The organism is Burkholderia sp. Ac-20345, from assembly GCF_017104825.1.
In the GTDB taxonomy this organism is placed as follows: Bacteria; Pseudomonadota; Gammaproteobacteria; order Burkholderiales; family Burkholderiaceae; genus Burkholderia; species Burkholderia lata_B.
The window spans coordinates 1-53,202 of record NZ_JAAGPO010000011.1 but is presented as its reverse complement, the minus strand read 5'-3'; the positions used below and the strand labels follow the sequence as shown (position 1 = coordinate 53,202).

Annotated in this window: 60 protein-coding genes, 5 tRNA genes and 1 pseudogene (1 of these 66 only partly in view); 40 read left to right on the top strand and 26 right to left on the bottom strand. The window is 65.2% G+C overall.

The window, feature by feature from the left end; genetic code table 11:
• The 4 genes in view from G3O06_RS48935 to G3O06_RS07625 are tightly spaced (at most 13 nt apart) and all read right to left on the bottom strand, a layout consistent with a single transcriptional unit that may run on beyond the window.
• Positions 1–566, bottom strand: partial view of a hypothetical protein gene (locus G3O06_RS48935; RefSeq protein WP_241019575.1) — the 5' portion only. 562 nt of this gene lie to the left of the window's left edge; the window shows 566 of its 1,128 coding nt (coding positions 1–566); the start codon lies at positions 564–566; the stop codon falls past the left edge of the window.
• A gap of 13 nt (positions 567–579) precedes the next feature.
• A complete protein-coding gene (locus tag G3O06_RS07635; RefSeq protein WP_346779494.1) occupies positions 580–2,124 on the bottom strand; it encodes a DNA methyltransferase in 1,545 nt (514 codons plus the stop codon).
• Complete coding sequence (locus tag G3O06_RS07630) at positions 2,117–2,398, bottom strand: ribbon-helix-helix protein, CopG family (protein WP_205815615.1); 282 nt, start codon at positions 2,396–2,398, stop codon at positions 2,117–2,119. The genes G3O06_RS07635 and G3O06_RS07630 overlap by 8 nt, the downstream gene beginning before the upstream one ends.
• Positions 2,398–2,658 carry a helix-turn-helix transcriptional regulator gene (locus tag G3O06_RS07625; RefSeq protein ID WP_205815614.1) on the bottom strand — a complete coding sequence of 87 codons (261 nt, stop codon included), beginning with the start codon at positions 2,656–2,658 and terminating at the stop codon, positions 2,398–2,400. Before G3O06_RS07625 ends, G3O06_RS07630 begins: the two co-directional genes overlap by 1 nt.
• 2,036 nt (positions 2,659–4,694) lie before the next feature.
• Here G3O06_RS07625 and G3O06_RS07620 point away from each other — a divergent pair.
• From G3O06_RS07620 to G3O06_RS07535, 18 genes are all read left to right on the top strand, one after another.
• Positions 4,695–4,916 carry a hypothetical protein gene (locus G3O06_RS07620; RefSeq protein ID WP_205815613.1) on the top strand — a complete coding sequence of 74 codons (222 nt, stop codon included), beginning with the start codon at positions 4,695–4,697 and terminating at the stop codon, positions 4,914–4,916.
• Positions 4,917–4,928: 12 nt separating this feature from the next.
• On the top strand, positions 4,929–5,090 hold the full coding sequence (locus G3O06_RS07615) for a hypothetical protein (protein WP_205815612.1): 162 nt from the start codon (positions 4,929–4,931) through the stop codon (positions 5,088–5,090).
• 8 nt (positions 5,091–5,098) lie between these two features.
• A complete protein-coding gene (locus G3O06_RS07610; RefSeq protein WP_205815611.1) occupies positions 5,099–5,431 on the top strand; it encodes a hypothetical protein in 333 nt (110 codons plus the stop codon).
• Positions 5,428–5,652, top strand: a complete 225-nt coding sequence (locus G3O06_RS07605; RefSeq protein WP_205815610.1) for a hypothetical protein — start codon at positions 5,428–5,430, stop codon at positions 5,650–5,652. The genes G3O06_RS07610 and G3O06_RS07605 overlap by 4 nt, the downstream gene beginning before the upstream one ends.
• Positions 5,649–5,831 carry a hypothetical protein gene (locus tag G3O06_RS07600; RefSeq protein ID WP_205815609.1) on the top strand — a complete coding sequence of 61 codons (183 nt, stop codon included), beginning with the start codon at positions 5,649–5,651 and terminating at the stop codon, positions 5,829–5,831. Before G3O06_RS07605 ends, G3O06_RS07600 begins: the two co-directional genes overlap by 4 nt.
• Positions 5,831–6,328: a hypothetical protein gene (locus G3O06_RS07595; protein ID WP_205815608.1), complete on the top strand. Its 498-nt coding sequence runs from the start codon at positions 5,831–5,833 to the stop codon at positions 6,326–6,328. The genes G3O06_RS07600 and G3O06_RS07595 overlap by 1 nt, the downstream gene beginning before the upstream one ends.
• Entirely contained in the window at positions 6,325–7,215 is an 891-nt protein-coding gene (locus tag G3O06_RS07590; RefSeq protein WP_205815607.1) for a lambda-exonuclease family protein, read from the top strand. Before G3O06_RS07595 ends, G3O06_RS07590 begins: the two co-directional genes overlap by 4 nt.
• Before the next feature lie 6 nt (positions 7,216–7,221).
• Entirely contained in the window at positions 7,222–8,376 is a 1,155-nt protein-coding gene (locus tag G3O06_RS49635; RefSeq protein WP_346779493.1) for a RecT family recombinase, read from the top strand.
• Position 8,377: 1 nt separating this feature from the next.
• Positions 8,378–8,566, top strand: coding sequence for a hypothetical protein (locus G3O06_RS07580; RefSeq protein WP_205815606.1), 189 nt, complete (start codon positions 8,378–8,380; stop codon positions 8,564–8,566).
• A gap of 74 nt (positions 8,567–8,640) precedes the next feature.
• Positions 8,641–8,982, top strand: a complete 342-nt coding sequence (locus tag G3O06_RS07575; protein ID WP_205815605.1) for a hypothetical protein — start codon at positions 8,641–8,643, stop codon at positions 8,980–8,982.
• A gap of 26 nt (positions 8,983–9,008) precedes the next feature.
• Positions 9,009–9,866 (top strand): DUF2303 family protein, encoded by an 858-nt coding sequence (locus G3O06_RS07570; RefSeq protein ID WP_205815604.1) that lies wholly within the window; start codon positions 9,009–9,011, stop codon positions 9,864–9,866.
• Between the two features lie 116 nt (positions 9,867–9,982).
• The gene (locus G3O06_RS07565) at positions 9,983–10,501 is read left to right on the top strand and encodes a hypothetical protein (RefSeq protein ID WP_205815603.1); all 519 of its coding nucleotides are present in this window, start codon (positions 9,983–9,985) and stop codon (positions 10,499–10,501) included.
• The gene (locus tag G3O06_RS07560; protein WP_205815602.1) at positions 10,498–11,400 is read left to right on the top strand and encodes a phage Gp37/Gp68 family protein; all 903 of its coding nucleotides are present in this window, start codon (positions 10,498–10,500) and stop codon (positions 11,398–11,400) included. The genes G3O06_RS07565 and G3O06_RS07560 overlap by 4 nt, the downstream gene beginning before the upstream one ends.
• A complete protein-coding gene (locus G3O06_RS07555) occupies positions 11,397–11,594 on the top strand; it encodes a hypothetical protein (RefSeq protein WP_205815601.1) in 198 nt (65 codons plus the stop codon). Before G3O06_RS07560 ends, G3O06_RS07555 begins: the two co-directional genes overlap by 4 nt.
• The gene (locus tag G3O06_RS07550; protein WP_241019573.1) at positions 11,591–11,965 is read left to right on the top strand and encodes a hypothetical protein; all 375 of its coding nucleotides are present in this window, start codon (positions 11,591–11,593) and stop codon (positions 11,963–11,965) included. Before G3O06_RS07555 ends, G3O06_RS07550 begins: the two co-directional genes overlap by 4 nt.
• Positions 11,966–11,968: 3 nt before the next feature.
• Positions 11,969–12,658, top strand: a complete 690-nt coding sequence (locus tag G3O06_RS07545) for a hypothetical protein (protein WP_205815600.1) — start codon at positions 11,969–11,971, stop codon at positions 12,656–12,658.
• Positions 12,655–12,882, top strand: coding sequence for a DUF4224 domain-containing protein (locus tag G3O06_RS07540; protein ID WP_205815599.1), 228 nt, complete (start codon positions 12,655–12,657; stop codon positions 12,880–12,882). The genes G3O06_RS07545 and G3O06_RS07540 overlap by 4 nt, the downstream gene beginning before the upstream one ends.
• Entirely contained in the window at positions 12,851–14,053 is a 1,203-nt protein-coding gene (locus tag G3O06_RS07535; RefSeq protein WP_205815598.1) for a hypothetical protein, read from the top strand. The genes G3O06_RS07540 and G3O06_RS07535 overlap by 32 nt, the downstream gene beginning before the upstream one ends.
• A gap of 84 nt (positions 14,054–14,137) precedes the next feature.
• On the opposite strand, the gene G3O06_RS07530 is transcribed toward G3O06_RS07535, so the two are convergent.
• The 8 genes from G3O06_RS07530 to ssuD all read right to left on the bottom strand — a co-directional run bounded on the left by G3O06_RS07530 (position 14,138) and on the right by ssuD (position 19,245).
• Positions 14,138–14,213, bottom strand: a tRNA-His gene (locus tag G3O06_RS07530).
• A gap of 57 nt (positions 14,214–14,270) precedes the next feature.
• The gene (dusA, locus tag G3O06_RS07525; protein ID WP_241019586.1) at positions 14,271–15,257 is read right to left on the bottom strand and encodes a tRNA dihydrouridine(20/20a) synthase DusA; all 987 of its coding nucleotides are present in this window, start codon (positions 15,255–15,257) and stop codon (positions 14,271–14,273) included.
• Between the two features lie 130 nt (positions 15,258–15,387).
• Positions 15,388–15,633 (bottom strand): hypothetical protein, encoded by a 246-nt coding sequence (locus G3O06_RS07520; RefSeq protein ID WP_174912474.1) that lies wholly within the window; start codon positions 15,631–15,633, stop codon positions 15,388–15,390.
• A gap of 55 nt (positions 15,634–15,688) precedes the next feature.
• Positions 15,689–15,886, bottom strand: coding sequence for a hypothetical protein (locus G3O06_RS07515; RefSeq protein ID WP_027787628.1), 198 nt, complete (start codon positions 15,884–15,886; stop codon positions 15,689–15,691).
• Positions 15,887–16,028: 142 nt separating this feature from the next.
• The gene (locus G3O06_RS07510; protein WP_006476104.1) at positions 16,029–16,244 is read right to left on the bottom strand and encodes a TOBE domain-containing protein; all 216 of its coding nucleotides are present in this window, start codon (positions 16,242–16,244) and stop codon (positions 16,029–16,031) included.
• Positions 16,245–16,301: 57 nt separating this feature from the next.
• Positions 16,302–17,261: an ATP-binding cassette domain-containing protein gene (locus tag G3O06_RS07505; protein ID WP_205815596.1), complete on the bottom strand. Its 960-nt coding sequence runs from the start codon at positions 17,259–17,261 to the stop codon at positions 16,302–16,304.
• Entirely contained in the window at positions 17,258–18,070 is an 813-nt protein-coding gene (gene ssuC, locus G3O06_RS07500) for an aliphatic sulfonate ABC transporter permease SsuC (RefSeq protein ID WP_069247868.1), read from the bottom strand. Before ssuC ends, G3O06_RS07505 begins: the two co-directional genes overlap by 4 nt.
• A gap of 17 nt (positions 18,071–18,087) precedes the next feature.
• Entirely contained in the window at positions 18,088–19,245 is a 1,158-nt protein-coding gene (gene ssuD, locus G3O06_RS07495) for an FMNH2-dependent alkanesulfonate monooxygenase (RefSeq protein WP_205815595.1), read from the bottom strand.
• Positions 19,246–19,585: 340 nt separating this feature from the next.
• Here ssuD and G3O06_RS07490 point away from each other — a divergent pair, with 340 nt between their 5' ends.
• Positions 19,586–20,014, top strand: a complete 429-nt coding sequence (locus G3O06_RS07490) for a hypothetical protein (protein WP_006484223.1) — start codon at positions 19,586–19,588, stop codon at positions 20,012–20,014.
• A 119-nt stretch (positions 20,015–20,133) separates the two neighbouring features.
• On the opposite strand, the gene G3O06_RS07485 is transcribed toward G3O06_RS07490, so the two are convergent.
• The 3 genes from G3O06_RS07485 to G3O06_RS07475 are packed head-to-tail and all read right to left on the bottom strand — an operon-like array spanning position 20,134 to position 22,158.
• Positions 20,134–21,288 (bottom strand): enoyl-CoA hydratase/isomerase family protein, encoded by a 1,155-nt coding sequence (locus tag G3O06_RS07485; RefSeq protein ID WP_205815594.1) that lies wholly within the window; start codon positions 21,286–21,288, stop codon positions 20,134–20,136.
• A 30-nt stretch (positions 21,289–21,318) separates the two neighbouring features.
• Entirely contained in the window at positions 21,319–21,657 is a 339-nt protein-coding gene (locus tag G3O06_RS07480) for a multidrug efflux SMR transporter (RefSeq protein WP_174997077.1), read from the bottom strand.
• A gap of 3 nt (positions 21,658–21,660) precedes the next feature.
• Positions 21,661–22,158, bottom strand: a complete 498-nt coding sequence (locus G3O06_RS07475; protein WP_174912485.1) for a heme-degrading domain-containing protein — start codon at positions 22,156–22,158, stop codon at positions 21,661–21,663.
• Positions 22,159–22,355: 197 nt separating this feature from the next.
• On the opposite strand from G3O06_RS07475, the gene G3O06_RS07470 reads away from it, so the two are divergent.
• The 7 genes from G3O06_RS07470 to G3O06_RS07440 all read left to right on the top strand — a co-directional run bounded on the left by G3O06_RS07470 (position 22,356) and on the right by G3O06_RS07440 (position 27,646).
• Positions 22,356–22,432, top strand: a tRNA-Met gene (locus tag G3O06_RS07470).
• 182 nt (positions 22,433–22,614) lie between these two features.
• On the top strand, positions 22,615–23,160 hold the full coding sequence (locus G3O06_RS07465; protein WP_011351855.1) for an NUDIX hydrolase: 546 nt from the start codon (positions 22,615–22,617) through the stop codon (positions 23,158–23,160).
• 11 nt (positions 23,161–23,171) lie between these two features.
• Positions 23,172–23,936, top strand: a complete 765-nt coding sequence (gene aat / locus G3O06_RS07460; protein WP_205815593.1) for a leucyl/phenylalanyl-tRNA--protein transferase — start codon at positions 23,172–23,174, stop codon at positions 23,934–23,936.
• A gap of 33 nt (positions 23,937–23,969) precedes the next feature.
• Positions 23,970–24,800: an arginyltransferase gene (locus G3O06_RS07455; RefSeq protein ID WP_011351853.1), complete on the top strand. Its 831-nt coding sequence runs from the start codon at positions 23,970–23,972 to the stop codon at positions 24,798–24,800.
• 98 nt (positions 24,801–24,898) lie between these two features.
• Positions 24,899–25,936, top strand: a complete 1,038-nt coding sequence (locus G3O06_RS07450) for a quinone-dependent dihydroorotate dehydrogenase (RefSeq protein ID WP_205815592.1) — start codon at positions 24,899–24,901, stop codon at positions 25,934–25,936.
• 100 nt (positions 25,937–26,036) lie between these two features.
• A complete protein-coding gene (locus G3O06_RS07445; protein ID WP_205815591.1) occupies positions 26,037–26,831 on the top strand; it encodes a cystine ABC transporter substrate-binding protein in 795 nt (264 codons plus the stop codon).
• A 122-nt stretch (positions 26,832–26,953) separates the two neighbouring features.
• Positions 26,954–27,646, top strand: a complete 693-nt coding sequence (locus G3O06_RS07440; RefSeq protein ID WP_174912497.1) for an amino acid ABC transporter permease — start codon at positions 26,954–26,956, stop codon at positions 27,644–27,646.
• A gap of 52 nt (positions 27,647–27,698) precedes the next feature.
• Here G3O06_RS07440 and G3O06_RS07435 read toward each other — a convergent pair whose 3' ends face one another.
• The 6 genes from G3O06_RS07435 to rnr all read right to left on the bottom strand — a co-directional run bounded on the left by G3O06_RS07435 (position 27,699) and on the right by rnr (position 34,924).
• Positions 27,699–28,685 carry a Gfo/Idh/MocA family oxidoreductase gene (locus G3O06_RS07435; protein ID WP_205815590.1) on the bottom strand — a complete coding sequence of 329 codons (987 nt, stop codon included), beginning with the start codon at positions 28,683–28,685 and terminating at the stop codon, positions 27,699–27,701.
• Positions 28,686–28,786: 101 nt separating this feature from the next.
• Positions 28,787–29,503, bottom strand: a complete 717-nt coding sequence (locus tag G3O06_RS07430) for an FCD domain-containing protein (protein WP_011351849.1) — start codon at positions 29,501–29,503, stop codon at positions 28,787–28,789.
• Positions 29,504–29,782: 279 nt separating this feature from the next.
• On the bottom strand, positions 29,783–30,478 hold the full coding sequence (gene rpiA, locus G3O06_RS07425; protein WP_174912502.1) for a ribose-5-phosphate isomerase RpiA: 696 nt from the start codon (positions 30,476–30,478) through the stop codon (positions 29,783–29,785).
• Between the two features lie 91 nt (positions 30,479–30,569).
• Entirely contained in the window at positions 30,570–31,442 is an 873-nt protein-coding gene (locus tag G3O06_RS07420; RefSeq protein WP_205815589.1) for an N-acetylmuramoyl-L-alanine amidase, read from the bottom strand.
• Positions 31,443–31,539: 97 nt separating this feature from the next.
• A complete protein-coding gene (gene rlmB, locus G3O06_RS07415; RefSeq protein WP_174912508.1) occupies positions 31,540–32,283 on the bottom strand; it encodes a 23S rRNA (guanosine(2251)-2'-O)-methyltransferase RlmB in 744 nt (247 codons plus the stop codon).
• Between the two features lie 148 nt (positions 32,284–32,431).
• Complete coding sequence (gene rnr / locus G3O06_RS07410; RefSeq protein ID WP_205815588.1) at positions 32,432–34,924, bottom strand: ribonuclease R; 2,493 nt, start codon at positions 34,922–34,924, stop codon at positions 32,432–32,434.
• A 249-nt stretch (positions 34,925–35,173) separates the two neighbouring features.
• On the opposite strand from rnr, the gene G3O06_RS07405 reads away from it, so the two are divergent.
• Positions 35,174–35,260: transfer RNA gene (locus tag G3O06_RS07405), tRNA-Leu, on the top strand.
• Between the two features lie 69 nt (positions 35,261–35,329).
• On the opposite strand, the pseudogene G3O06_RS48930 reads toward G3O06_RS07405, so the two are convergent.
• Positions 35,330–35,532: pseudogene (locus G3O06_RS48930) on the bottom strand (MarR family transcriptional regulator); the annotation flags it as partial.
• Between the two features lie 162 nt (positions 35,533–35,694).
• Between G3O06_RS48930 and G3O06_RS07400 the strand changes: the two are divergent.
• The 8 genes from G3O06_RS07400 to G3O06_RS07365 all read left to right on the top strand — a co-directional run bounded on the left by G3O06_RS07400 (position 35,695) and on the right by G3O06_RS07365 (position 43,854).
• Positions 35,695–36,684 (top strand): aliphatic sulfonate ABC transporter substrate-binding protein, encoded by a 990-nt coding sequence (locus tag G3O06_RS07400; RefSeq protein ID WP_205815587.1) that lies wholly within the window; start codon positions 35,695–35,697, stop codon positions 36,682–36,684.
• A 109-nt stretch (positions 36,685–36,793) separates the two neighbouring features.
• Positions 36,794–36,880, top strand: a tRNA-Leu gene (locus tag G3O06_RS07395).
• 402 nt (positions 36,881–37,282) lie between these two features.
• Positions 37,283–37,369, top strand: a tRNA-Leu gene (locus tag G3O06_RS07390).
• A 523-nt stretch (positions 37,370–37,892) separates the two neighbouring features.
• Entirely contained in the window at positions 37,893–39,140 is a 1,248-nt protein-coding gene (locus G3O06_RS07385) for an ROK family protein (protein ID WP_174969194.1), read from the top strand.
• Positions 39,127–40,680 carry a sugar ABC transporter ATP-binding protein gene (locus tag G3O06_RS07380; protein ID WP_174912526.1) on the top strand — a complete coding sequence of 518 codons (1,554 nt, stop codon included), beginning with the start codon at positions 39,127–39,129 and terminating at the stop codon, positions 40,678–40,680. The genes G3O06_RS07385 and G3O06_RS07380 overlap by 14 nt, the downstream gene beginning before the upstream one ends.
• A gap of 93 nt (positions 40,681–40,773) precedes the next feature.
• Positions 40,774–41,760, top strand: a complete 987-nt coding sequence (locus tag G3O06_RS07375; RefSeq protein ID WP_346779495.1) for a ribose ABC transporter permease — start codon at positions 40,774–40,776, stop codon at positions 41,758–41,760.
• Positions 41,761–41,842: 82 nt separating this feature from the next.
• Positions 41,843–42,787, top strand: coding sequence for an ABC transporter substrate-binding protein (locus G3O06_RS07370; RefSeq protein ID WP_174912531.1), 945 nt, complete (start codon positions 41,843–41,845; stop codon positions 42,785–42,787).
• A 131-nt stretch (positions 42,788–42,918) separates the two neighbouring features.
• Entirely contained in the window at positions 42,919–43,854 is a 936-nt protein-coding gene (locus G3O06_RS07365; RefSeq protein WP_205815585.1) for a carbohydrate kinase, read from the top strand.
• 33 nt (positions 43,855–43,887) lie between these two features.
• Here G3O06_RS07365 and G3O06_RS07360 read toward each other — a convergent pair whose 3' ends face one another.
• The 3 genes from G3O06_RS07360 to G3O06_RS07350 all read right to left on the bottom strand — a co-directional run bounded on the left by G3O06_RS07360 (position 43,888) and on the right by G3O06_RS07350 (position 46,931).
• Positions 43,888–45,618 carry a SulP family inorganic anion transporter gene (locus G3O06_RS07360; protein ID WP_174912537.1) on the bottom strand — a complete coding sequence of 577 codons (1,731 nt, stop codon included), beginning with the start codon at positions 45,616–45,618 and terminating at the stop codon, positions 43,888–43,890.
• Between the two features lie 7 nt (positions 45,619–45,625).
• The gene (locus tag G3O06_RS07355; RefSeq protein ID WP_174997087.1) at positions 45,626–46,252 is read right to left on the bottom strand and encodes a ParB-like protein; all 627 of its coding nucleotides are present in this window, start codon (positions 46,250–46,252) and stop codon (positions 45,626–45,628) included.
• Between the two features lie 136 nt (positions 46,253–46,388).
• Entirely contained in the window at positions 46,389–46,931 is a 543-nt protein-coding gene (locus G3O06_RS07350) for a GNAT family N-acetyltransferase (RefSeq protein ID WP_205815584.1), read from the bottom strand.
• Positions 46,932–47,212: 281 nt separating this feature from the next.
• On the opposite strand from G3O06_RS07350, the gene G3O06_RS07345 reads away from it, so the two are divergent.
• The 4 genes from G3O06_RS07345 (at position 47,213) to G3O06_RS07330 (ending at position 52,328) form a co-directional block, all read left to right on the top strand.
• Positions 47,213–48,433 carry an MFS transporter gene (locus G3O06_RS07345; RefSeq protein ID WP_174912545.1) on the top strand — a complete coding sequence of 407 codons (1,221 nt, stop codon included), beginning with the start codon at positions 47,213–47,215 and terminating at the stop codon, positions 48,431–48,433.
• 215 nt (positions 48,434–48,648) lie between these two features.
• Entirely contained in the window at positions 48,649–49,470 is an 822-nt protein-coding gene (locus tag G3O06_RS07340; RefSeq protein WP_043182625.1) for a TetR/AcrR family transcriptional regulator, read from the top strand.
• A gap of 156 nt (positions 49,471–49,626) precedes the next feature.
• Positions 49,627–51,381, top strand: a complete 1,755-nt coding sequence (locus G3O06_RS07335) for an AMP-binding protein (RefSeq protein WP_205815583.1) — start codon at positions 49,627–49,629, stop codon at positions 51,379–51,381.
• 29 nt (positions 51,382–51,410) lie between these two features.
• On the top strand, positions 51,411–52,328 hold the full coding sequence (locus G3O06_RS07330; RefSeq protein ID WP_205815582.1) for a DUF1571 domain-containing protein: 918 nt from the start codon (positions 51,411–51,413) through the stop codon (positions 52,326–52,328).
• A gap of 27 nt (positions 52,329–52,355) precedes the next feature.
• On the opposite strand, the gene G3O06_RS07325 is transcribed toward G3O06_RS07330, so the two are convergent.
• Positions 52,356–52,640: a hypothetical protein gene (locus G3O06_RS07325; RefSeq protein ID WP_069745480.1), complete on the bottom strand. Its 285-nt coding sequence runs from the start codon at positions 52,638–52,640 to the stop codon at positions 52,356–52,358.
• A 295-nt stretch (positions 52,641–52,935) separates the two neighbouring features.
• On the opposite strand from G3O06_RS07325, the gene hfq reads away from it, so the two are divergent.
• Positions 52,936–53,202, top strand: a 267-nt coding sequence (gene hfq, locus G3O06_RS07320; protein ID WP_205815581.1) for an RNA chaperone Hfq, incomplete at its 3' end; no start/stop codon positions are given.

The window sequence follows — 53,202 nt, the reverse complement described above, 5'->3', positions numbered from 1 at the left end:
TCGTCGTTAGAACCTATGGGTTTACCGGTACTGGTTCCGGTTCCGGTGTCGGATTCCCGGGGTAGTCCCGCGCCTGTCCCATGGGACAAATCATGGGAGTCCTGAGTGTGTCCCGGCTCTGTCCCGTGGGACAAATGGACGTCTACGGACGGCGCTTGAGCACCGGTCGCAGCCTTGGTTTTCTTAGCCGTCCGCTGCGCGGCTTTCCGCGTGCGCTCGCCGTCCCGGTGCGCCAGCATTTCGCGGACACGCTCTGTCATGGTGTCGTGATACAGCCGGCCGTCGTCAGCTCGCCACCAGCCACGCAGCAAGCGGTTCTTGTTCGCAACGAACTGGTCCATCGGCATCCCGAGACGCACGGCAATCAGCTCATCGTCGGCCGGAAGACTTCCGCAGGGCGTCTGTTCCCACGCGGTCATCCAAAGCATCAGCAGCCACGGCCGGATCTCAGGCGCAGCAAGAGCCCACGTGTCGGACTGGCGAATGCGTTCATGGTCCAGCTCAAATCGCCAGCCCTTCGCTCGCGTATCCGCCGGATACGGCGTCGGACGTAGTGAATCAGTCATACGCGTTCGGTCCTTAATACGGAAGCTCGTCGTCCGACAGCACGATCGGCGTGCGCGGCGGTGGCCGCGTGCCGACGGTCGGTAGCTCGGAAGGTGCGCGCGCCGTAGCCGACCCGGCGTCCACGAGAAGATCAAGTTGCACCGGCCGCGCGCGCAGCGCTTCCTGTCGTTGCCATTCGTGCTGGATGCGCGCACGCGCGATCGCGGCGTATTCCGGCATGACGTCAACACCGATGAAACGGAATCCCTCGCGCATAGCCGCCTTGCCGGTCGAACCGGAACCCATGAACGGATCGAGCACGGTTCCACCAGGCGGCGTTACGAGACGCACGAGATAAGCCATCAGCTCGGTCGGCTTGACGGTCGGGTGGTGGTTCCCGTTGCGTGCCGGCCAGTCCGCGTTCTCGCGCTCGCGCATGGTCGCGTTCGTTTCGACGGCCGGCGCGTCGCTGCCGCCGACGCCCTCGTTGCGGTCGGCGCGCGATGCCTTCGCGCAGTAAAAGAAGCGCGCCGCGCTCCCTGCATCGCCGTGGAACGTCGAGCCGTGCTCGTCGACATTGCCGGCGAAAGCGCCATAGGTCGATCGAAACTTGTCGCTCCCGCGGCGATGCACGGGCGCAGCGGCGCCCCGCTCGCCGAATGTAGCGTACTCATCGAGCACTTCACGAGAGCCGTCGTGGATCACGTTCGCGGGCCAGCGGCCCGACTCGCTTCCATTCGTTCCGGGCGTCGGCGTCCATCCGTCGTCGTTGACGAGCCCAAAGTCGTTCTCCGTTCTTGATCGAACCGTGCTTTCGCCAGATGGCACGCGGCATGCATCGATGTTCAGTCCACCGACGCCGTGCTGTAGCACGTTCGCCGCGACAGTCCCCTCAAGCGGCTTGCGTGCGACGACGATCGGCTCGTGCGCCGGCTTAAGCGCAGTGCCCCAACCGTCCCACTGGCGCGCGGCATCCGTCGCCGGCGCCGTCACGGTTGGCACGTATTCGCGGCCGTTGTCTTTGATCCATGAACCAGTCGCATTCTGGTCGGCGCCGGGAATCATCCGCTTTACGGCCTTACCTTCGGCCAACACCTCCCGCTCTGCGCCCGCAGCCTTATCGATCGCCTTCGACACGTCGAGCGACTTCGGAAAGCCGGAGCCGTATTCCCATGCGAGTTCGGAGCCCAAACCAATCTGTTCGTTCAGCAGTTCCAACAGGGCGCCGCGCTGCTCGGCGTTCAAGCTTTCCCAGAGCGGACCATACTTCGTGTCGGGACTGCACTCGAAGCGAACCCGGTCGCGGATCTCGAATCCTGCATCCTCGATTGCGCACGCCATGCGGTGATACGTGCGCGAGCCGGAAAACGCCAGCAAGTGACCGCCGGGCTTCAACACACGAAGGCACTCGGCCCACACCACGACGTCGTTCGCGACGCCGGTGCGGTCCCAAGCCTTTCCCATGAATCCGAGCTCGTAGGGCGGATCGGTCACGATCGCGTCCACTGAAGCGTCGCCAAGCGTGCGCAAAACCTCGCGACAATCGCCCACAAGGCAATGCGCAACTCCTTCACGCATCGCCGTCCCCGTCAGTACCATTTCCGGGCCTATTCATGGCCGCGACGCGGCGCCGCTCGGCGAGTAACCTTTCCATGTCGTCGGGACACGCCCACCAGCACAGCACGTCGCGGATCAGCTCGGAACGGCTCATGCCCGCGGCGCGCGCACGCTGCGTGATGACGTCGCTGACGATCTCAGGGACGGGGGCTTTTTCGATTTCGCAGAGTTTGCCGAGCGGGTGCGACGTGCCCGAGCGTGCGAACAGCACTTCATCATTGATGTCGTCGGGCATCACACGGCCTCCGCACTCGGAGTCGGTGCCGGTGACTGGGCAGCCGCTACGGCGTGGTCGGGAGACGCGTACACGTCTTCTAGCGTCCAAACAAAGCCTCGCGCTCCTGCAAAGCTAATCAGTCGGCGCGCCGTCTCAACAAGTGGATCGCAGTTGCCGTTCTCGTAGTGGGAGAGCGCGGATTGCGTAACTTCAATCCCAGCAGCTAACTCAGCTTGGGAGAGCTGGAGGGTCTTCCGAAGGTGGCGGACGTTGTTCATGCACGAATATTAGAATTTCTATCACCTTGGGTCAAGAGAACTTCTAATCATCGAGTCACGCAAATATTAGTCACGCTATTTAGCATTCGCCTATGGCTACAGTAGAAAAGCGCCCTTTGACGGTGGAAGAGTTGGCGGACCGTGACCGCTTGGTTGCGGCGTGGAACCGCTACAAGAGCGAGCATCCCGGCGCATCGCAAACATGGCTCGCCGAAGAGACTGGCTTGGGAACGCAGGGACTCATAAGCCAGTACTTCCGCGGCGTCATCCCTCTCAATGTACGGGCGCTCCTGGCAATCTGCGCACGGATAGGGGCAGACCCAAGTCACATCAGCCCTACGCTCGCACGAGATGTTCCGCCGAGCCACGGAAGCATCGATTTGGCGGAAGTCAGCCCGGCGGCCCGCGAGGTTATTGAGGCCATCCTAAGAGCCGACAGATCCGGGGAGCCCGCCCAAACCTTCAAATTTATGCTTCGGATGCTTCCGGACGAAAACGAACCTCTGGGACGGCTGAATCCGTAGCAACCTCATCAATGTGGCGTGACGCCGACTCGCCGCCTAGTGGTTCGAGTGCCCAGTCGTCAGCTATCAGCGTGCGCGTTATAACGTAACCGCACCGATCCTCACTTATGCTCAACACCGGGCGGTCGAGCCCAATAATCCATTCAGTCGCAGTGTGCGGCCTACGGACCAGCACGAGCTCTCCTTTCACAAGTACGTTCCAAGCCGTCGTGACGCGCACCGTGTCCCCCGGCTTGAACCGAGGCTTAGTCGTTTTCGCTACTCCCTTCACCCTTCACCCCGCACGTCGATTACAAGCCAAACCACTGTATGCATATACAGCAGTTTAGTCCCGAAAATGGGGAGCCTTCAACTGCTATCGTCCGACGACTATCGGATCGATGTCCGCGCCGCGTCGGCACAGGCACCTTCCGGTAAAGCCGGCTGAAAGCTCGCATTCATCGTATCGAAAAATGAAACTTTTCGACGCATCATTTCGGACAGTCAAATTTCGTCAAAGGGGACCTTGCAAAACATCGTCTGCGCGGAGATCGGCAAACGTTTGCTCTCAAGCTATTGGCGAATAAGGGATATTACCTGGTCAGGACAACCCACCACGACAATAATGCGAGTGCACGAATAACGCGTTTTGTTGTGCCGTCACAACAAATTGTCGACTAATTTAGTTTGAGGTTTTCCTTACATTTTAAGGATTAACCTACTGTCAACTCTGACAGGAATTCCGATATACGACCCTTTTGCAACACGTCACCCCCCTTTTGCAACGCCGTACCGCCCTTTTACAACGCGTCACCACCCTTTTGCAACACGCCTTAGCTTGACATTAATTAACACGCAATAAATTCGCGCCCTATTGTGCATATCTGTTTTGCGATCCTATATTCGTATTCCGGAATGCCAGCGAAGTCGGCGCAAGCGATCTTCGGCGTCTGATGAATGCCTTGAATGACATGGTGGACTCAATCGACGCTCGAGATGCGCTAGAGCGCAAAATCCGACACCGCTTGGTCGCCTGAGACCGACCGCGACACTACTTGCGGAGCTTTTCAACTCCGCCGCTCGAACCCCTCCCGCCAGAGCGTCGCGCCGACCGAAGTCAGTAGCGCAATCTGATCATCCTCGAACCGCCCCGGCGCCTCCGCCAGCCGGTACACGTCTCGTCCAGATTCCGGATCACCCTTCCCTCCACATGCAGCCGCTCGACGAGCGTGATAGGTCGCATGGCCTCAGGGGCGACTCGTGGCAACCCTCCAGGCCAAACGATCGTCGGCTGTTACAAATTTCCGCCAAGACGTATTAGAAGTTCTCTTGACTCATTAAAAGAGAACTTCTAATATCCATCCCAACGTAGCCCACCCCGCTGCGTCACGCAACGCGCCGCAGCCTGTAGCCAAGGCGCTCGTTCTTTGACAACTAGGGGTTTGGGGAGGGTGCGCGCACCGACGCGTCGTCGGTCTATCGCGCTCCGCCCCAATCCTCTGTTGTCATCGAACATCTTTCGATGGATGAACCATGCAGAAGAAAATCAACGACATGATTCGTAGTGCGAATGACTGGAAGGTCAGTTTCGCAGCCGGCTCGTACATCGAGTCGGTCACGATCGACGGCGCGCTGGCAGCAACCGAGGCGCATGCGCAGGAATGCGCGATCGCATTCTGGGAAGAGCAAGGCATTCCGCACGGCAATCTGACGGTCGTACCGCTGCCGCGCGTGTTGCCCCTTCTGCCGTTCTGAGCGAGGCACGCAATGCGCAAATCTCAATCGATCCGTGCCGCGCGGAAGGCGGCCGAGAAGCGGAAGTACGACGCGTTCCTGCTCGACACCTTCGACAAGCTCGAGCACACCGACCGACGCAATCAGCGCGACCAGGCGGCCGAAGTGCGCCGCAAGGCTCGCGGCCGTCTGTGAGGCACGCCATGCGCCCTCAATCCCTTTTGCTCTCGCGCGCCGGCCAGATCCTCGGCGGTCTGGTCGATCGCGAACATGCGGCGCTCACCGACGCGGCCGACCACGAGGCGTCGCTCGAGCAGGATGCGACCGATGCTGTCGGCGTGGCCGAGATTGCCGCCGCGCTGTACGCACTCCCGGAATCCGCGCACGTCCGCTGCGTCCGGGCATGCCTCGACGGAGATCCGCGCGAAGCCGGGCTCGTCCTGATCTATGCGTTCAACCGGGCCGTCGACGCCGAAGTCGCGCGCATTCGCGCCGCCGACGCGCAAGCCATCGCTGATTCGCGGAGTGACGTATGACGATCAATCTGTCCATCGTCGGCATCGCTTGGCTGCTCGCCGGAATCAGCCTGTGCCGCCTCAACCTGCGCACGGCGGCCGGACAGCGCGCCAGCTTCGCCGCGCCGATCGCCCTGTTCATCGCCTCCCTGCTCGCTCTGTACGTTTACGTCGCGGCAGGCGACGGCGCCGACGACATGCAGACCGAACGCACCACGCAAACGATACGAGGCGGCGCATGAAAACCGCCCGCCTCCTGCTGCTGCGTCCCGCTCCGGACAACGCGCTGTTGCGCGCCGCCACGCACCGCCCGTCTCGTCTACACCGCGCGCTCGCGGCGGCATTCTGGATCGCCGTCTATGGCGGCGGCGCCGGCGCAGCTATGTGGCTCGCCGTGGCGCTTCGCGTCGGAGGCGCGTGATGGGCGAGATCGCTGAATCGATGCTCGACGGCTCTTGCTGCGAAGTCTGCGGCGCGTGGCTCGGCGAGCCCGTCGGCTACGCGGTCGCGTGCAACGAGTGCAGCGAAAGCGACAGCCTGATGTCGGACGGCCAGGTGCGCCGCGCACGCAACCGCGAGCAGTCGAACCGGCTGCTGCGCGAGAACGGCTACGACTTCGACGTGCGCAACGGCGCCGCGCACCTCATCGTGCGTACGGCCCGCGGCATCGTCGACTTCTGGCCCGGTACCGGCAAGTGGATCACGCGGTTTCCCGTTGCCGGCGCGAAAGTCGCCGATCGCGGCGTCAAGAACCTGATCGCCTTCGCCGCACCGTCGCCAGCCGCGGCCGCGTCGCCGGCCGCCTCTATCGAAATTCGCTGGACGCCCCACATGACCGCCCTCGCGGTCTGGGCCTATCAACAAGCCGGTTTTGCCGTGAACGGTCTGCCGGCCGACTTCAAGGAATGGGAAGCATGAACGCACGTGAACAATGGCTCGCCGACCGTCAGGCCGGCATCGGCGGCAGCGATGCCGCCGCCGCGCTCGGCGTCAGCCGCTACAAAACGCAGTACCAGCTCTGGGCCGAGAAAACCGGCCGCCTGCAGCCGGAAAACCTCGACGACATCGAGCGGATCCGCTTCGGCAACCTGATGGAAGAGATCATCGCGCGCGAATACGCTCGTCGCAACGGCGTCAAGGTGCAGCGCCGGAACGCGAGCATCGAGCATCCGAAATACCCGTGGATGCGCGCGAACGTCGATCGCCTCGTCGTAGGCGCGCGGCGCGGCCTCGAATGCAAGAACGTCGATTCAATGGCGTTCCGCTTCGGCGAATGGGGTGAGCCCGGCACGGACCAGGTGCCGGACGAATACCTCATGCAGTGCCACCACTACATGATCGTGCTCGACTTTCCCGAGTGGCACCTCGCCGCGTGCGTCGGCGGAAACAAGCTCTGCACGTACATCATCCAGCGCGACGCCGAGCTCGAGGAAACGATCATCGAGCGCGAGTATGCCTTCTGGCAGTACGTCCAGCGCGAGGAAGCGCCGTCCCTCGACTACGAACATGCGACGACCGAAGCACTGCTCAAGCGCATGTATCCCGGGACCGACGGCGACGCGATCGTCCTGCCCGCCGAAATCTCGCACTGGCACGCCGTGAAGCGCGACGCGGACGAACGCAGGAAGGTCTACGAGTCCGTCAGCGACGCCGCGAAGAACCACATCCTCGAAGCGATGGGCAACGCTGCTGTCGGCGAACTCGCCGGCGTCGGCAAGTACACACGCAAGACCGTGGCGCGCAAGCCCTACGCCGTCGAAGCAAGCGAGTACGTCGACTTCCGATTCACCAAGGCCAAGGAATAACCGAGCATGGAAACCGCACTCCAATCCGACCGCGTCTCGTTCGCTACGAATCCGATCGCGACGCCCCTGTCCACATCGGACATGGTTCTCGACATCGCGACCATCGAATCGATCGGACGCGTCGCAGACATCATGGCAACCGGGCGCGCCACTGTCCCGAAGCACCTGCAGGGCAACCGCGGCGACTGCTTTGCCATCGCCATGCAGTCGATGCAGTGGGGCATGAACCCGTTCGCCGTCGCGCAAAAAACGCACCTCGTGAGCGGCACGCTCGGCTATGAGGCACAGCTCGTCAACGCGGTAATCACTGCCCGCGCGCCCGTCACCGGCCGCATGAATTACGAATGGTTCGGCGAGTGGGATCGGATCGCCGGCCGGTTCAAGGAGGTGCCCGCGAAGAACAACCCGGGCGAAATGCGGATCGTGCGCGACTGGACGATCGACGACGAGGTCGGGCTCGGCGTGCGCGTGTGGGCGACGTTCCGCGGCGAAGCGGAGCCCCGCGAGCTGCGCCTGCTGCTCTCTCAGGCAGGCGTGCGCAACTCGCCGCTCTGGGGCCAAGACCCGAAACAGCAGCTCGCGTATCTCGCCGTCAAGCGCTGGTCGCGCCTGTACTGCCCTGACGTGATCCTTGGCGTGTACACACCCGACGAACTCGAGGAAGGCGCCCCGCGCGAGCCTGTCGACATGGGCCGCGCCGAGGAAGTGCGCGCGGCCGCGGGCGCGACGCAATCGAAGTCGACGTCGCTGCGCGACAAGCTCGCATCGAAGGGCGCGCCCAATGCGGCCGGACCGACCGCGGACGACATGATCGCCGCCATCACCAGCGCGACAACCGCGCACGAGCTGAAGGTCGCGATCGCGGACATCGAGAAGCTGCCGACCGGAGCTGACAAAGAACGCGTGCGCGCGGCCTACCAGGCGAAGGTGCGCGCCGAGAAGGAGCGAACACAGCAAGCCACAACGGCGCAGGCGGAACAGACGGGCAACGGCGCACCCGAGCTTGCACCGTACGAAACAATGCTGTCTCGCATTCAGCAGTGCAACGACGTAGACGTGCTTGCCGTCATCGCTGACGAAGCGCGCGCCTATCCGGAAGCGGAACGCATCAAACTGGATCAGGCATATCAGGACCGCCGCGAGATCCTCCTCGGAGCCTAACGTGCGTCTCTACAGTACGGCAACCATGATTGAGCGCCTTACCGGGCTGATTGGCACCAACGACCTGACCGAGTGGGAACAGGAATTCGTGCGCAAGCTCGACAAGATTCGATGTGCCGGACACGTTACTGACCTGTCCGACAAGCAGGTCGAGCGCCTTGACGAGCTGCATAGCAAGCACTTTGCATAGACCCCGTTGGCCGAAAGCTCAGGCGAGTAGGCCCTTTTTATTCGCAACCGCGCCACACGCGCATAGGAGTACGTATGGCAACCAGACCGATAACCGATGTCCTGCGGCACATCGCCGGCGGGATGTTGCTCGATAACGCGAGCGAGCAATTTTCTGAACTCGTCCGGACGATCGACACGAACGGCGGCACTGGAAAGTTGACGATCGAGCTGAACGTCAAAAAGGCGAGCCGTGGCGGCGCAATGCTCGTGACCGGAAAGTCGGTGCTCAAGAAGCCGGCCGACGAACCGATGGAGGCAATGCTGTTCGCCACGGCTGAAGGCAATCTCGTAGCCGACGATCCGCGTCAGCAGAAGCTCGATCTGAAGCGCGTCGACACGGCCGATACCCCGCCGTCTGAACTCAAGACGGCCTAACCCTCCCAACCGGAGACTTGATAGTCATGGAAGATCTGAACACCAACATCGCCGAAACGCTGGCGCGGGAAATGAAAACCCCGCTCGAGATCGGCTCGAATACTAGCGCTGCGCTTCGCCGTGTCGCCCTGCCGCCGGGCTGGAAGGTGCAGGAGTACGACGATTCGAAGTATCTCGCCGCTCCGCTGCGCAAGTCGGCATCGGTTCGTCTGCGGACGCCTGACGACTTCATTGAGTACGTGAAGCGACACGGCTCGCTCACCGATTCGACGGTCTGGTGCGAAGCCGACTATCCGAAGGGCGAAGTTGCATTCACGGCAATTCTGAACGACCACGGCGAAGATCCGGAGCGCGCTGCATGGCGCGATCACCTCGCGAAGTTTCAGCCGGAGTTCAGCGAAGAGTGGAAGCGCTGGATCGGGAACCACAAGAAGCCGCTTACGCAGATCGAATTCGCCGCGTTCATCGAAGAAAACGCGAAGGACATTGCCGGGCCGACCGACGGTCAGAACTTGCCGACGGGCGCGCAGATGCTGGAAATGGCGCTCGCCTTTGAAGCGACGCAGGACTTCCGATTCAAAAGCGCGGTGCGGCTTCAGAACGGCGGCCAGAATCTGTCGTTCGTCCAGGACGACGACGATGCGACGCTGCAACGCATGCAACTGTTCGAACGCTTCGCAATCGGGATTCCAGTGTTCCGTAACGGGGACGCCTATCGAATCGACGCTCGTCTGCGCTACCGCGTGCGTGATGCCAAGCTGACGTTCACCTACGAACTGATTCGCTTCGACAAGGTGCTGGAAGCTGCCGCGAACGGCGTGATCTCGACCATCCGCGAAAAAACCGGCAATCCGTTCTTTTTCGGCGACCCGTTCGCCCGGTAACCGTTCTGCGGCCGCCGGCATCCGCAGAGGCGGCAACGCCTCGAAGCCGGTACAAGTACCTCGGAATTTTTACGGGCGGCTCGTACAGCGCTCGCTTTTTCGCACTCCGAACCACAATGCATCCATACAAGAAACCGCGCCACACGAACAGCTCTCGCAGCCAGCGCCGCGCCCATGAACGCCACCACAATAAGCTGCTCGCGCAGGCTGGCAAGACGACCGAGCAAGCGGCGGCCGACGTGTCGCGCCTACACGCCGAAGCCCATGCTCTGACGTGGTACGCATGCGAATGCGGCCACCGTGAGCGGATCTGGAACAGCCGTGACGGCGTCACCCCGTTCGCTATCCCCTGCCCGTCCTGCGGCGCCCCGACGCTCTATCACGCGAACCCGTCCGCCGACGAGTCGAACGCCAACTACGAGCCCCACGAAGGTCAACGTGTGTTCGTCGACATGACGCGCGAGCAAGCCGAGCGCATAGTCGAGCGGCACTTCGCGCGCATGGGGCTTACTCGCGGTCATGCGAAGTTCGACGAGGCGGTTAAACAACTGCTCTCGCACACGACGGGATCGTCGCCGCTCGTCGCGGTCGCCGGCGACGTCGCGTACTACGCTGCCCGCGGGGTGACGGCATGAGCCAGAACAGCAAGATCGAATGGACGGATCACACCTTCAATCCGTGGGAAGGATGCCAGAAGGTCGGCCCCGGTTGCGATCACTGCTACGCCGAGACGCGCAACGCGCGCTTCGCTGGCGGCACGGCCGTGAACTGGGGACCGGGGGCGCCGCGCCGCCGCACATCTTCTGCGAACTGGCGGAAGCCGCTCGTGTGGAACGCCGCGCACGCCGAGTTCTTCGCCGCGCACGGTCGTCGACAGCGCGTGTTCTGCGCGTCGCTCGCCGACGTCTTCGACAACGCAGTGCCGGCGCAGTGGAGGCGCGACCTCGCGGCCCTCATCGAAGCGACGCCCGATCTCGACTGGCTGGTGCTGACAAAGCGAATCGGGAATGCCGCAGCGATGCTCGTCGACATGTTTCCGGCCGGTACGCCGGATAACGTTTGGCTCGGCGTGACCATCACCAGCCGTCGGGAAATGTTGAGAGACGCTGAGAAGCTTCTCGCGGTGCCGGCCCGCGTGCGCTTCTGGAGCGTCGAGCCGATGCTCGGCGTGCTGGGCGAGATCCCAGCCGAGCTGATGCCCGACTGGATCATATGCGGCGGCGAAAGCGGTCACGGTGCGCGGCCGATGCACCCAGACTGGGCCCGCTCGCTTCGCGACCAGTGCGAACGCTCCGGCGTGCCGTTCCTGTTCAAGCAATGGGGTGAGCACTCCCTCGCCTATGACAGAGATCGCGACGATCCGGATTGCCGCCGCTGCGGCCAGATGGCGCGCCGCCCTGGCCGATGGATCAATTTCGCCGGCGGCCACGGCTTCAACGGCGATCGCGTCCACTACGCCGAACGCGTAGGCAAGCGCGCTGCCGGCCGGCTGCTCGACGGCCGCACGCATGACGAGTTCCCGGAGGCCCGATGAAATCCGAATTCAAGATTCAGCGGCCGGACGCCGTACCGATGACGCTCACCATGACGATGACGCTTGGAGAATGGAAGAACCTGCAGCAGCAGCTCTCCACCACTTATCCGTCGTGGAAGCTGTCGACCAACATCGGGGAAATGGTGCGTCTCGCGACGACGACGTTCGCCGAGACGAAGGAGCTCGACCTATGACCAAACGCCCCGTGAGACTGGACGCGTCGACATCAAGTGCCCCGCTGATCTCGTCGCAGCGTCATCGAGACCCGGCGCTCGTTGCGGACAAGGCTGCCAAGTTCATGGTGTTCATCGTGCACGTCGCCGACGTGACGCTGCGCGGGAGGCCGTATCGGTTGCTCATCGACGGACACCACAATCTCGCGGCCGCACGCGCCGCCGGCGTCGATCCGACGTGGCGTGGGCCGACGGCGAAATGGCGGCGCATTCAATCAACCACGCCGGCCGCCGAATTCGAGCGCTTCCTGATCAACAACCTGACGGATTCCGATTACTACTTCGTCGATACCGGCGACACCGTGATCGAGCTGCTGGGACGCGAGCAATAGAAAATGAAAGAACTCCCAATCCTTTTCGCGCACCCGATGGTCCGCGCGATCCTCGAAGGCCGGAAGACCCAGACGCGGCGCGTTGTGAAGCCACAGCCCGAAGTCAGCCCGCAGGGCAACCTGATGGGCGAATGGTTGGGGCGGCCACTCAATGGCCTTCTGTTGCCAAAGCTGCAGGATATTTCAATCCACTGCCCCTACGGCACACCCGGCGGCAGGCTCTGGGTGCGCGAGTCGTATGTGGCATTCGGCCGATGGGAGACGCGCTACAGCGCGAAGAAGGGGCGCGACGAGTGGCACTTCGTCGACATGACGGTCGAGACCGGCCGCAAATATCGCTTCGACGGCGCCGTGCCGAATGCTGCTCGCGGTGGAGCGACGCCGGCGTGGTGGCGGCGCCCGTCGATTTTCATGCCGCGCGCCGCTGCGCGCACGCTTCTGGAAGTGACCAGCGTTCGCGTCGAGCGGCTGCAGGACATCAGCCACGACGACGCCGTGGCCGAAGGACTGCTCATCCTGCCGGCATCCGGCCGCTATGTGGTGAGCCAGGGTGATCAATATCTCGGCGGTGCCGACCACGATCCACGCGTCGTCTACGCGGATCTCTGGGACAGCCTCAACACCGAGCGCGGCCACGGTTGGAGCACCAACCCGTGGGTGTGGGTCGTTGAGTTCGGGAGGATCCAACAATGAGCGACTACCTCACCGCTCACGAGCTCGCCGACCTCGTCGGCTGCAAAGCGAACCAGCGCGCCGCGATGACTCGATGGCTCGAACAGAATCACTGGCGATTCGTCGTCGACAAAACCGGCCTGCCAAAGGTCGCACGAGCATACCGCGACAAGAAGCTCGGCCTATCCATTGAAACGAAAACCGCAAGATACGATGCCGGCCCGAACCTCCAAGCATTCGCGTGAAAATGAATCGACCGGGATCGATCGACTGTACCGACGTACCGGCGCGCGGAAAGTCTCGTTCTGGTACAAGTACCCCGACGGCCGGTCGGAAACACTCGCGAGCGCACCGCGCGGAGATCGCTCGGCGATCGCACTCGCCGAGCGTACAGCGAAGCGTCGCGCGATCGACATTCAAGAAGGCGCGATCGTTGCCGGCTCAGTCGGCCAGGCGATCGAGCGGTTCCGCGACGACGTCGACGTGGACCATTTCCGCGATCAATCGCGCGACGGCAAGGCCGTGCGCGATTCCGCGTACGATCGCCTAACGCGCTTCTTCGGCCGCATGGCACCGCAACGGCTCGAAACCATCCACGGCTACCAGTTTCTCGATGCACGCGCGAAGGCCGGCGCGCCGATCGGCGCCAACAAAGACATGGCGCTGATGTCGACGATGTGCAATTACTGGATCCGCTGGGGGCTCATCAAGGCAAACCCGTTTGTCGGCATGATGCAGAACAAGGCCGAGAAGGACGTGCGGGCGATCGAGCGGCACCAAGTGCTGCGCTTCTACGTGTGGGCGCTTCGACAGGAACAGGCATATCGCACTATGGGCCTCGCCGCGATGTTCACCTACCTCACCGGGTTTCGCGCCGCAGAGGTACGCCCGTATCACACGTCCGGACTGACCGACGCCGGCGTGCGTGTCGTCGGCGCAAAACGAAAAAAAGGTGAAGCTCAGACCGTGAAGCTCCGACACTGGTCGCCGCGACTGCGCACCGTGGTCGAGCGTGCGAAGCGCGGCCGGAAAGTCGACAGCCTGTTTCTCTTCCCGAACCGCAAGGGGCAGATGTATTCGAAAAGCGGATGGTCGTCAGTGTGGCAGGACGCGATGTATGCGTACATCGGCGCGTACGACGTCGAGATCGCGAAGGAATTCGAGGTAAAGAAGATGCGCGAGGCGGCGCAGCGAATCGCGAACCGAATCAACCGGCCGGTCAAGGGTGGCATGGAGTTGATGCTGACGAAGCACGCCGATTACTTTTCGCTACAGGACATTCGCCCTGCGGCAATTACGACGAAGCTCTCGAATCGAGATGCCGACGCATACGATTTCGCAGCGCACTCGAACCCGGGCACGACGCATCGGCACTACGATAGACGGAAGGTAAAAGCTGCGGACGCAACAGAATGAATTCCGAAATTCGGTTTTTCGTTCCGAAATTCATATCGTGGAAAGCAAAACAGGCACCTAAGTGCCTGTTTTGTTTGAGAATTTTGGGGTGGCTGATGGGACTCGAACCCACGACGACAGGAATCACAATCCTGGACTCTACCAACTGAGCTACAGCCACCACTGTTACTGCTTTTTGTTCTTCGCTGCTTTTGTGTTTCAGCAGCGAAGAACAAGATTATACGAACACTTTTGAATCTTGCAAAGCTTTTTTTTCAAAAACTTCTTCTGCCTCGTTCAGATGCGCGCGCGCCTCGTCGAACACGGCCAGATCGGCGCGCGCAAGCTTCTTGTTGTCGGACAGCACGCGACGCCAGCCGCGCGCGCCGGGCATGCCGCGATACAGCCCGAGCGCGTGCCGCACGATCGCGCCGAGGTAGGTCCCGCGCTTCAGTTCGGCCGCGCAGTATTCGATCAGCTTCGCCTCGGCCTCTTCGCGCGTCGGCACCGCTGCGGTCGATCCGTAGAAGCGCGTGTCGACCTCCGCAAGCACATACGGGTTGTGATACGCCTCGCGGCCCAGCATCACGCCGTCGACATGTTCGAGATGCTGCGCGACTTCGTCGAGCGTCGTGATGCCACCGTTGATGACGATCTCGAGCGACGGAAAATCGCGCTTCAACTGATACGCATAGTCGTACTTGAGCGGCGGGATCTCGCGATTCTCCTTCGGCGACAGCCCCTTCAGGATCGCATTGCGCGCATGCACGACGAACGTTTTGCAGCCGGCCTCGGCCACCGTGCCGACGAAGTCGCGCACGAACGCGTAGTCCTCGACCGCGTCGACACCAATCCGGTGCTTGACCGTGACCGGCACCGACACCGCATCGCTCATCGCCTTCACGCAGTCGGCAACGAGTTGCGGCTCGTTCATCAGGCACGCGCCGAACGCGCCGCGCTGCACACGCTCGGACGGGCATCCGCAATTCAGGTTGATTTCGTCGTAGCCCCACTGCTCACCGAGCTTCGCGGCACGCGCGAGATCGTCGCGCTCGCTGCCACCCAACTGCAGCGCGACCGGCGATTCGTTCGGCGTGAACGCGAGATGCCGCTGAGCATCGCCGAACAGCAGCGCGCCCGTCGTGATCATCTCCGTATACAGCCACGTGTCGCGCGTCAGCGTACGGTGGAACGACCGGCAATGGCGGTCAGTCCAGTCGAGCATGGGCGCGACGGATACGCGGCGGGGAGGAAGCGAGGACGATACGGACATGGATTTCGGGCAACAGGCCAGACGGCGCGGAAACAACCCGGTATTTTACCGCAAGACGGGCCGTGCCTGCCCGGCACGCGCGCTACCCCTCGCCCAGCTCCGCATCGACCGCCCGCCGCGCCTCGTCGAGCACGCGCTCGATCACGCGTCGTTCGGTCAGCAGTATCCCGTCGACCTTGACGAGCCGCCAGTCGATCCGCACGGCCTCACCCTGCAGCACACGGTAATGCGCATGCTCGCCGTCCCAGACCTGCTCGGTCTTCACCTCGATCTCGAAGCCGCGGTATGGCTCGCTGAAATCGCCGAGGTCGCTGCCTCTCGGTTCCATCGTACGCTCCGTGGCGACGCAGCGCCGGCCGCCCAGGCGGTCCGGCGCCGTGCGCTCAATCGTATTCGTCGGATAAAAAGGATTTGCCATCGGCGGTCAGGTCGACCCGGTCGGCCGCCGCCTGGTAGATCAGCCCCTCGTTCAGCAACGCGTAGACGACGTCGTCGAACGCGGCGGGAACCGGCCGGCTTTCACCGAACTGGTCGATCCACTTCAGCGCCTCGATGGCTTCGGGGGAAAGGATGGGGGTCATGCGTTGGCCTCCGGCGTCGGTGTCGCTCCATCCTAGCACTTCATCCGGATGTCGAATACCAAGGCAAACGCGCTGCGCAAATGCCGGGCGGCACCAACGGGCAGGTTGCCCGCGGCGCCGCACCGGTGCAGGACACGCGAGTTCAGAGGCGCGCGATCGATACTTCGGTCGATTTCACGAGCGCGACGACTTCCGCGCCGACCTTCAGTTCGAGTTCGTCGACCGAACGGGTCGTGATCACCGACGTGACGATGCCGAACGGCGTCTCGACGTCGACCTCGGAGACCACGGATCCGCGGATGATCTCCTTGACCTTGCCCTTGAACTGGTTACGTACGTTGATTGCAGTGATGCTCATCAGGTTGATCGCTCCGAAGAAAAAGATCTCAGAACGGGCGGCCGCTGCCGCCCGGATTTAAACGGCCCAGCGGATCTGCCCGACCGGTCGAACGTTGTCTGCGTCATGCACCGCGCCCTCGTCGGCCACTCCAGGCCCGCCGGCAAGCACGCGTTTCAGCACGCGATCCTCCAGCGCCGCAAACGCGGCCGATGCGCGGGCACGCGGCCGGTCGAGCGGCACCGGCTGATCCAGCGCCACACGCCCCTGCTCGATGAGCAGGATGCGGTCGCCAAGCGCGACGGCCTCCTGCACATCGTGCGTGACGAGCAGCGCGGTGAATCGATGTTCACGCCACAACCGCTCGATCAGCGCATGCATCTCGATGCGGGTCAGCGCGTCGAGCGCGCCGAGCGGCTCGTCGAGCAACAGCAGTTGCGGCCGGTGCACGAGCGCGCGTGCCAGTGCGACACGCTGCCGCTGGCCGCCCGACAGTTGCGCGGGCCAGTCGTTCGCACGCTCCAGCAGGCCGACTTCATCGAGCACCGCGCGTGCCTGGTCGCGCGCGCCGCGCCCGAGGCCCAGCATCACGTTCTGCAGCACGGTCTTCCATGGCAGCAGGCGCGCATCCTGGTACATGATCCGCGTATCGAGCACGCCGCCGCCCTCGCCGCGCGTCACGAGCGCACCGCTGCTCGGCTGCTCGAGCCCGGCAACGAGACGCAGCAGCGTCGACTTGCCGCAGCCGCTGCGACCGACGATCGCGACGAAACTGCCGCGCGCGATGCCGAGTTCCATGTTGTCGAGCACCGTGCGTGCGCCGAAGCGCTTGCTGACGCCCGACAGCGTGACCGCATCGTCGGGTACCGGGCTGCCTGCCCGCCGCCGCGCGAGCGGAACGACGGATGCGCCGCCGTCACGGTCGAGGATCGCCGCGTCCCGTGCGTCGCCGTCCGCGACGCGCGCCTGCGCAAGTTCAGCCTCGAGGTCTGCGCCGGCAAGCGGGCCGTAGGCGGCCGCCGAAGTCGTCGCATTCATGCCTTTGCTCCTGATTGATAAGCGGGGTGCCAGCGCAACGTCACGCGCTCGAGCCATTTCGCCAGCACGTCGGCCAGCTTGCCGAGCACTGCGTACAGCAGGATGCCGACCACCACCACGTCGGTTTGCAGGAATTCACGTGCGTTCATCGTCATGTAGCCGATGCCCGATTGCGCGGAAATCGTTTCCGCGACGATCAGCATCACCCACATCAGCCCGAGCGCGAAGCGCACGCCGACGAGGATCGACGGCAACGCACCGGGCAGGATCACGTCGCGGTACAGCGCAAAACCGCGCACGCCGTAGCTCTTCGCCATCTCGATCAGGTTCGCGTCGACCGAGCGGATCCCGTGGTACGTATTGATGTAGACCGGAAAGAACACCCCGAGCGCAACGAGGAACAGCTTTGCCTTCTCGTCGATGCCGAACCACAGGATCACGAGCGGAATCATCGCGAGCGCCGGGATGTTGCGGATCATCTGGATCGTCGAATCGAGCGCGACCTCGGCCGCCTTCGACAAACCGGTTGCGAGCCCCAGCGCAAGGCCGACGCCGCCACCGATCGCGAAACCGAACAGCGCGCGCCAGGTGCTGACTTTCACGTTCGCCCACATTTCGCCCGACGTCACGAGCGACCAGGCCGCTCGGACGACCGCCACGGGCTCGGGCAGCACGCGGGTCGACAGCCAGCCGATGCGCGCGCCGACTTCCCATGCCGCCAGCAGCGCGAGCGGCACGAGCCACGGCGCAACGCCGCGCCATGCGCGGGCGGCCACGGCCGCACCCGTCGTCGACGTTTTCGTTGTCATCGCAGGCCTCCTGTCGCTCAGCTCTGGGCCGCTTTCGGCAGATAGCTGTTACCAACGATCTCGCCGAACGGGCCCGACAGCGGGCCGGTCGCCTTCGCCGCGCCGTTGCCCTTGATCAGCGGGAACACGAGTTCCGCGAAACGGTACGACTCCTCCAGGTGCGGATAGCCGGACAGGATGAAGGTCTCGATGCCGAGATCCGCGTATTCGCGCATGCGCTCCGCGACCTGCTCCGGATTGCCGACGAGCGCGGTGCCCGCACCGCCGCGCACGAGGCCGACGCCGGCCCACAGGTTTGGATACACCTCCAGCGCCTCGCGGCCGCCGCGCTTGCCGCCGTGCAGCGCGGCCATCCGGCGCTGGCCTTCCGAATCCATGTTCGCGAACGCCTTCTGCGCGCGTGCGATGGTTTCGTCGTCGAGGCGGCTGATCAGGCGCTCTGCGTCACGCCACGCTTCGTCCTCGGTCTCACGCACGATCACGTGCAGACGGATGCCGAACTTGATCTTGCGGCCGCGGGATTCCGCGCGCGCACGAATATCGGCGATCTTCTTCGCGATGGCCTCGGGCGGCTCGCCCCAGGTCAGGTAGGTGTCGATGTGATCGGCCGCGATCTCATGCGCGGCCGGCGACGAGCCGCCGAACCACAGCGGCGGATGCGGACGCTGCACGGGCGGATACAGCGCCTTGCCGCCCTTCGACTGCAGATGCTTGCCGATGTAGTCGAACCCGCCGTTGTCGTGCGACGCGGACAGCAGCCCGCGCCAGATGTTCAGGAAGTCGTCGGTGATTTCGTAGCGCGTGTCGTGATCCGCGAACAGGCCGTCGCCTTCGAGTTCGGCGGCATCGCCGCCCGTCACGACGTTGATCAGCAGGCGGCCGCCCGACAGGCGGTCGAACGTCGCGGCCATCCGCGCCGACAGCCCCGGCGATGCGATGCCGGGACGGATCGCGACCAGGAATTTCAGGCGCTGCGTCGCCGGGATGAGGCTCGACGCAACGACCCACGCATCCTCGCAGGAACGGCCGGTCGGCAGCAGCACACCCTCGTAGCCGAGCGTATCGGCCGCAACCGCGACCTGCTTGAAGTAATCGTAATCCGCGGCGCGCGCACCTTCGGCCGTGCCGAGATAGCGGCTGTCGCCGTGCGTGGGGATAAACCAGAACACATTCATCTGCTGCTCCTGCTTGACTGTCCTTGCCGGAATTTGAAAAAACACCGCCCTGCTCGCGTCGCGGATCAGCGGCGCATGCATGGTGTGCGTTCGAATCGGGATGGCTCGCCGGTCAGGCCGTGCAGCGGGCGAGGACGCGATTGCACGGCTGTTTCTGGGAAATCAGTCTAGGGATCGGTGCAGGGCTTTGGAACGATTTTTTTTAGCTTAGGTTTTCCGCTTTCGTGATTAGCACGACGCTGGAGCGAATATCGCGGCGGACGGGCCCTATAATGACGCACCTATCCGAATAACTCCGCGCGGACGGCCCCGGCCGTGCGCGCCTGCGGTGCACTCATCGATGCAGAAAGTCATCCTGCCATTCCTGTCCGGCTTCCTGGCCGCCCTGTTCTTCCGCGAAGCCACGCTCGCACTCCTTCATACGGCCGACCTGATCGCCGCAACCGGCTTCTCCACGCAGCCGTTCGCGCCGCTCGGCATTCCTGAATTTGTCGCGAATGCGCTGATCAGCGCGTGCTGCGCGATCCCGATGGCGTGGCTGCTGCGCGTCTCGCCGGAACGCGAGGCGTCGTGGATCGGCGCGCTGGTGTTCGGCGGCATCGTGCTCACGGCCGCCCGCGTGTTCGCGATCGATCCGCTGCGCGGCATCTGGCCGTCGGGCAACATGATGCCCGTGCTCGCGGCCGGCTTCGCGGCGAATGCGGTATGGGGCTTCGGCGCGCTCGTGTTCATGCGTGCGTTCATGTCTGACGACGCAGGCGACGAGTAACGCGCGCGCAAGCGTTACGCACTTCGGCCGCCAACCGGCCGACATCCATGAATAAGGCCGCCTGCATGTGCAGGCGGCCTTTTCGTTTCCAGCTCGTGCGTCGGTCAGTCCGACCGACGTCAGTCCTGCAGATTCCGCAGCGGATGCGTGTCGGACGTCCACGGGCTGTCGAACATCGCGAGCACGTCCGCGCGATCGATGTCGGCGGACGACTTGAAGCGCCAGACCGGCTGGTGGTCCTTGTCGACGATCAATGCGCGCACGCCTTCGATCACGTCGCCGTGCGCAAATGTCGAGCGCGTAAGATCGAGATCGCGCCGCAGGCAGTCGGCCATCGTCGCGCCGCGTGCACGTTCGACGACTTCCAGCGACACGGCCATCGACAACGGCGACAACTGTTCGCGCATCGCATGGGTCGCCTTCTCGATCCATCCGTCGACGGCCGCGCAATCCTGCTCGGCGTCGAGCGAAGCGAGGATCGCGCCGATGTCCGGCTGCGCGAAATGCCGGTCGATCCCGGCACGCGCGTCGGCCAGCGCCGACGTGTCGGGGGTCGGCACGACCTTGTGTGCGGCGGCCGCCTCGGCCACGCACGCGACGGCCTGCTCGCCGGTGTCGATGCGCGCGCTGCGCAGCGTATCGAGCAGCGCCGGCAATGCGGCATCGGGCAGATAGACGTCGGCGAGCTGCGCGTACAGCGCGCCGGCCGCGTCGAGCGTCGCGCCGGTCACGGCGAGATAGCGGCCGATTGCGCCCGGCGTGCGCGCGAGGAACCAGCTCATCCCGACGTCGGGGAACAGGCCGATACGCGTTTCCGGCATTGCCATCTTCGTCGAGTCGGTCACGACGCGCAGGCCGCCCGTATGCCGCGCCGCCTGCGAAATCCCCATGCCGCCGCCCATCACGACGCCGTGCATCAGCGCGATGTAAGGCTTCGGATACGCGAAGATCGTGTGGTTCAGCGTGTATTCCTCGATGAAGAACGTGTCGACCGCATCGCGGTCGCCGCGCTGCCACGCATCGTGGAAGAAGCGCACGTCGCCGCCCGCGCAGAACGCGCGCGGATGCGGGCTGTGTACGACGACCGCGACGACCTCCGGATCGTCGCGCCACGCGTCGAGCGCCTGCTGCATCAGCCGGATCATGCCGACCGACAGCGCGTTCAGCGCCTTCGGCCGGTTCAGTTCGAGAAAGCCGATGCGGTTCGCGACATACGCGCGTACGTCGGGCTGGGCGGATTCGGCGAAAACGGCAGCGGAAGTGGAATCGGTCATGAGATCATCCGGCAAATGGCAGTCGCACGCTCAGTGCGCCTGCATCTTCGAAAACAGGTTCAATACCACGACGCCGGAGATGATCAGGCCAAGGCCGATCACGGCCGGCAGGTCCGGCACCTGGCGATAGAGCAGCATCGCGACGAGCGTGATCAGCACGATGCCGGCGCCCGACCAGACTGCATAGATGATGCCGACAGGCATTGTGCGCAACGTGATCGACAGGCAGTAGAACGCGATGCCGTAGCCGGCAACGACGAGCAGCGACGGCCAGAGACGCGTGAAGCCATCCGCCGCGCGCAGCGCGGACGTGCCGATCACTTCCGCGACGATCGCGATCGCGAGCCATGCGTAACCGGGCAGTTGCATCGCTCAGCTCCTTGCGAGGGCCAGCACGGCGTAATCGTGGCCGAGCTCCGCACACAGCGCCTCGACGACGAATTCGTGGTCCGCGCGCTGCGGCAGCCCCGATGCAGTGATCGAGCCGATCACGCCGGCACCGGCGACGGTCAGCGGAAACGAGCCGCCGTGCGGCGAATATTCGGCGATCGGCAGCCCGTGCTTGTCGGCAAGCGTCGCGCCGGCCTGCTGCATGCGCAGGCCGATGGCGTACGAACTACGGCGGAAATGCGCGACGACGTTGCGCTTGCGGCGCACCCAGTCGGCATTGTCGGGCGTGGCGCCAGCGAGCGCCGCGTAGAACAGCGGCTGGCCGAACGTGACGATGTCGATCGCGACCGCATGGCCACGCGACGTCGCGAGCGCATGCATCCGGCTGCCAAGCGCCCACGCGCGGGCCGGGTCGAAATGGGGAAACACGAGCGCCTGTTCCTGCGCGCCGATCGATTGCAGATCGTGAGCGATGTCCATGAATCCGTCGATACAGTAATGAGAGTCGCAACGGCGCCGATGCGATCGCGCACGGCCCCGCTGCAGAAGAGACGAAACAAACCGCTCGATTCTAGCGCACGCACCCGCCGTACCGGCCCGACAAGCCGCGACAAGAAATTGTCAGAAAGCGCTTGCACGCATTCGGGATAACCCATATAATTCATTTCTTCGACGGACGCGGGGTGGAGCAGTCTGGCAGCTCGTCGGGCTCATAACCCGAAGGTCGTAGGTTCAAATCCTACCCCCGCAACCAACGTCCAGATTCATGCAAAAAGCCCGGCCCAGTGCCGGGCTTTTTGTTTTTCCGTCGTGCTCCCCGCCCTCTTCGCGCGCCCGCACCTTCCGCTTCGTACGACACGCGGCCTGCACGCGCAGGCGTTCAAGAATGCCGCGCCCCGGTGATACACTCGCATCACCTCGTCCCTTCCACTCGACATGAAATTCTGCTCCGTCTGCGGTCACGAAGTCATCGCGCGCATTCCTCCGGGCGACAACCGCGAGCGCTTCGTCTGCGATCACTGCGGCACGATCCATTACCAGAATCCGCGCAACGTCGTCGGCACGGTCCCGGTCTGGGGCGATCAGATCCTGCTGTGCCGCCGCGCGATCGAACCGCGCTACGGGTTCTGGACGCTGCCCGCGGGCTTCATGGAAATGGGCGAGACGACGGCCGAAGCCGCCGCACGCGAAACGCTCGAGGAAGCCGGCGCGCGTGTCGAGGTGCAGAACCTGTTCACGCTGCTCAACGTGCCGCACGTGCACCAGGTTCACCTGTTCTACCTCGCGCGGCTCACCGATCCGGCGTTCGAGGCCGGCGAGGAAAGCCTCGAAGTGAAGCTGTTCGACGAAGCCGACATCCCGTGGGACGAGATCGCGTTCCCGACCGTCAGCCAGACCCTGCGATTCTTCTTCGCCGATCGCGCCGCGGGCGACTACGGCGTGCACACCGGCGATATCTTCCGCTCGCTGCGCAACGGCTGAGCCCCCGCCCCATGGTCCCCTGGCTCGGCCCGGACGATCCGTTTCCGCCCATCGAGCGCGCGCTCGGCCCCGCGACCGGCGCGCCAGGGCTGCTCGCCGCGAGCGCCGACCTGTTGCCGTCGCGCCTCATCGACGCGTACCTGCGCGGCATCTTCCCGTGGTATTCGGACGGCCAGCCCGTGCTGTGGTGGAGCCCCGACCCGCGCATGATTCTCGTGCCGGCGGAATTCAAGGTGTCGCCGTCGCTGCGCAAGACGCTGAAGCGCGTACTGCGCGAGCCTGAATGGGAAGTGCGCGTCGACTACGACTTTCCGGGCGTGATGCGCGCGTGCGCGCAGGCGCCGCGCCGCGGACAGCGCGGCACGTGGATCACGGCCGAGATCATCGACGCGTACACGTCGCTCTACCGCTCCGGCAACGCACACAGCATCGAGACGTGGCACGACGGGCGACGCGTCGGCGGCCTGTACGGCGTGTCGTTCGGGCGGATGTTTTTCGGCGAATCGATGTATGCGGACGCGACCGACGCATCGAAAATCGCGCTGGCCACGCTCGTCGCACACCTTCGCGAGCAGGGGCTGGAAATGATAGACTGCCAGCAGAATACGTCGCATCTAGCGTCGCTCGGCGGCCGCGAGATCGCACGCAAGGCCTTTGTCGCTCACGTGCGCAGCGCGGTAGCCGAACCGCCGATTCCGTGGCAGTTCGACAAGCGCGTGCTCGCCGCGCTGACGGGCCGCACCGAAACGGCGCCCCCCTCCGGGATCGAGCGCTAGCGCGGCACTCCCTCCCTGCAACGAGAGCTGCCCATGACTCACCCGACTGAGCTGCCGCTTTCACCGCTTTCGGCGCTGCAATTCTATGCAACGGCGCCCTATCCGTGCAGCTATCTGGACGGCCGCGTCGCGCGCTCGCAAGTCGCGACGCCGAGCCACCTGATCAACTCCGACATCTACACCGAGCTCGTCAAGGCCGGCTTCCGGCGCTCGGGCGTCTTCACGTATCGTCCGTACTGCGACGGCTGCCGTGCCTGCGTGCCGGTGCGCGTCCCGGTCGACGCGTTCGCGCCTTCCCGGACGCAGCGCCGGATGTGGAAGCGGCACCGCACGCTCGTCGCGACGGTTTCGCCGCTGCACTACGACGAAGAGCACTACGCGCTCTACATGCGCTACCAGTCCGCGCGCCACGCGGGCGGCGGCATGGATCGCGACAGCCGCGACCAGTACGAGCAGTTCCTGCTGCAGAGCCGGATCAACTCGCGCCTCGTCGAATTCCGCGACCTCGACGCACCGGGCGGCGAGCCCGGCAAGCTGCGCATGGTCAGCATGATCGACATCCTCGGCGACGGGTTGTCGTCCGTCTACACGTTCTTCGAGCCGGACGACCAGCATACGAGCTACGGCACCTACAACATCCTGTGGCAGATCGAGCAGGCGAAGAGCCTCGGCCTGCCCTACGTGTACCTCGGCTACTGGATCCGCGAGAGCCCGAAGATGGCCTACAAGGCGAACTTCCACCCGCTCGAAGGGCTGATCGACGGCCGCTGGAAGATACTCGATCCGGAACGGATCGACCTGCCGCCCGTCGATGCGGCGCTGGCGCGCGCGCCGTTGCCGGGCGGGCATTCCGGCTCGGGCTAACGCGCGCCGCGCGGGTAACGCAGCGAAGCGCGCCTCTGCCGCCCAACTCCCGGTAAAATAGCGGGTTGTCATTCATTCCGGCTGTCCGCCCTATTCCCGTGTTCAGTTCCCTCTATCCGCTGGCCCGCGCATCCCTGTTCAAGATGGATGCGGAAGACGCTCACCACCTCACGCTGCGCGCGCTCGGCGCGGCCGGCCGCACGGGCCTTGCCTGCGCGCTGTCGGCCCGTGTGCCCGACGCACCGCGCACCGTGATGGGGCTCACGTTCCGCAACCCGGTCGGCCTCGCGGCCGGCCTCGACAAGGACGGCGCGGCCATCGACGGCCTCGCGGCACTCGGCTTCGGCTTCATCGAGGTCGGTACGGTCACGCCGCGCCCGCAGCCCGGCAACCCGCGCCCGCGGATGTTCCGCCTGCCGCAGGCCGAAGCGCTGATCAACCGGATGGGCTTCAACAACCACGGCGTCGACCAGTTCGTGAAGAACGTCCAGGCCGCCCGCTATCGCGGCATCCTCGGCCTGAACATCGGCAAGAACGCCGATACGCCGATCGAGCGCGCCGCCGAGGACTACCTGTACTGCCTCGAGCGCGTGTACCCGTTCGCGAGCTACGTGACGATCAACATCTCGTCGCCGAACACGAAGAACCTGCGCCAGCTGCAGGGCGCGGGCGAACTCGACGCGCTGCTCGCGGCGCTGAAGGACAAGCAGCAGCGCCTCGCCGACCTGCACGGCAAGCTCGTGCCGCTCGCACTGAAGATCGCGCCCGATCTCGACGACGAACAGGTCAAGGAAATCGGCGATACGCTGCTGCGCCACAAGATCGAGGCGGTCATCGCCACCAACACGACGCTGTCGCGCGCGGCCGTCCAGGGCCTGCCGCATGCGGACGAAGCCGGCGGCCTGTCGGGCCGCCCCGTGTTCGACGCGTCGAACGAAGTGATCCGCAAGCTGCACGCCGAAGTCGGCAGCGAAGTGCCGATCATCGGCGTCGGCGGCATCTTCTCGGGCGAGGACGCCCGTGCGAAGCTCGCGGCCGGCGCGGCGCTCGTCCAGCTCTATACGGGGTTCATCTACCGCGGCCCCTCGCTCGTCGCGGAATGCGTGAAGGCTATCGCCCGCGAACGCACCGCGTAATATAGGCATAAACAAACGATATTTAGAGGTCGATTGCATTTTTGCTATCATCGACCCCGTTATCAGAATCAATGACCCGGACAGGGCAAGGAAACACACGATGAAGATTGCGCTGCTGAAGAAGCTGCTGGTTGCCGGCCTGATCGGCACGTCGTTCGCCGCCGCCACCGCGCATGCGGCCGAGCTCCTCGACCAGGTGAAGCAACGCGGCACGCTGCGGGTCGGCCTCGAAGGCACCTTCCCGCCGTTCAACTCGAAGAACCCGCAAGGCGAACTCGTCGGCTTCGACGTCGACATCGCGAAGGCCGTGGCCGCGAAGCTCGGCGTGAAGGCGGAATTCGTGACGACCGAATGGAGCGGCATCATCGCGGGCCTGCAGGCCGGCAAGTTCGACGTGATCGCCAACCAGGTCGGCATCACCGACAAGCGCAAGGAAACGCTCGACTTCTCGCCGGCGTACACGTTCTCGTCCGCGCAGCTGATCCAGCGCAAGGACGACACGCGTGAGTTCAAGTCGCTGGAAGACCTGAAGGGCAAGAAACTCGGCGTCGCGCTCGGCACGAACTACATGGACATGGCGAAGTCGGTGCCCGGCATCGACGTGAAGACGTACCCGGGCGCGCCCGAGTACCTGCGCGATCTCGCGGCCGGCCGTCTCGACGCGGCGCTCAACGACCGCCTGATGCTCGCGTACCTGACGAAGAATTCGCAACTGCCGCTGCGCCCGGGCGCGAACGTCGGTTCGGCAAACCCGTCGGGCATCCCGTTCAAGAAGGGCAACCCGAAGTTCCAGAAGGCGATCGACGACGCGATGGCGCAACTCCAGGCCGACGGCACGTTCACGAAGATCTCGGACAAGTGGTTCGGCATCGACGTGACGAAGCCGATCAAGTAAGCACGCCTGCATTTCCCGCCTGACGGCGGGCCGGAAAGGGCGGCATCCGTGACGATGCCGCCCTTTGTTTTATTCGTCCGGTTTATGATTGCGCTTTCGCGCACGCATTCGATTCGTATTCCATGTCGACAACGTCCCTGCTCGTCCAATCGCTGCCGGTGCTCGCCCAGGGCGCCGTTCTGACCGTCAAGTTCGCCGTGCTGTCGATGGTGTTCGGCCTGCTTGGTGCCGTCGTGCTCGCGATGATGGGCATCCGGCAAAGCGAAGCGCTCGACGGCTTCGAACGCATCTGGGTCAACGCGCTCGCGTGGCTGGCACGCGCGTACGTGAGCCTGATGCGCGGCACGCCGCTGCTCGTGCAGATCTTCGTCATTTATTACGGGCTGCCGAGCCTCGGCATCTCGCTCGACCCGACGCCCGCCGGCGTCATCGCGCTGTCCGCGAACGTCGCGGCTTACATGTCGGAAAGCATGCGCGGCGCGATCAACGGGATCGCGCGCGGCCAGTGGCTCGCCTCGTACAGCCTCGGGCTGTCGTGGGGGCAGACACTGCGCTACGTGATCGGTCCGCAGGCGCTGCGCATCGCGGTGCCGAGCCTGTCGAACAGCCTGATCAGCCTGATCAAGGACACGTCACTCGTGTCCGTGATCACCGTGACCGAACTGCTGCGCAGCGCGCAGGAAGTGATCGCGGCGACCTATCAGCCGCTGCCGCTCTATCTCGCCGCCGCGGCCGTGTACTGGATCCTGTGCCAGATCCTCGAATGGGTGCAGCGCTGGTACGAAAAGCGCCTGTCGCTGCCGTCGCGGCACTGAGCGCACGCCATCCGCCGGGCCGCACCCGCGTGCCCGGCTCCCGCCTTCCCGCTTACTCGCCCGAATAGCGCACGCCGAGTGCCGCGCGCGCGGCATCGGTCATCGCAATCATCTGCCGAGAATGGTCGTGCGTCATGATCGGGCTTTCGGTCTTGCCCGCGCGCAGCAGTTCGCAGAAATGCGCGGTCTCGTAGTTCAGCCCGCCGCCGTCGACCGGTGCGTCGAGTTCGACGGTGCGCCCATCCGCATAGCGGATCGTCGCACGTGCCGGGTTCCACCACTTCTCGTGAATCGTCACATGGCCGCCGGCCGCGGCGATCAGCGCGTCGCCGCGCCCCATCACGTCGAGCCCGCAAAAAATCTGCGCGATCCCGCCGTTCGCATGCGCGCTATTCAGGCTGGCGAACAGGTCGACCCCGGTTGCGCCGACGCGGCCGAGCGTCTGCACCTCGAGCGCCGCGCCGAGCCAGTCCACCGCGAGAAACGCCTCGTAGATCCCGATATCGAGCAGCGCGCCGCCCGCGCGATCGAGGCGATAGACGGCATGGTCGTCCGGCACCGACGACGACGCGCATCCCGCCCGCACGAGCCGGATCTCGCCGATCGGATCGTCATGCAGGTGCGCCCGCAGCTGACGGTACAGCGGAAAGAATGGCGGCTTCATCGCTTCCATGAAAAGCCGCCCGGCGTCGCGCGCCGCACGCAGCACGGTGTCGAGCTGCGCCGCGTTCAGCGTCGCGGGTTTTTCGCACAGCACGGCCTTGCCGGCGGCAAGTGCGGCCAGCGTGTACTGCGCGTGACTGTCGTGAAGCGTCGCGATGTAGACCGCGTCGATATCGCTCGCGAGGAGTGCTTCGAGGCTTGCAGCAGGCGTACCGCCGTACGCGCCGCAAAAGTCTGCCGCAGCATCGGCGCGGCGGGCCCAGGCACCGGCGAGCGTGGCGCCCGGCACGTGTGCGAGGCTTTGTGCGAAGCGGCACGCGATACTGCCTGCGCCAATGATGCCGAAGCGCACCTTGCGATGGTCGTTGTCGTTCATCCTGATCTTCCGTGTCGGTCGTATAACGGTGGCCGGCACGCTGCCGGCCGGCCGTCATGATAAACGGCCCGGCGGCACACGGATGAGCGACACGCGCAGCGTCAGGCGCGCATAGGCACGTCGACGGAGAAATCGCGCGAAATCTCGTCGGCGCTGAAATCGATCAGCGCGAGCGAAGCGGCTTCGGCTTCGCGCGGATCGCGACGCTCGATCGCGTCGACCACACGCGCGTGCGCCTTCACCACGATCTCGTGCGCACCTTCCTTCTGCACGACACGCGGATTCACGAGGCGCACCGCACCGCGCACGATCGCCGCCATCTGCTGAAAGAACTGATTGCCGCTCGCCTGGACGATCCGCGTGTGCAGCAACTCGTCCGCCGTGTCGTAGCCGGGGTCTCCCGGCTGCAGCACCTTGAACGCATCGAACGCTTCGCGGATGCCCGCGATGTCCGCCGCTGTCGCACGCACCGCCGCCTGCGCGGTTGCGCGCGGTTCGATCAGCATCCGGAATTCGATGACGTCGCGCATGAACTGCGGATCGGGTTTCGCCCGAAATCGCCAGCTCACCACGTCTTCATCGATCATCCGCCAGTCGCGCATCGGCCGCACGCGCGTACCGACCTTCGGACGCACGTCGAGCATGTCGCGCGCAAGCAACATCGACAACGCTTCCCGCATCACGGTGCGACTCACATCGAACTCTTTCGACAACACGTCCTGCGGCGGCAAGATGCCGCCGTACTTGTCCTCGACGATACCCGAGACAAGCCCATCCATCACTTTGGCGACCAGTGACCGGTCTTTGCCCTGCTCCATGACACCTCCCCGTGCGTCGATTTGCGAACACCTGCTCCGCAGTTCCGCCGGCCCTGGTTACGACTGTTCTTATGATCTATAAGTTGATGAGTTCGAGGATATTTCGCTATCTGGTAAACACCTGACAGGGTTATCCCTCTTTTTGACGGGGTGATTTATACGGCTAAAAATAAGGCCCGGGAAGCGCATTGCGCCTACCGGGCCCCGATTTCCACAAGATTTAAACATTCAGTCCATTACGACGTGTGACACATCATTACGGACTGCTTGTCTTGTCTTTCAATTAGCCGAATAAACGATCGTTTCAACGCCGCTTTCCGTGCCGAGCAAGCACAGATTCGCGCCGCGCTCGGCGAACAGGCCGACCGTCACGACGCCCGGCCATGCGTTCACCTGCGCTTCGAAACCGCGCGGATCGGCGATCTGCAGCCCCTTCACGTCGATGATCTCGTTGCCGTTGTCGGTGATGGTCGGCGCACCGTCCTTCGTCACGCGCAGCACGGGCACGCCGCCGAGTGCGGTCACGCGCCGGCCGATCGCCGTGCGCGCCATCGGCACGACTTCGATCGGCAGCGGGAACGCGCCGAGCACCGGTACGCGCTTGCTGGCGTCCGCGATGCAGACGAACGTGTCGGCCACCGACGCGACGATCTTCTCGCGCGTCAGCGCGCCGCCGCCGCCCTTGATCATCGCGCCGCTCGCGTCGATCTCGTCGGCGCCGTCGACGTACACCTGCAGCGAGTCGATCTCGTTCAGGTCGAACACCTTGATGCCGTGCGACTTCAGGCGTTCGGTCGTGGCGATGGAGCTCGACACGGCGCCGCGATAGCGCGCCTTGACGACGGCGAGCGCGTCGATGAAGCAGTTGGCGGTCGAGCCGGTGCCGACGCCGATCACGGCGCCTTCCGGCACGTTCTGGATCACGTAGTCGGCGGCGGCCTGGCCGACGAGGCGTTTGAGTTCGTCTTGAGTCATGGAGTGGGAATGCTGCGGGATTGCGGAAAACCGCCAGTTTACCGGACTCGGATGACGCCCCGCGTTTTTCGGCGTGCCGTGCGCCGCGGGTTCACGGCGCGCCCGCCGCGGGCGCGTTGTCCGCCGGTTGCGTGCCGGGGGAGTACTTGTCGAGCAACGCCTGCGCGATCGCGTCGGTTTCGGCGTCCGGGTTGCCCGCATAGTCGGACGGCCTGAAATGCATCTGGAAAGCCGCGAACACGCGTCGCGTACCTCCATCGAGCACGCCGTCGGTCGGCACGTCGTAGCCGTAGCGCGCGAGCTTGAGCTGCAGTTCACGCACGTCGACCGGCGCATGCGGATCACGACCGCCGAGCCGCACGGCCACGGTCGCATCGTCCGGCCACGCACCGACGCCGGCCTGGGCCAACGCATGCCACGGAAACAGCGGCCCCGGATCGATCTTGCGTTGCGGTGCAATGTCGCTGTGCCCGACCACACGCGTCGGCGGAATCCCGTAGCGCGCGACGATGTCCTTCGACAGACGGGTCAGCGCCGCGACCTGTTCGGGCGGATACGGTTGCCAGGTGCGGTTCTGCGGATCGAGCGGGCCGCGGTTCACGTTCTCGATGCCGATCGACACCGCGTTCAGCTCGGTCGTACCCTGCCACTCGCTGACGCCCGCGTGCCATGCGCGCGCCGATTCCGGAACAAGCTGGTAGACGACCGGCATCCCGCGCTCGATGCGCGGCTGCGGCGGGATGACGTAATGCACGCTGACCGAATCGCCCGTCAGCGTGCGCAGCGATTTCGCCTCGTCGCTTTCGGTGTAATGCATCACGAGAAAGCGGACCCGCGAATCGGCGCCGCGCGCGTGCAGGCTCGTGTCGGCGTAGTAGGTGCCGCGTTCGACGAGCGACGGCGACGTGCAGGCCGCCAGCAGGCACAGCACGGCGCAGGATGCGCCGGCGCGAAACAGGGTCATCGGTCGTGCGCTCCGGAGAGCCGCGTGCCGCATCGGAGCGCGGCACGCGACGTTCGGGTCATTCGAGGCCCGCGCAGGGCGCGCGGGACGGGCTATGTCAGCCCTTCACGCGCCGCTGGCGCACGGCTTCGTACAGGCACACGCCGCTCGCGACCGACACGTTCAGGCTTTCCACGCTGCCGGCCATCGGGATGCTCATCACTTCGTCGCAGGTGTCGCGCGTAAGCCGGCGCATGCCCTCGCCTTCCGCGCCCATCACGAGCGCGACGGGGCCGTCGAGCTTCGTTTCGTAGAGCGTTGACGATGCCTCGTCCGACGTGCCGATGATCCACACGCCGGCGTCCTTCAGCTCGCGCAGCGCACGGGCGAGGTTCGTCACCGTGATGTACGGCACCGTATCGGCCGCGCCGCTCGCCACCTTGGCCGCGGTTGCGTTCAGGCCGACCGCACGGTCGCGCGGCGCGATCACCGCGTGTGCGCCGGCCGAATCGGCGACACGCAGGCATGCGCCAAGGTTGTGCGGATCGGTGACGCCGTCGAGCACCAGCAGCAACGCGGGGCCCTGGATGCCGTCGAGCAGCTCGGACAGGTTCTGCGCGAGCGGGATGTCCTCGACACGCGCGACGACGCCCTGGTGACGCTCGGTATGCGCGAGGCCCCACAGGCGCGTTTCGTCGGCCGCGATCAGCCGCACGCCCGCTTCCTTCGCGGTGTGCAGGAAGTCCTGCATGCGGCGGTCACGGCGCGTCTGGTCGTACAGCACCTCCGCAACCGTCGATGCATCGTGCCGCAAACGTGCGGTCACCGCATGAAAACCGTAAAGAACCTTCAGACGTGACATGACTGGAACAACCTTCGATCAAACGTGCGGCCGCGCGACGCGCGCAGCCGCGATCCATGGAAAAGGAAAGCGCCGCGTTGCCGGCTGATGACCGGCAACGCGGCGTCTCTCGATACTGCAGGGCGGGCACGGGCGCCGCCCCGAACGCTCAATACTTCTTGCGGGGGCGTGTCTTCTTCGCGGTCGGCTTCGCCGCCGCAGCGCCACCGCTGCCGCCGCCACTGCCGCCCTTCTTCTTCGCGGCGGCACGCGCGGCGCGCGCGTCCTTCACCGCGACGCTCGGCGCGCTCACGGCCTTCTTGCGACGCGGCGCAGGCTCCTCCGCCTGCGGCAGCGCGCGTACACGCGGGCCATTGCCGCGGTCGACACCGCCGCCAGCGGAAGCCGGCGCAGGCGACGGACGCGGCGCCTTCACCGGCGTATCGCGCACGAGGCGGAAATCGATCTTGCGCGCGTCGAGATCGACGCGGCTCACCTGCACGCGCACGCGATCCGACAGGCGATAGCGAATGCCCGTGCGTTCGCCGCGCAGCTCGTTCTTGATTTCGTCGTACTGGAAATAGTCCGAGCCGAGTTCCGTGACGTGCACGAGCCCTTCGATGAAGAGCGTGTCGAGCTGCACGAAGATGCCGAACGACGTGACGCCGTTCACCATCCCGCCGTACTCCTCGCCGAGCTTGTCGCGCATGAAGTAGCACTTGAGCCAGGCCTCGACGTCGCGCGACGCTTCATCCGCGCGACGCTCGTTCGCCGAGCAGTGCAGGCCGAGCTCTTCCCAGATCGCCGTGTTCGGGCGCGAGCGGCCACGCGTTTCGTCGTCGGCCTGCTGCATCGCGCGGGCGCGCGGCGACAGCGCGGTGTTCAGCTCGAAACCGTCCGGCGCCTTCGGCGCGTATTTCTTGCCGGACAGGATCGCGTAGATCGCGCGGTGCGTGAGCAGGTCCGGATAACGGCGAATCGGGCTCGTGAAGTGCGCGTACGCCTCGTAGGCAAGGCCGAAGTGACCGATGTTGTCCGGGCTGTAGACAGCCTGCTGCATCGAGCGCAGCAGCATCGGCTGCAGCATCTGCGCATCGGGCCGGTCGCGGATCTGCGCCATCAGCGCCGCGTAGTCGCTCGCATGCGGCTTGTCTCCGCCGCCGAGCGACAGGCCCATGCCGCGCAGGAACGCGCGCAGGTTCTCGAGCTTCTCCGGCGTCGGCCCCGCGTGCACGCGGTACAGGCCCGGATGCTTGTTGCGCTTCAGGAAATCGGCCGCGCAGACGTTCGCGGCCAGCATACATTCCTCGATCAGCTTGTGCGCATCGTTACGCTGGCGCGGCACGATCTGCTCGATCTTGCCCTGCGAGTTGCAGACGATGTAGGTCTCGGTCGTGTCGAAGTCGATCGCGCCACGCTTCTGGCGTGCGGCGAACAGCGACTTGTAGACGCCGTACAGATCCTGCAGGTGCGGCAGCAGGTCAGCGCGGCGCGCGGCCTCCGGCCCCTTCGTGTTCGACAGCACGGCCGCCACTTCGGTGTACGTCAGGCGCGCAGCCGAATGGATGACGGCCGGGTAGAACTGGTACGCCTTGATTTCGCCGCGCGCGGTGATCACCATGTCGCACGCGAGCACGCAGCGGTCGACCTGCGGATTCAGCGAGCACAGGCCGTTCGACAGCTTCTCCGGCAGCATCGGAATCACGCGGCGCGGGAAGTAGACCGACGTGCTGCGCTCGAGCGCGTCGGCATCGAGCCCGCTGCCAGGCTGTACGTAGTGCGATACGTCGGCGATCGCGACGATCAGCCGGTAGCCGTCGCCACGGCCGACCTTGACCGGCTCGCAGTAGACGGCGTCGTCGAAGTCGCGCGCGTCCTCGCCGTCGATCGTCACGAGCGGCACGTCGCGCAGGTCGACGCGGAAACGCAGGTCGGTCGGCCGCACCTTGTCGGGCAGCGCGGCGGCTTCGTCGAGCGCCGGCTGGCTGAATTCGTGCGGCACGCCGTACTTGCGCACCGCGATTTCGATTTCCATGCCCGGATCGTCGATGTCGCCGAGCACCTCGACGACACGGCCGAGCGGCTGCGAATGACGGCTCGGGAAATCGGTCAGCTCGACGACGACGACCTGCCCGACCTTCGCCTTCTTCACGTTCTGCGTGATCAGGATGTCGTGGCCGATGCGCTTGTCTTCCGGCGCGACGATCAGCGCGCCGTTCTCGTTGAGCAGGCGGCCGATCACGCGCTTGTTCGCGCGCTCGGTGACTTCGACGACATGCCCTTCCGGCCGGCCGCGGCGATCGTAGCCGACGATCCGCGCGAGCACGCGATCGTTGTGCATCACCTTCTGCATTTCGCCGTTCGGCAGGAACAGGTCGTCCTGGCCGTCGTCGCGGATCACGAACCCGTAGCCGTCACGATGCCCCTGCACGCGCCCGGCGACGAAGTTCGACGGATGAGTCAACTGGTAGTGGCCACGCTTGTCGAGGCGGATCTGGCCGTCGCGCTCCATCGCGGCGACACGCCGGAAGAACCCCTCGCGCTCCTGACGCTTGATCGACAGTGATTCTGCGATGTCGTTGGCGGCCAGCGGCGCGTCGCTCGTACGCAGCACGCCGAGAATTTCTTCACGGCTCGGAATGGGGTACGGATATTTGCTCAAGGGTTTGTCGATGATTGTTCTCGTTGCGTTGACTGATGGTGCACGGCATCAACATAGAGGTGTCCTTCAGACAGTTCTATATTGACGGCGGCGGGTCATTCTATCACCCGCCTGTGTCACCAAATGACGGGAATGCCGCCGGCAGGCGCGGCAGAGCCCGGTTTGCGATGCATCGCAAAAAAGTGTTGACACGAATAATTGGGGCGCTATAATTTCGCTTCTTTGCAGCAAGCAGCTACTGCAAAACGTGCCCAGGTGGCGGAATTGGTAGACGCACTAGGTTCAGGTCCTAGCGGTGGCAACATCGTGGAGGTTCGAGTCCTCTCCTGGGCACCATCTGTTTTTAAAAAGGTCGGCTTCTAGCCGGCCTTTTTTCATTTCCGGCGCCAGGAAACGCTGCTCGGCTCACTCGCCGATGAACTTGCGCAGCAGCCGGGTCAGTTCATCAAACACGGCCTTCGAAAATTTCCGCAAGCGGGCATTGAGCACCTTCGGCGCAATCTCCGGGATCGCGCAGCAACCACCTGCCCCGCTTCGGTCAGCGCGAGTCTCACCACCCGCCGATCGCTCACGCTTCGCGAACGCTCGACGAGCCCCTTGCCCTCCATGGGCACATCAAATGCAAGCGGGAGACATCGATCGGGCGCCTCGCCTTCTCTTATGCCCGCCAGCCGGATCGATAGCAGAATTTATCGGTTATCGTCCGCCCGCCCTGTTGGTACGTTAGCCGGCTCGCTTCAATGCAACGAACCAGACAAGGAGCACGATCCATGACGTCGATGAACCGCCGCGCATTCGCGCGCGTGATGCTGGCCGCAGGCCTCACTGCCGCCGTCGTCCGAGCGCACGCCGAGAACGCACCCGATGTGCTGCGTATCGGCTACCAGAAATCGTCGACGCTCATTACACTGCTCAAGACGCGCGGCGCGCTCGAACAGGCACTGGCGCCGCTCGGCTTGCGCGTGTCGTGGCATGAGTTCGCGAGCGGATTGCCGCTGACCGAAGCGCTCAACATCGGCGCCGTCGATTTCAGCGCCGACGTGGCCGATACGGTCCCGGTCTTCGCACAAGCCGCGCATGCGCGTTTCGTGTACGTCGCGCAGGAAGCGCCTTCGCCGAAGGCGCAGGCGATCGTCGTCAAGCAGGACAGCGCGCTGCGCACGCTCGCCGATCTCAAGGGCAAGCGCATTGCGGTCACGAAGGCGGCCGGCAGCCATTACCTGCTGCTCGCCGCGCTCGCACGCGCGAAGCTCGGGCCGGCCGATGCGACGATCCACTACCTGACGCCCGCGGACGGCCGCGCGGCGTTCGAGCGCGGCAGCGTGGACGCGTGGATCACGTGGGATCCCTATGTCGCATCCGTCGACCGCAATCCGGACGTGCGGATTCTGGCGGACGGCAACGGACTCGCGTCGTACCAGCGCTACTACCTCGCATCAAGCAGTTTCGCCGCCGCGCGGCCCGACGTCGTCCAGATCCTGTTCGACCAGCTGTCGCAGGCCGGCACGTGGCTGCGCGACCACCCGCAGGAGGCCGCGAATACGCTCGCGCCGATCTGGGGGCTCGACGCGGCGACGATCGCGCGCGCGAACGCGCGGCGCAGTTATCTCGTCCGCGCGGTGGTCGCGCAAAACTTCGGCGAACAGCAGAAGATCGCCGACACGTTCCTCGCAGCAGGGCTGCTACCGGCCCGCGTCGATACGCGCCAGGCACAGCGCTGGAATTTCGCCGAGAAGCGCGCGGATCCGGTCGGCGTGTGAGAATCCGTCGTGCGAGGGGCGATATTTTTATCGCCTTGAATGAAATTGTGTTGACAGACTCCGCCGACACGCTAGAATAGCGGTCTTCGCACTGCAGTAAGCGAAACGTGCCCAGGTGGCGGAATTGGTAGACGCACTAGGTTCAGGTCCTAGCGGTGGCAACATCGTGGAGGTTCGAGTCCTCTCCTGGGCACCATCTGTATTCTAAAAAGGTCGGCTTCTAGCCGGCCTTTTTCATTTCCAGCGCAGGAAACGATGCCCGCATCGCGCGAGATCTCGAAAGGCTGCGTTTGAAAGCGTGACCGGAGCGCGCATGCGCCACCGAGCCCCTCCTTCCTCGCCATCCCCTGCCTTCTAAAGCGGCCTACTTCTAGTCGTCCTTTTTCATTCCCGACTCCGGAATTGATGCGCCCACGTGCGCAGCGGGAATCACAAGTTCGACGATGCACGTCGACTGCCGTGATGTTTGGGCACCCATGCCCCATGCTCCGAACAAGCCCGCCAAATTATTTTCGTTCGCGACCTCAAATAGTGTTGACAGCCCTGAAAGACGCGCTATAATTTCCCTTCTTTGCAGCAAGCAGCTACTGCAAAACGTGCCCAGGTGGCGGAATTGGTAGACGCACTAGGTTCAGGTCCTAGCGGTGGCAACATCGTGGAGGTTCGAGTCCTCTCCTGGGCACCATCTGTTTTTAAAAAGGTCGGCTTCTAGCCGGCCTTTTTTCATTTCCGGCCCAGGAAGCAAAGCGCCTGCGCGCTTTGCGCGAGGACTCGAAAGGCTGCGCTTGCAAGCGCAGCCGGGGTCGCGCATGTGTGACCGAGTCCTCTCCTGGGCACCATCTGTTTTTAAAAAGGTCAGCTTTTAGCCGGCCTTTTTTCATTTCCGGCTCCGGAAACATATCCCCCTTCTTCGCGAACGACCTGATCGGTTCGGTTTGCGCATCCAGCGCCGATGAGCCGTGGCGGCATGCCGTGAATCCGGCGCAAATCCGTTACTCCGGGTTCGCGTCATACCCCGCGCCACCTTGCACCTGACTTTCCGGGTCTCCGCGATCAGCCCCCGATTCCCGACGCCACGCATCACCATCCCCCACCTCCACCCCAAACCGGGATTTCCCTAGGCTGACATGGCGGCGCTCACGCGGTTAAATAAATCAACGTGATTTATTTAATGCGCCGCCGAACGGCGCACCATGGAAGGAGACGCCATGAGAAGCCCGCACTTCGGCCAGGGAAGCAACTCGGCCAACGTGCGCCGTTACAACGAGCGCCTGCTGCTGAAGACGCTGCGCCGCGCAGGCAGCGCGTCGAAGGCCGACCTCGCCCGCCTTGCGAACATGACGGGAACGGCAGTCGGCAGCATCATCGGATCGCTCGCCGACGCGAAGCTGATCGAATTCGCAGGCCGCACCGAAGGCCAGCGCGGCCAGCCCGCCTCGCTGATCCGCCTCGACCCGCGCGGCGCGTTCGGCATCGGCGTCCATCTCGACCGCATGCGCATCGAAACGGCGCTCGTCAACTTCGCGGGCGACGTGCTCGGCCGCCGCTCGCACGACACGCTGCTCCCTCCACCCGCCGACGTGCTCGAGATCGTCCGTCACGACATCGACGCGATGCAGGCTCTGCTCCCCGACCACGAGCGCGCCCGCCTGACCGGCGTCGGCGTCGCACAGCCCTACAACCTCGGCGCGTGGATGCGCGAACTCGGGCTCGCGCCCGACACGTTCCGCGCATGGGAAGACGTCGATTTCGCAGCCGACCTCGGTCGCACGCTGTCGCTCCCGGTATTCGGTGAAAACGACGGCAACGCCGCCGCGATCGCCGAGCTGTTCTACGGATACGGCCGGCAGTGCGACGACTTCGTCTACCTGTTCATCGGGCCGGCGATCGGCGGCGGCATCGCGATCGACGGCGACTGCCTGCGCGGCGTGACCGGCAATGCGGGCGACATCGCCGTGATTCCCGTGCCGCCGAGCCGGCTGGCTTCCGCACCGCCGCCGCGCGGACCGTGGGACATCCTGCTCGCGCGCGCGTCGCTGCACGCACTCGTGCGCCATCTGCGCCATCACGGCGAGACGGTCGACAACCGGGCCGATCTCGAAGCGTGCATCGCCCGCGGCCTGCCCGCCGTCGACGAATGGATCGACGATTGCGTCGACGCGCTGGCGCCGGCATTGCGCGCGGTGCTGTGCGTGGTCGATGCGCCGGTGGTCGTGCTCGACGCCGATACCGACGCGGGCCTGCTCGACGCGGTCACGACGCGCTTGCGCGCGGCGCTCGTCGCCACCGCGCCCGAAGCGCGCGGCACGCCCGTGCTCGTGCGCGGCACGTTCGGCGCCGACGCCGGTGCGATCGGCGCGGCCACGCTGCCGATGTTCTTCAACTTCTCCCCGCGGGCCGGCATCCTCAAGGGCGCCCGCACCGACTCGCAGGAGGTCAACCATGTCGCGATCTGAGTCGCCCCGCCCGCTGCTCGAGATGCGCGGGATCAGCAAGACGTTCCCGGCCGTGCGCGCGCTCGACAACGTGAGCCTGACCGTCTATCCCGGCGAGATTCATTCGCTGATGGGCGAAAACGGCGCAGGCAAATCGACGCTGATGAAGATCCTGTCGGGTGCATACCGCGCCGACGCAGGCGGCGAGATCCTGATCGACGGCGCCCGCATCGACATCGACGGCCCGCTTGCCGCGCGCGATGCAGGCGTCGCGGTGATCTACCAGGAACTGTGCCTGTCGCCGAACCTGACCGTCGCGGAAAACATCTACATCGGCCGCGAACTGCGGCGCGGCAACCGGCGCTGGGGCACCATCGACCGCGCGGCGATGGCGCGCGGCTGCGAGGACGTGCTCGCGCGCCTGGGCGCATCGTTCGGGCCCGACACGCTCGTCGACACGCTGTCGATCGCGGAGCAGCAGCTCGTCGAGATCGCACGCGCCGTGCACACCCGCGCACGCATCCTCGTGATGGACGAGCCGACCACGCCGCTGTCGTCGCGCGAGACCGAGCACCTGTTCCGCCTGATCCGCCAGTTGCGCGAGGAAGGTCTCGCGATCATCTACATCAGCCACCGGATGGCGGAGATCTACGAACTGTCCGACCGTGTGTCGGTGCTGCGCGACGGCGCGTACGTCGGCACGCTCGAACGCGCATCGCTGTCGGCCGAGCGTCTCGTCGCGATGATGGTCGGCCGCGACATCTCCGGCTTCTACAAGAAGGAACACGCACCGTACGACCCCGGCCACCTGCTGCTGTCGGTCCGCGACATCGCCGACGGCGCGCGCGTGCGCGGCTGCAGCCTCGACCTGCACGCCGGCGAAGTGCTCGGCATCGCGGGGCTCGTCGGCGCAGGCCGCACCGAACTCGCACGGCTGATCTTCGGCGCCGAACCACGCGTGCGCGGCGACGTGAAGGTGGGCGAGCGCACGTTCGGCGCGCACTCGCCGCGCGACGCGATCGATGCGGGCCTCGTCTACCTGACCGAAGACCGCAAGCGCCAGGGCCTGTTCCTCGACATGAGCGTGCGCGACAACATCAACATCTCCGTATGCAACCGCGATGCGCGGCTCGGTGCGCTCGACCTCGCGCGCGGCGCCGACCGTGCACGCGACGCGATCGCATCGCTGTCGATCCGCGTGCCGAACGCAAACGTGAACGTCGGCGCGCTGTCGGGCGGCAACCAGCAGAAAGTGCTGCTGTCGCGCCTGCTCGAGACGAAGCCGCGCGTGCTGATCCTCGACGAACCGACACGCGGCGTGGACATCGGCGCGAAATCCGAGATCTACCGGATCATCAACGAACTGGCCCGGGCCGGCGTGGGCGTGATCGTGATCTCGAGCGAACTGCCGGAAATCATCGGTGTCGCCGACCGCGTGCTCGTGATGCGCGAAGGCGAGATCGCCGGCGAACTCGGCGGCTATACGCCGACGCCCATCACGCAGGAAGCAATCATTGCGCTCGCCACCGGCTCGCAGGCCGAACTCGCCGACGCGCACTGAGCCTCGCCCTTTTCATTTCTTTCTTACATTCAGGCTACCGAAATGATCAACCCGACCAAGCAGCGGAACCTCGCTTCCGCGACGGCCCACCCGGTGGGCGATCGTACTCCCCAGTTGCGCGTCGCCGATCACCGCGCCCGCATGCAGTCGCTGATCCGCACCGCCGGCATGCTGCCGGTGCTGCTGGTTCTGTGCATCGGCTTCGGCTTACTGACCGACGGTTTCTTCACGCTGCAGAACCTGTCGATCGTCACGCAGCAGGCATCGATCAACATCGTGCTCGCCGCCGGCATGACCTTCGTGATCCTGACGGGCGGCATCGACCTGTCGGTCGGCTCGGTGCTCGCCGCCGCGGCCGTCGCGGCGCTGCTCGCGTCGACCATCCCGAGCTGGGGCTGGCTCGGCGTGCCGTTCGCGCTCCTCGTCGGCCTCGTGTTCGGCGCGATCAACGGCGGCCTGATCTCGTTCCTGCGCCTGCCACCGTTCATCGTCACGCTCGGCGCGATGACGGCCGTGCGCGGCGTCGCACGCCTGATCGGCAACGACACGACCGTGTTCAATCCGCAGTTGCCGTTCGCGTTCATCGGCAACGGCACGATCCTCGGCGTGCCGTGGCTCGTCGTGATCGCGTGCGCGGTGATCGCGATCTCGTGGTTCATCCTGCGCCGCACGGTACTCGGGATGCGCATCTATTCGGTCGGCGGCAATCCGGAAGCCGCCCGCCTGTCGGGCATCAACGTACGGGCGATCCAGATGTTCGTGTACGCGGCGTCGGGCCTGCTCGCCGGCCTCGGCGCGGTGATGTCGGCCGCGCGGCTCTATGCGGCCAACGGCCTGCAACTCGGCCAGTCGTACGAACTCGATGCGATCGCCGCGGTGATCCTCGGCGGCACGAGTTTCGTCGGCGGCGTCGGCTCGATCGTCGGCACGCTGATCGGTGCGCTGATCATCGCGGTGCTGACGAACGGCCTCGTGCTGCTCGGGGTATCCGACATCTGGCAGTACATCATCAAGGGGCTCGTGATCATCGGCGCCGTCGCGCTCGACCGCTACCGCCAGCGCGATTCGGCGCGTACCTGAACCCCTTCCCGTCCATTCAACCTTGCGGCGCAGGCCGATCCCTGCGCCCGCTCGCCAAGCAACTTCACGGAGACACAACGACATGTTCAAGCACAAAGCCGCCCTGACCGCCGTCGCCTGCGCACTCGCCTTCGGCGCTTCCGCCGCGCACGCGGCCGACAAGCCGCTCAAATCGATCGGCGTTACGGTCGGGTCGCTCGGCAACCCGTACTTCGTCACGATCGTCAAGGGCGCCGAGGCACGCGCCAAGCAGATCAACCCGAATGCGAAGGTCACGGCCGTGTCGGCCGACTACGACCTGAACAAGCAGTTCACGCAGATCGACAACTTCATCTCCGCGCACGTCGACATGATCCTGCTCAACGCAACCGATCCGAAGGCGATCGAACCGGCGGTGAAGAAGGCGCAGGCGGCCGGCATCACGGTCGTCGCGGTCGACGTCGCCGCGGCCGGCGCGAACGCGACCGTGCAGACCAACAACGTCAAGGCCGGTGAACTGGCATGCGATTACATCGCGAAGAAACTCAACGGCAAGGGCAACGTGATCATCGAAAACGGCCCGCAGGTGTCGGCCGTGATCGATCGCGTCAACGGCTGCAAGACCGTGCTCGCGAAAAACGCCGGCATCAAGGTGCTGTCGAGCGACCAGGACGGCAAGGGCTCGCGTGAAGGCGGGATGAACGCGATGCAGGGCTACCTGACACGCTTTCCGAAGCTCGATGCGGTGTTCACGATCAACGACCCGCAGGCGATCGGCAGCGATCTCGCCGCGAAACAGTTGAACCGCCCGGGCATCGTGATCACGTCGGTCGACGGTGCGCCCGATATCGAGGTCGCGCTCAAGTCGAATACGCTCGTGCAGGCGTCGTCGAGCCAGGATCCGTGGGCAATGGCGCAGCAGGCCGTCAACGTCGGCTACGGCATCATGAACGGCCAGAAGCCGGCCAACCCGATGATCCTGATCGAACCGACGCTCATCACGCGCGACAACGTTAAGACCTACAAGGGCTGGAGCTCGCCGCGCTGATCACGCCGCCCGTCCGCCCGCACGACCGGGCAGTGCCGGGCCGCGTCGCAACGCGCGACGGCCCGCCCTGCCCACCTTTTCGTATCAACCGCTGCATGGCCGCGCACAACGCCGCGGCACAAGGTTTCGACATGACGACGACGTTTCCCCGCCTGATCGTATTCGGCGAAGCATTGACCGACTTCATCCGCGACGACGCGCAGCACTGGCACAGCGTCGCCGGCGGCTCATGCTGGAACGTCGCGCGCGTCGGTGCGCGGCTCGGCGTGCAGACGGCCTTCGCCGGCACGGTCAGCCGCGACACTTTCGGCGACGAGCTGATGCGCAAGAGCGCCGATGCGGGGCTCGACCTGCGCTTCATCCGGCAGGTCGATCGCGCGCCGCTGCTCGCAATGGTGGTGTCGAAGCAGCCGCCCCACTATTTCTTCATCGGCGAGAACAGCGCCGATCTCGCGTTCGATCCGGCGGACCTGCCCGCCGGCGCACTCGACGCGGCCGAGATCGTGCACGTCGGTTCGCTCGGCGTCGTACGCGAGCCGCTCGCGGCACGCCTGATCGAAGTGGCGCAAGCCGCGCGGGCGGCCGGCAAGCGAATCTCGTTCGACCCGAACTTCCGTGCGCCGATGGCCGCGCCGTCGTATCGCGACACGCTGCGCCGGCTGGCCGGGCTCGCAGACTGGATCAAGGTGTCCGACGAGGATCTGCGCGGGCTGTTTCCCGAACTCGATGAAGCCGCCGCGCTCGCGCAACTGCGCGCATGGGCACCCGACGCGACGATGCTCGTCACGCGCGGCGCCGCCGGCATGCAGCTCCTGCATCGCGATACCGTGCTGTTCCAGCCCGCGTTCCCGACCGAGGTTGCCGACACCGTCGGCTGCGGCGATGCGAGCATCGGCGGCTGGCTCGCGAGCCAGCTCACGCGTCCCGATGCATCGGCCGCGGAGCATCTGCGCTACGCAGCCGCCTGTGCGGCCGTCGCCTGTGCACACGCAGGCGCCTATGCGCCGACGGCGGACGAAGTGACCGACATGATCGCTCGCTCGGCCGACGCCGTGGTTTCGCAATAGCACCCGCCGGCGCGCCGCCCCCGCGCCGCACCGTCAAGCGGCGGTCGTTCCGCCGCTGCCGTCCGGTGGCAGCCCGGCCTGCAGCAGTTGCAGGCTCTCGTCGACGCTCAGCTCGGACATCGCGTCGTCATGCAGCGTATCGTCGGCCGCGCGGCGCAACGCATGCAGCGCGTGCACCTTGAGCCGCACGATCGCGAACTGCAACCCGCGCGCCGTGCATTCGGCGGCAAACGTGCGCAACGATTCGATCGTCGTGCTGTCGACATCCGGCGTTTCCTCGAGGCTCAGCATCACGGTATGCGCGTCCGGCGCGGCCTTCATCAGCACACGCACGCGGTTCAGCATCCGGTCCGCATTCGCGAAGAACAGTTGCGCCTCGGGCCGCACGATCAGCACGCCCGGCACCGGCTTCGCGTCGGCATGGCTCGCCACGTCGACGAAATCGTGACTGTCGCGCAGCCTGCCGAGCACGCTGACGTTCGGCTCGGACAGCTTGCGCAGCGTCAGCAGCAGGCTCACACCGATAGCCGCGAGCAGCCCGTGCAGCACGCCGAGCACGAGCACCGCGAGCAGCGCGGCGATCACGACGAGCCGGTCGCGATGCCAGGCCCAATACGGGCGGAAAACGGACGGATGCAGCGAGTGGCTGACCGCGAAGATCACGATCGCCGCGAGCACGGGTTCCGGCGTGCGGGCGAGCTGCGGCAGCAGCAGCCACACGATCAGCGCGACCACGCCCGCTGCCCACAGGCCGGCAAAGCGCGACTGCGCGCCAGCCGCTTCGTTCGCCGAAGTCGCCGAATAGCCCGCACCGACCGGCATCCCGTGCAGCAGGCCCGACACGAGATTCGCGCACCCGAGCGCGACGAGGTCGCGATTCGGCGACACGCTGTCGCCATGCTTCAGTGCGAAGTTGCGGATCGATCCGTACGATTCCGCGTACAGGATCAGCATCAGTGCGAATGCAAGCTCGATGGTCTGCATCCACGCATTGCGGTCGAGGGTCGGCAGGCCGAACTCGATATGCTTGAAATCGATATGGCCGACGATCGCGATCCCGTATCGCTGCCAGTCGATCGCATAGCCGGCCGCGATCGACAGCACGATCACCACGAGCGTCGCGGGCACGCGCGAGCTCCGCCCGAGCACGAACAGCAATGCCAGTGCGGTCGCACCGACCACCGCGCTCGCGAGATTCGCATGAGGCGCGCCGGTGACGAGATCGAGCGCGACATGCGGTGCATCGCTGTGCTGCACGGAAATCGCGAGAATCTTCGGCAACTGCTTGATGACGATCGTCAGCGCGAGGCCGAACGTGAAGCCGCGCAGCACCGGCCGCGCGACGAAATCCGACATGCCGCCGAGCCGCGCGGCGCCCGCCAGGATGAACAGCACGCCCGTCATCGCGACGAGCGCCGCCGCGAGCGCGAGCTGCGCGGCAAGCGCCATCCCCGACTCCGCGAGCACGGTCGCCGCGAGCACGGCGGCCGACGACGACGTCGACGACACGATCGCGAAACGGCTGCTGCCCGTGAGTGCATAGACGACGAGCCCTGACAGCAACGCGATGAGACCAGCCTGCGGCGGCAGATTGGCCAGCCCCGCGTACGCGACCGCCTCGGGTATCAGCAGGCCCGCGATCGACAGGCCGGCCAGCGCATCGAGGCCGATGCGTCGCTTGGGCGGCGGCGAGGCCGCGTCGAGCACGGCGAAATGGTCGGCATGCTGCGGGCCGGCATCCGGGCGGATCGGGGCGGTCGTCATGAGGGGGTCAGGGCTTGACGGCGATGACGCCCGACCAGCCGGGCAGATAGCGTGCATCCTGCTCATGCGCGCGATGCAGTGCGACGTCGAGCGCCTTCGCGAAGTTCTTGCGGATCTGGTCGAGCGACACGTGCTGGCGCAAGTAATCGGCCCACAGGAATTCGCTGAACGGTGTCGCGTCCTTCGCATAGCCGCCCGCCGTGCGCAGCTCGCCGGCCAGGCTGCGGTACGGATCGTCCACGAGCCCCGTCAGCGCCTTCGGCAGATTCGCGTAGTCGCGGCGCGTACCGTCCGCGCCGAACGGATGCACCCACTGGTTGTGTTCCATCATCCGCCAGAAGATCGTGTCGTCGAGCCACGACAGATCCTTCAGCAGCATCGCGTTCACGCGCGTCTCCCCTTCCTCGATCAACGCGAGGCCGAGGTGGTGGTGATCGGTGATGTAGTGCAGCCCGTCCGGGCCGAGCACGGCCGGGAACCAGTGCGATTCGATCGCGGCCTTGCGCGCGCGCTTGCTGAGCCCCTTCCAGTGCTTGCGCTTCGCCTTGACTTCGCGATAGCCGACCGTCATCTGCGTGGGACGCAGTTCTTCCAGCTTGACGGGAATCAGATGAACATCGTTGCCGAGAGCCATGGTCGTACCCCATGTTGCGAAATTCCGGCAACGATACTCCTGATCACGGAAGCCGTTAATACGTCATGACCTCGATACGCATCCGGTTGACGATCTCTGACAACCGCCCAACGGCCAGCGCTCGCACGGCGCCGCGCTACGCGCGCAGATCGTTGCGTTCGAGACGATGACGAATGTAAGGAATGCCATCGTGCACGACGCTCACGCGACGCATCCCGAGCTTGCGCGCGACATTCAGCGAGCCGCCGTTGGCCTCCGCGATATCGGCGATCACGCGCGGCAGGCGCACGGTGTCGAAGGCGTGACGCACGACGGCTGCCGCGGCTTCGCTCGCGATGCCGCGCCCCCAGGTCGAACGCACCAGCCGCCAGCCGATCTCGACGTCGTGCGCGCCGTCCACATAATCGGGAATCAGCAGGATCCAGCCGATGAACGCGTCGGGCACGGCCTTCTCGAAGATCGACCAGTAGCCGAGGCCCGGCGGATAGTCGCACGTGATTCGGTGCGTGACGAAGCGCCGGTGCTCGACGGGATCGTGCCACGGGCCCGCGATGTGCCGCGTGACCTCGGGATCGCGATCCATCGCGAGGCACGCGTCGAGATCGGCGAGCACGCGCGGACGCAGCCACAGCCGGGCGGTTTCGAGCACGGGAAGCGTGGCGGCGGAACATTCGGTCATCGGGACTCCTGATTCGGTGACGATGCGCATCGAGCGCATTACAAAACAGCTACAAACAGCCTTCCGGAATGATACAGATGCCCGTCGCCGGTTGCGCGCGACGCCATTTCCATTTCCGAAACAGTTCATTTCCTAGGGATTATTCCCGATTCGACGGTATCGCGCCCCACATCGCGCGGCGCCTCGGCCTACACTCGACCAATGCCCCCGCACCGCGCGCAAGCCGGGCCGGCATCCGCATGCACATCGTGAGCGCGCAAGCCAACGAGGAGACCTCGGACATGAGCTGGACCCGCGAACAACGCAACGTCACGATCGCCGCCTACCTGGGCTGGACACTCGATGCGTTCGATTTCTTCCTGATGGTCTTCGTGCTGAAGGACATCGCCGCCGAATTCGGGTCGACGATCCCTGCCGTCGCGTTCGCGCTCACATTGACGCTTGCGATGCGTCCGCTCGGCGCGCTGATCTTCGGCCGGCTCGCCGATCGCTTCGGCCGCCGTCCGACGCTGATGGTCAACATCGCGTGCTACTCGCTGCTCGAACTCGCGTCGGGTTTCGCGCCGAGCCTGACCGCGCTGCTCGTGCTGCGCGCATTGTTCGGCGTCGCGATGGGCGGCGAATGGGGTGTGGGCTCCGCGCTGACGATGGAAACGGTGCCGACCCATGCGCGCGGCTTCGTGTCGGGGCTGCTGCAGGCCGGCTATCCGAGCGGCTACCTGCTCGCGTCCGTCGTGTTCGGCCTGTTCTACCAGTACATCGGCTGGCGCGGGATGTTCATGGTCGGCGTGCTGCCTGCGCTGCTCGTGCTGTACGTGCGCGCTCACGTGCCCGAATCGCCGGCGTGGAAGCAGATGGAGAAGCGCCCGCGCCCGAGCCTCGGCACCACGCTGCAGCAGAACTGGAAGCTCACGATCTACGCGATCGTGCTGATGACCGCGTTCAACTTCTTCTCGCACGGCACGCAGGATCTGTATCCGACGTTCCTGCGCGAACAGCATCACTTCGATCCGCATACCGTGTCGTGGATCACGATCGTGCTGAACATCGGTGCCATCGTCGGCGGCCTGTCGTTCGGTGCGATCTCCGAGCGGATCGGCCGGCGTCGTGCCGTCTTCATCGCAGCGTTGATCGCCCTGCCCGTGCTGCCGCTGTGGGCGTTCTCGAGCGGCCCGGTCGCCCTCGCCGCGGGTGCGTTCCTGATGCAGATCTCGGTGCAGGGTGCATGGGGCGTGATCCCGGTTCACCTGAACGAAATCTCGCCCGACGAGATCCGCGCGACCTTCCCCGGCGTCGTCTACCAGCTCGGCAACCTGCTCGCGTCGGGCAACGCGACGATGCAGGCCTCGCTCGCCGTTTCGCACAACAACAATTACAGCTTCGCGCTCGCGCTCGTGGCAGGCATCGTCGCCGTCGTGATCGCCGTGTTGATCCTGTTCAGCCGCGAGCGGCGCGGCATCGACATGACGCAATCGGTCAATACGCGTAGCACGGTCGGCTGAACCCGCGCATTGCCGCACTGCATCATCGCGCGTGCCCCGTCCTGTCGAGGGCACGCGCGATACTTTCCGCATTCGCACATCGAACTAGAGGAATTTGTCCAGATTCCCCGCTTGCCCGCTCCGTCCGCGATTTTTTATCTTAATAAAAACGACTGTTTGAATCAGACAAACAAATCACCAGTTCGCGGCCGGGCGACCGGCATGGGAGGCGGGACATGGCAGTAAGTCAGGAGGGGCGGCCATCCGCGGGACGGCCGTCCGGGGCGCGGTCATCCGGCACTCGGCAGACCGGCGGGACGAAGGCACGCATCCTCGATGCGGCCGAGGATCTGTTCATCGAGCATGGCTTCGAGGCGATGTCGATGCGCCAGATCACCTCGCGCGCGGCGGTCAACCTCGCCGCGGTCAACTACCACTTCGGCAGCAAGGAAGCGCTGATCCACGCGATGCTGTCGCGCCGGCTCGACCAGCTCAACCAGGAACGCCTCGGCATCCTCGACCGCTTCGATGCGCAACTCGGCACCCACATCACCTGCGAGCACGTGCTCGGCGCGATGTTCATCCCCGCGTTGAAGGCGTCGCGCAATCCCGAACGCGGCGGGCCCGGGTTCCTGCGGCTGATCGGCCGTGCGTACACCGATCCGTCGCCGTTCGTGCGCAACTTCCTGACCGCGCACTACGCGAGCGTCGCGGGCCGCTTCTTCGACGCGTTCCAGCGCGCATTGCCGCACCTGCCGCGCACGGAGCTTGGCTGGCGGCTGCACTTCGCGATCGGCGCGCTGTCCGGCGCGCTCGCGGGCGCCGAAACGGAAAGCCTGATCGACGAGTTTTCGCAGGGCCGCACGATGAACGACGTGCAGATGATCGCGCGCCTGTCGTCGCTGATCGTCGCCGCGCTGAAAGCGCCGATGCCCGACAGCGCGCAACTGTCGATCTTCGCGGCCGTGCTCGACGATGCAGGCGCAAGCGAAGCATTCGGGCTGCCGCAGTCGGGGGCGACCACCGCCGATACGGCGACGCTGCATTCCACGAACTGAGCGCGCGAGGCCACGCGCGGCTTCCTGTTCACGATTTGATTGAAACGCGCGGTCATGCGGAGCGTCGAGGCGCCCCGTCGATCGACCGTGCGGCACGGGGCACGGGCCGGCGCTGAAGCGCCCGCCCTCGCCGAGCGCAAACACCGGAGACACGTCATGTCATCTTCCGCAGCAACCGCAGCGGCCCAGGTTCCGCCGAACACCGACGGCATCTGGTACGCGTCATACCCGCCCGGCGTCCCGCACGACATCGACGTCACGCAATACGCATCGCTCGTGCAGTTCTTCGACGAATGCACGAGCCGCTTCGCCGAGCGCGTCGCCTATGTGAGCGCAGGCGCATCGATGACCTACCGCACGCTCGCGCAGAAAGTCGATGCGTTCGCGTCGTACCTGCAAAGCATCGGGGTCAAGCCCGGCGACCGCGTCGCGATCATGTTGCCGAACACGTTCCAGTATCCGGTCGCGCTGTTCGGCACGCTGAAGGCCGGCGCGATCGTCGTCAACGTGAATCCGCTCTACACCGTGCGCGAACTCGCGCACCAGCTGAAGGACAGCGGCGCGCAGACGATCGTCGTGTTCGAGAATTTCGCGCGCACGCTGCAGGACGCGCTGCCGGAAACGCAGGTGAAGAACATCGTCGTCACCGCGCTCGGCGACCTGCTCGCCGACGGTTTCAATGCGAAAGGACGCCTGATCAATTTCGTGCTGAAGCATGTGAAAAAGCTCGTGCCGGCCTACCACCTGCCGCAGGCCACCCGGTTGCGCTCCGCCCTCGCGCTCGGTGCGCGTGGCAAGCCGCAGCTCGTGCAGATCACGCGCGACGACCTCGCGTTCCTGCAATACACGGGCGGCACGACCGGCGTCGCGAAAGGCGCGATGCTCACGCACGGCAACCTGATCGCGAACCTGCTGCAGGCGAAGGCCTGGATCGCCGACCAGGTCTCGGGCGACGTCGAAACCGTGCTCACGCCGCTGCCGCTGTATCACATCTATTCGCTGACGGTGAACGCATTCATCTTCATGGGGCTCGGCGGGCGCAACATCCTGATCGCGAACCCGCGCGACATGACGATGGTGATGAAGATCATCCGCAACGAGACGTTCACCGGGATCACCGGCATCAACACGCTGTACAACGCGTTCCTCGACAACGAGGAATTCCGCAAGCGCGATTTCTCGAAGCTGAAGCTCGCGATGGCCGGCGGGATGGCGATGCATCGCGCGGTCGCGGAACGCTTCCAGCAGGTGACGGGCCGGCCGGTCGTCGAAGGCTACGGCCTGACCGAATGCTCGCCGATCGTCACGATGAACCCCGTGGACCTGAACGACATGGCCGCGTTCAGCGGTTCGATCGGCCTGCCCGCGCCGTCCACCGTCGTGCGCTTTCGCCGCGAGGACGGCACCTGGGCGCCCATCGGCGAACCGGGCGAGCTGTGCGTACACGGTCCGCAGGTGATGCGCGGCTACTGGCAGCGCCCCGACGAGACGGCCAAGGTGATCGACGCCGACGGCTGGCTCGGCACCGGCGACATCGGCGTGATGGACGAACGCGGCTTCATCCGCCTGATCGACCGCAAGAAGGACATGATCCTCGTATCGGGCTTCAACGTGTATCCGAACGAGATCGAGGAAGTGCTGGTGATGCATCCGGGCATCAGCGAAGCCGCGGCGATCGGCATTCCTGACGAGGTACAGGGCGAACGGATCAAGGTGTTCGTCGTGCGCCGCGACCCGTCGCTGACGGTCGACGACGTGCTCGCGCACTGCCGCAAGAACCTGACCGGCTACAAGATGCCGAAATTCGTCGAGTTCCGCGACGCGCTGCCGCAGACGAACGTCGGCAAGATCCTGCGCCGCGCGCTGCGCGACGAGGAGCTCGCCAAACTCAAGGCCGCGAAGCAAGGCTGAACGATCCATCGCCCCGGGAGACGCCGTCGATGAACGAAGGAAACAAGCGCCACGCGCGGCATGCCGCCGCCGTGGCAGTCGCGTGCCTGTTGTCGCTCGCACAAGCGGGCCTGCATGCACAGGAAACGGCCGACGCCGCGAGCGCGGCAACCGGCGTCGCGCTGCCGGCGGATCTCGCGAAACTGACGCGCGAGCCGGTTGCGCAGCAGGCGCGCTGGCTGCGCACGGCCGCGCAGCGCGGCACGCTCGCGCAACTCGATGACGCGACACTCTCGGCGCTCTTCAAGGCACTCGATCCGCTCGCCGTACCGCTCTATATCCGGAACGGTCCCAACGGCTATCCGTCGTACCAGTTCACGATGGTGCGCCAGGAGCGCATCAGCGGAAAATGGTCCGATACGCCCGACCGCATGCTCGTGAAGACCACCCGCGAGCCGCTGCGCGTCTACGCGAAATGGCTGCCGGGCGGTGCGCATGCCGGACAGGAGACGATCTACGACACGACGCAGCGCAAGGACGAGATGTACGGCCACCTCGGCGGCCTGCTCGGCAAGATTCCGCTGTGGACGGCACTCGACGGCGCACTCGCGCGCGCGCAGTCGAATCACCAGGTAAAGGATCTCGGCACCGAGTTCATCACGAACCTGTACCTGACCGAAGGGAAGAAATACCTGGAAGCCGGCGTGCAGCGGCCGACCGATGTGGAGGCCAGGACGATCAACGGCGTGCGCGTCGTTGCGCTCACCTACGAAACGCCGACCGGCCGGCCGCAGTTCTACGCGAAGAAGGAAGTGCTCGGGCTCGACCTGCACGCGCCCTATTTCCGGGCCGTCGAGTCCTATGACAACGACGGCAAGATCTTCGAGCGGATCGTCATCGAGAAGATCGCGCCGGCGACGCTCGACGACACCGCATTCGACCCGAAAAACCCCGACTACGCGTTCTGATGCGCGCCGGCGGGGCTGGCCTCGGGCTCAATCGTCATCGTCGTCGCCGTGGTGGCGGTGCCAATGCTTGTAATAGTGCTTGCGCCACTTGCGATAGCGATCGTCGTCGTCATCGCCGTAATAGCCGTATCCGTAGCCTGGATAGGCGACCACGGCCGGTTGCGGCGCCACATAGACCGGAGCCGGCTCGACATAGACCGGCGCGACCGGTACGCCGATGCCGACCGACAGGTCGACATGCCCCGCCATCGCACTGCCGGAAGCCAGCAACGCCACGCCCCCGACCCACCCTGCCCATCGTCTCTTGTTCATGTTCTGAATCCCTGATATACCGGCCCGCCCGGCTCGCGCAACGAATGTAAGCGCCACCTGCGAACCCAGGTGATACGGCATTGCGAGAGTCGTAACGCGGCGTAACGAAATGGCGTTAGCCGTTCGGCCGAATCGCGAAAATGCGCTGGAACGTCTATAGTGGGTTACGGTTCGACACAATCACGACTGCGCGCTCCCCGATCGAACAGGGTAGAATCCCGCCAAACACCTTGTGGACGAACACGCCACACACACGCACAACATATTCTCTGACGCAGGCTCCTGCCGCACCTCAATGGCCAATCCCGCAGAATCCCATCCGCAAAACGACTTCATCAATTCGGCGCGCAAGGAACGTAAGCGCGTTGAAATCTATCTCGTCAACGGCATTCGTCTGACGGGGTGTATCGAGTCGTTCGACCAGTACCTGGTGATGCTGCGCACCCCCGTGGGTCTGCAAGGCATCTACAAGCGCGCGATTTCCACGATCCAGCTCGACACGGGCGGCTCGCGCCCGGGCGGCAGCGGTCCCCGCGGGCCGCGCACCGGCGGGCGCCCGGGA

What these genes read in the sequence shown, in the direction of transcription:
- G3O06_RS07435 (WP_205815590.1), bottom strand. Translation starts at nt 28,685, where the DNA reads ATGAACGACAACGACCATCGCAAGGTGCGCTTCGGCATCATTGGCGCA.
- G3O06_RS07330 (WP_205815582.1), top strand. Translation starts at nt 51,411, where the DNA reads ATGAACGAAGGAAACAAGCGCCACGCGCGGCATGCCGCCGCCGTGGCA.
- G3O06_RS07465 (WP_011351855.1), top strand. Translation starts at nt 22,615, where the DNA reads ATGAAATTCTGCTCCGTCTGCGGTCACGAAGTCATCGCGCGCATTCCT.
- rpiA (WP_174912502.1), bottom strand. Translation starts at nt 30,478, where the DNA reads ATGACTCAAGACGAACTCAAACGCCTCGTCGGCCAGGCCGCCGCCGAC.
- G3O06_RS07590 (WP_205815607.1), top strand. Translation starts at nt 6,325, where the DNA reads ATGAACGCACGTGAACAATGGCTCGCCGACCGTCAGGCCGGCATCGGC.
- G3O06_RS07545 (WP_205815600.1), top strand. Translation starts at nt 11,969, where the DNA reads ATGAAAGAACTCCCAATCCTTTTCGCGCACCCGATGGTCCGCGCGATC.
- G3O06_RS07480 (WP_174997077.1), bottom strand. Translation starts at nt 21,657, where the DNA reads ATGCAACTGCCCGGTTACGCATGGCTCGCGATCGCGATCGTCGCGGAA.
- G3O06_RS07515 (WP_027787628.1), bottom strand. Translation starts at nt 15,886, where the DNA reads ATGACCCCCATCCTTTCCCCCGAAGCCATCGAGGCGCTGAAGTGGATC.
- G3O06_RS07370 (WP_174912531.1), top strand. Translation starts at nt 41,843, where the DNA reads ATGTTCAAGCACAAAGCCGCCCTGACCGCCGTCGCCTGCGCACTCGCC.
- G3O06_RS07575 (WP_205815605.1), top strand. Translation starts at nt 8,641, where the DNA reads ATGGCAACCAGACCGATAACCGATGTCCTGCGGCACATCGCCGGCGGG.
- ssuC (WP_069247868.1), bottom strand. Translation starts at nt 18,070, where the DNA reads ATGACAACGAAAACGTCGACGACGGGTGCGGCCGTGGCCGCCCGCGCA.
- G3O06_RS07610 (WP_205815611.1), top strand. Translation starts at nt 5,099, where the DNA reads ATGCGCCCTCAATCCCTTTTGCTCTCGCGCGCCGGCCAGATCCTCGGC.
- G3O06_RS07510 (WP_006476104.1), bottom strand. Translation starts at nt 16,244, where the DNA reads ATGAGCATCACTGCAATCAACGTACGTAACCAGTTCAAGGGCAAGGTC.
- ssuD (WP_205815595.1), bottom strand. Translation starts at nt 19,245, where the DNA reads ATGAATGTGTTCTGGTTTATCCCCACGCACGGCGACAGCCGCTATCTC.
- G3O06_RS07360 (WP_174912537.1), bottom strand. Translation starts at nt 45,618, where the DNA reads ATGACGACCGCCCCGATCCGCCCGGATGCCGGCCCGCAGCATGCCGAC.
- G3O06_RS07600 (WP_205815609.1), top strand. Translation starts at nt 5,649, where the DNA reads ATGAAAACCGCCCGCCTCCTGCTGCTGCGTCCCGCTCCGGACAACGCG.
- G3O06_RS49635 (WP_346779493.1), top strand. Translation starts at nt 7,222, where the DNA reads ATGGAAACCGCACTCCAATCCGACCGCGTCTCGTTCGCTACGAATCCG.
- G3O06_RS07475 (WP_174912485.1), bottom strand. Translation starts at nt 22,158, where the DNA reads ATGGACATCGCTCACGATCTGCAATCGATCGGCGCGCAGGAACAGGCG.
- G3O06_RS07420 (WP_205815589.1), bottom strand. Translation starts at nt 31,442, where the DNA reads ATGACCCTGTTTCGCGCCGGCGCATCCTGCGCCGTGCTGTGCCTGCTG.
- G3O06_RS07605 (WP_205815610.1), top strand. Translation starts at nt 5,428, where the DNA reads ATGACGATCAATCTGTCCATCGTCGGCATCGCTTGGCTGCTCGCCGGA.
- G3O06_RS07625 (WP_205815614.1), bottom strand. Translation starts at nt 2,658, where the DNA reads ATGAACAACGTCCGCCACCTTCGGAAGACCCTCCAGCTCTCCCAAGCT.
- G3O06_RS07615 (WP_205815612.1), top strand. Translation starts at nt 4,929, where the DNA reads ATGCGCAAATCTCAATCGATCCGTGCCGCGCGGAAGGCGGCCGAGAAG.
- G3O06_RS07340 (WP_043182625.1), top strand. Translation starts at nt 48,649, where the DNA reads ATGGCAGTAAGTCAGGAGGGGCGGCCATCCGCGGGACGGCCGTCCGGG.
- G3O06_RS07350 (WP_205815584.1), bottom strand. Translation starts at nt 46,931, where the DNA reads ATGACCGAATGTTCCGCCGCCACGCTTCCCGTGCTCGAAACCGCCCGG.
- G3O06_RS07445 (WP_205815591.1), top strand. Translation starts at nt 26,037, where the DNA reads ATGAAGATTGCGCTGCTGAAGAAGCTGCTGGTTGCCGGCCTGATCGGC.
- G3O06_RS07565 (WP_205815603.1), top strand. Translation starts at nt 9,983, where the DNA reads ATGCATCCATACAAGAAACCGCGCCACACGAACAGCTCTCGCAGCCAG.
- G3O06_RS07550 (WP_241019573.1), top strand. Translation starts at nt 11,591, where the DNA reads ATGACCAAACGCCCCGTGAGACTGGACGCGTCGACATCAAGTGCCCCG.
- G3O06_RS07555 (WP_205815601.1), top strand. Translation starts at nt 11,397, where the DNA reads ATGAAATCCGAATTCAAGATTCAGCGGCCGGACGCCGTACCGATGACG.
- G3O06_RS07630 (WP_205815615.1), bottom strand. Translation starts at nt 2,398, where the DNA reads ATGCCCGACGACATCAATGATGAAGTGCTGTTCGCACGCTCGGGCACG.
- G3O06_RS07325 (WP_069745480.1), bottom strand. Translation starts at nt 52,640, where the DNA reads ATGAACAAGAGACGATGGGCAGGGTGGGTCGGGGGCGTGGCGTTGCTG.
- G3O06_RS07335 (WP_205815583.1), top strand. Translation starts at nt 49,627, where the DNA reads ATGTCATCTTCCGCAGCAACCGCAGCGGCCCAGGTTCCGCCGAACACC.
- G3O06_RS07540 (WP_205815599.1), top strand. Translation starts at nt 12,655, where the DNA reads ATGAGCGACTACCTCACCGCTCACGAGCTCGCCGACCTCGTCGGCTGC.
- G3O06_RS07560 (WP_205815602.1), top strand. Translation starts at nt 10,498, where the DNA reads ATGAGCCAGAACAGCAAGATCGAATGGACGGATCACACCTTCAATCCG.
- aat (WP_205815593.1), top strand. Translation starts at nt 23,172, where the DNA reads ATGGTCCCCTGGCTCGGCCCGGACGATCCGTTTCCGCCCATCGAGCGC.
- G3O06_RS07620 (WP_205815613.1), top strand. Translation starts at nt 4,695, where the DNA reads ATGCAGAAGAAAATCAACGACATGATTCGTAGTGCGAATGACTGGAAG.
- G3O06_RS07345 (WP_174912545.1), top strand. Translation starts at nt 47,213, where the DNA reads ATGAGCTGGACCCGCGAACAACGCAACGTCACGATCGCCGCCTACCTG.
- G3O06_RS07385 (WP_174969194.1), top strand. Translation starts at nt 37,893, where the DNA reads ATGAGAAGCCCGCACTTCGGCCAGGGAAGCAACTCGGCCAACGTGCGC.
- G3O06_RS07520 (WP_174912474.1), bottom strand. Translation starts at nt 15,633, where the DNA reads ATGGAACCGAGAGGCAGCGACCTCGGCGATTTCAGCGAGCCATACCGC.
- G3O06_RS07440 (WP_174912497.1), top strand. Translation starts at nt 26,954, where the DNA reads ATGTCGACAACGTCCCTGCTCGTCCAATCGCTGCCGGTGCTCGCCCAG.
- G3O06_RS07355 (WP_174997087.1), bottom strand. Translation starts at nt 46,252, where the DNA reads ATGGCTCTCGGCAACGATGTTCATCTGATTCCCGTCAAGCTGGAAGAA.
- G3O06_RS07485 (WP_205815594.1), bottom strand. Translation starts at nt 21,288, where the DNA reads ATGACCGATTCCACTTCCGCTGCCGTTTTCGCCGAATCCGCCCAGCCC.
- G3O06_RS07505 (WP_205815596.1), bottom strand. Translation starts at nt 17,261, where the DNA reads ATGAATGCGACGACTTCGGCGGCCGCCTACGGCCCGCTTGCCGGCGCA.
- G3O06_RS07430 (WP_011351849.1), bottom strand. Translation starts at nt 29,503, where the DNA reads ATGGAGCAGGGCAAAGACCGGTCACTGGTCGCCAAAGTGATGGATGGG.
- G3O06_RS07380 (WP_174912526.1), top strand. Translation starts at nt 39,127, where the DNA reads ATGTCGCGATCTGAGTCGCCCCGCCCGCTGCTCGAGATGCGCGGGATC.
- G3O06_RS07400 (WP_205815587.1), top strand. Translation starts at nt 35,695, where the DNA reads ATGACGTCGATGAACCGCCGCGCATTCGCGCGCGTGATGCTGGCCGCA.
- G3O06_RS07490 (WP_006484223.1), top strand. Translation starts at nt 19,586, where the DNA reads ATGCAGAAAGTCATCCTGCCATTCCTGTCCGGCTTCCTGGCCGCCCTG.
- G3O06_RS07635 (WP_346779494.1), bottom strand. Translation starts at nt 2,124, where the DNA reads ATGCGTGAAGGAGTTGCGCATTGCCTTGTGGGCGATTGTCGCGAGGTT.
- G3O06_RS07535 (WP_205815598.1), top strand. Translation starts at nt 12,851, where the DNA reads ATGCCGGCCCGAACCTCCAAGCATTCGCGTGAAAATGAATCGACCGGG.
- rlmB (WP_174912508.1), bottom strand. Translation starts at nt 32,283, where the DNA reads ATGTCACGTCTGAAGGTTCTTTACGGTTTTCATGCGGTGACCGCACGT.
- dusA (WP_241019586.1), bottom strand. Translation starts at nt 15,257, where the DNA reads ATGCTCGACTGGACTGACCGCCATTGCCGGTCGTTCCACCGTACGCTG.
- G3O06_RS07455 (WP_011351853.1), top strand. Translation starts at nt 23,970, where the DNA reads ATGACTCACCCGACTGAGCTGCCGCTTTCACCGCTTTCGGCGCTGCAA.
- G3O06_RS07595 (WP_205815608.1), top strand. Translation starts at nt 5,831, where the DNA reads ATGGGCGAGATCGCTGAATCGATGCTCGACGGCTCTTGCTGCGAAGTC.
- G3O06_RS07365 (WP_205815585.1), top strand. Translation starts at nt 42,919, where the DNA reads ATGACGACGACGTTTCCCCGCCTGATCGTATTCGGCGAAGCATTGACC.
- G3O06_RS07570 (WP_205815604.1), top strand. Translation starts at nt 9,009, where the DNA reads ATGGAAGATCTGAACACCAACATCGCCGAAACGCTGGCGCGGGAAATG.